This is a genomic window from Streptomyces sp. NBC_01294, from assembly GCF_035917235.1.
GTDB classification, from domain to species: domain Bacteria; phylum Actinomycetota; class Actinomycetes; order Streptomycetales; family Streptomycetaceae; genus Streptomyces; species Streptomyces caledonius.
This window is the reverse complement of sequence record NZ_CP108423.1, coordinates 794,741-852,219: the sequence shown is the minus strand read 5'-3', so window position 1 is coordinate 852,219 and position 57,479 is coordinate 794,741. Positions and strand designations below refer to the sequence as shown.

The 57,479-nt window shown below is 71.4% G+C and carries 46 protein-coding genes and 3 pseudogenes (2 of these 49 running past the window's edge); 31 read left to right on the top strand and 18 right to left on the bottom strand.

The annotated features are described in order from the left end of the window. Window positions 1-1,265, bottom strand: partial view of a ribulokinase gene (araB, locus tag OG534_RS04135; protein ID WP_326586698.1) — the 5' portion only. 430 nt of this gene lie to the left of the window's left edge; the window shows 1,265 of its 1,695 coding nt (coding positions 1-1,265); the start codon lies at window positions 1,263-1,265; its stop codon lies beyond the left edge, outside the window. Window positions 1,266-1,759: 494 nt separating this feature from the next. Here araB and OG534_RS04130 point away from each other — a divergent pair, with 494 nt between their 5' ends. The 5 genes from OG534_RS04130 to OG534_RS04110 all read left to right on the top strand — a co-directional run bounded on the left by OG534_RS04130 (window position 1,760) and on the right by OG534_RS04110 (window position 7,775). Then, window positions 1,760-2,758: an ABC transporter substrate-binding protein gene (locus OG534_RS04130; protein WP_326586697.1), complete on the top strand. Its 999-nt coding sequence runs from the start codon at window positions 1,760-1,762 to the stop codon at window positions 2,756-2,758. Between the two features lie 94 nt (window positions 2,759-2,852). After that, window positions 2,853-4,412: a sugar ABC transporter ATP-binding protein gene (locus OG534_RS04125; protein ID WP_326586696.1), complete on the top strand. Its 1,560-nt coding sequence runs from the start codon at window positions 2,853-2,855 to the stop codon at window positions 4,410-4,412. Beyond that, entirely contained in the window at window positions 4,409-5,509 is a 1,101-nt protein-coding gene (locus OG534_RS04120; RefSeq protein WP_326586695.1) for an ABC transporter permease, read from the top strand. Before OG534_RS04125 ends, OG534_RS04120 begins: the two co-directional genes overlap by 4 nt. After that, window positions 5,506-6,528 (top strand): galactofuranose ABC transporter, permease protein YjfF, encoded by a 1,023-nt coding sequence (gene yjfF, locus OG534_RS04115; RefSeq protein WP_326586694.1) that lies wholly within the window; start codon window positions 5,506-5,508, stop codon window positions 6,526-6,528. Before OG534_RS04120 ends, yjfF begins: the two co-directional genes overlap by 4 nt. Before the next feature lie 122 nt (window positions 6,529-6,650). Continuing rightward, window positions 6,651-7,775: an aldose epimerase family protein gene (locus OG534_RS04110; RefSeq protein ID WP_326586693.1), complete on the top strand. Its 1,125-nt coding sequence runs from the start codon at window positions 6,651-6,653 to the stop codon at window positions 7,773-7,775. A gap of 143 nt (window positions 7,776-7,918) precedes the next feature. Here OG534_RS04110 and OG534_RS04105 read toward each other — a convergent pair whose 3' ends face one another. Continuing rightward, entirely contained in the window at window positions 7,919-8,995 is a 1,077-nt protein-coding gene (locus OG534_RS04105) for a LacI family DNA-binding transcriptional regulator (protein ID WP_442807032.1), read from the bottom strand. A 322-nt stretch (window positions 8,996-9,317) separates the two neighbouring features. Here OG534_RS04105 and araD point away from each other — a divergent pair, with 322 nt between their 5' ends. The 4 genes and pseudogenes from araD to OG534_RS04085 all read left to right on the top strand — a co-directional run bounded on the left by araD (window position 9,318) and on the right by OG534_RS04085 (window position 13,183). Next, window positions 9,318-10,055: an L-ribulose-5-phosphate 4-epimerase AraD gene (araD, locus tag OG534_RS04100; protein WP_326586691.1), complete on the top strand. Its 738-nt coding sequence runs from the start codon at window positions 9,318-9,320 to the stop codon at window positions 10,053-10,055. 156 nt (window positions 10,056-10,211) lie between these two features. Then, window positions 10,212-10,505: pseudogene (locus tag OG534_RS04095) on the top strand (carbohydrate ABC transporter permease); the annotation flags it as partial. Beyond that, a complete protein-coding gene (locus OG534_RS04090; RefSeq protein WP_326586690.1) occupies window positions 10,502-11,332 on the top strand; it encodes a carbohydrate ABC transporter permease in 831 nt (276 codons plus the stop codon). The pseudogene OG534_RS04095 and the gene OG534_RS04090, both read left to right, overlap by 4 nt. A gap of 366 nt (window positions 11,333-11,698) precedes the next feature. Further along, the gene (locus OG534_RS04085) at window positions 11,699-13,183 is read left to right on the top strand and encodes a non-reducing end alpha-L-arabinofuranosidase family hydrolase (RefSeq protein WP_326586689.1); all 1,485 of its coding nucleotides are present in this window, start codon (window positions 11,699-11,701) and stop codon (window positions 13,181-13,183) included. 303 nt (window positions 13,184-13,486) lie between these two features. Here OG534_RS04085 and OG534_RS04080 read toward each other — a convergent pair whose 3' ends face one another. Next, window positions 13,487-16,111, bottom strand: coding sequence for an RICIN domain-containing protein (locus OG534_RS04080; protein WP_326586687.1), 2,625 nt, complete (start codon window positions 16,109-16,111; stop codon window positions 13,487-13,489). Window positions 16,112-16,399: 288 nt separating this feature from the next. On the opposite strand from OG534_RS04080, the gene OG534_RS04075 reads away from it, so the two are divergent. The 6 genes from OG534_RS04075 (at window position 16,400) to OG534_RS04050 (ending at window position 23,199) form a co-directional block, all read left to right on the top strand. Next, entirely contained in the window at window positions 16,400-17,959 is a 1,560-nt protein-coding gene (locus OG534_RS04075; RefSeq protein WP_326586686.1) for a sigma-70 family RNA polymerase sigma factor, read from the top strand. Between the two features lie 487 nt (window positions 17,960-18,446). Continuing rightward, the gene (locus OG534_RS04070) at window positions 18,447-20,819 is read left to right on the top strand and encodes a non-reducing end alpha-L-arabinofuranosidase family hydrolase (protein WP_326586685.1); all 2,373 of its coding nucleotides are present in this window, start codon (window positions 18,447-18,449) and stop codon (window positions 20,817-20,819) included. Window positions 20,820-21,074: 255 nt separating this feature from the next. After that, the gene (locus OG534_RS04065) at window positions 21,075-21,362 is read left to right on the top strand and encodes a hypothetical protein (protein ID WP_442807031.1); all 288 of its coding nucleotides are present in this window, start codon (window positions 21,075-21,077) and stop codon (window positions 21,360-21,362) included. Window positions 21,363-21,730: 368 nt separating this feature from the next. Further along, window positions 21,731-22,150 carry an aspartate 1-decarboxylase gene (panD, locus tag OG534_RS04060; protein ID WP_326586684.1) on the top strand — a complete coding sequence of 140 codons (420 nt, stop codon included), beginning with the start codon at window positions 21,731-21,733 and terminating at the stop codon, window positions 22,148-22,150. A gap of 15 nt (window positions 22,151-22,165) precedes the next feature. Then, on the top strand, window positions 22,166-22,549 hold the full coding sequence (locus OG534_RS04055) for a GNAT family N-acetyltransferase (protein ID WP_326586683.1): 384 nt from the start codon (window positions 22,166-22,168) through the stop codon (window positions 22,547-22,549). Further along, a complete protein-coding gene (locus OG534_RS04050; RefSeq protein WP_326586682.1) occupies window positions 22,546-23,199 on the top strand; it encodes an arylsulfatase in 654 nt (217 codons plus the stop codon). Before OG534_RS04055 ends, OG534_RS04050 begins: the two co-directional genes overlap by 4 nt. Window positions 23,200-23,458: 259 nt before the next feature. On the opposite strand, the gene gndA is transcribed toward OG534_RS04050, so the two are convergent. After that, entirely contained in the window at window positions 23,459-24,904 is a 1,446-nt protein-coding gene (gene gndA, locus OG534_RS04045) for an NADP-dependent phosphogluconate dehydrogenase (protein WP_326586681.1), read from the bottom strand. A gap of 183 nt (window positions 24,905-25,087) precedes the next feature. Here gndA and OG534_RS04040 point away from each other — a divergent pair, with 183 nt between their 5' ends. Then, entirely contained in the window at window positions 25,088-26,416 is a 1,329-nt protein-coding gene (locus OG534_RS04040) for a transglycosylase family protein (RefSeq protein WP_326586680.1), read from the top strand. 96 nt (window positions 26,417-26,512) lie between these two features. Here the strand turns inward: OG534_RS04040 and OG534_RS04035 are convergent. Continuing rightward, window positions 26,513-27,253, bottom strand: a pseudogene (locus OG534_RS04035) (DMT family transporter); the annotation flags it as partial. 289 nt (window positions 27,254-27,542) lie between these two features. Between OG534_RS04035 and OG534_RS04030 the strand changes: the two are divergent. Beyond that, window positions 27,543-29,030 carry an SDR family NAD(P)-dependent oxidoreductase gene (locus OG534_RS04030; RefSeq protein ID WP_326586679.1) on the top strand — a complete coding sequence of 496 codons (1,488 nt, stop codon included), beginning with the start codon at window positions 27,543-27,545 and terminating at the stop codon, window positions 29,028-29,030. A 94-nt stretch (window positions 29,031-29,124) separates the two neighbouring features. On the opposite strand, the gene OG534_RS04025 is transcribed toward OG534_RS04030, so the two are convergent. Continuing rightward, window positions 29,125-29,592 carry a hypothetical protein gene (locus OG534_RS04025; RefSeq protein ID WP_326593455.1) on the bottom strand — a complete coding sequence of 156 codons (468 nt, stop codon included), beginning with the start codon at window positions 29,590-29,592 and terminating at the stop codon, window positions 29,125-29,127. Between the two features lie 309 nt (window positions 29,593-29,901). Between OG534_RS04025 and OG534_RS04020 the strand changes: the two genes are divergently transcribed. Continuing rightward, on the top strand, window positions 29,902-30,102 hold the full coding sequence (locus OG534_RS04020; RefSeq protein ID WP_374777212.1) for a hypothetical protein: 201 nt from the start codon (window positions 29,902-29,904) through the stop codon (window positions 30,100-30,102). A gap of 115 nt (window positions 30,103-30,217) precedes the next feature. On the opposite strand, the gene OG534_RS04015 is transcribed toward OG534_RS04020, so the two are convergent. Genes OG534_RS04015 through OG534_RS04005 form a run of 3 tightly spaced genes read right to left on the bottom strand, consistent with a single transcriptional unit; the run spans window position 30,218 to window position 33,095 of the window. Next, window positions 30,218-31,657, bottom strand: a complete 1,440-nt coding sequence (locus OG534_RS04015; RefSeq protein WP_326586678.1) for a lipase maturation factor family protein — start codon at window positions 31,655-31,657, stop codon at window positions 30,218-30,220. Window positions 31,658-31,677: 20 nt separating this feature from the next. Next, window positions 31,678-32,211 (bottom strand): DUF1990 family protein, encoded by a 534-nt coding sequence (locus OG534_RS04010; RefSeq protein WP_326586677.1) that lies wholly within the window; start codon window positions 32,209-32,211, stop codon window positions 31,678-31,680. Next, entirely contained in the window at window positions 32,208-33,095 is an 888-nt protein-coding gene (locus tag OG534_RS04005; protein WP_326586676.1) for a YndJ family protein, read from the bottom strand. The genes OG534_RS04010 and OG534_RS04005 overlap by 4 nt, the downstream gene beginning before the upstream one ends. Before the next feature lie 163 nt (window positions 33,096-33,258). Between OG534_RS04005 and OG534_RS04000 the strand changes: the two genes are divergently transcribed. From OG534_RS04000 to OG534_RS03985, 4 genes are all read left to right on the top strand, one after another. Continuing rightward, on the top strand, window positions 33,259-34,596 hold the full coding sequence (locus OG534_RS04000; protein WP_326586675.1) for a DUF6777 domain-containing protein: 1,338 nt from the start codon (window positions 33,259-33,261) through the stop codon (window positions 34,594-34,596). Between the two features lie 7 nt (window positions 34,597-34,603). Further along, on the top strand, window positions 34,604-36,667 hold the full coding sequence (locus OG534_RS03995; RefSeq protein WP_326586674.1) for a SpoIIE family protein phosphatase: 2,064 nt from the start codon (window positions 34,604-34,606) through the stop codon (window positions 36,665-36,667). Window positions 36,668-36,802: 135 nt separating this feature from the next. Then, window positions 36,803-37,663 (top strand): Fpg/Nei family DNA glycosylase, encoded by an 861-nt coding sequence (locus OG534_RS03990; protein ID WP_326586673.1) that lies wholly within the window; start codon window positions 36,803-36,805, stop codon window positions 37,661-37,663. Window positions 37,664-37,689: 26 nt separating this feature from the next. Beyond that, window positions 37,690-38,079, top strand: a complete 390-nt coding sequence (locus tag OG534_RS03985; protein WP_326586672.1) for a hypothetical protein — start codon at window positions 37,690-37,692, stop codon at window positions 38,077-38,079. A 37-nt stretch (window positions 38,080-38,116) separates the two neighbouring features. On the opposite strand, the gene OG534_RS03980 is transcribed toward OG534_RS03985, so the two are convergent. Then, window positions 38,117-38,617 carry a hypothetical protein gene (locus tag OG534_RS03980; RefSeq protein WP_326586671.1) on the bottom strand — a complete coding sequence of 167 codons (501 nt, stop codon included), beginning with the start codon at window positions 38,615-38,617 and terminating at the stop codon, window positions 38,117-38,119. Window positions 38,618-38,810: 193 nt separating this feature from the next. After that, window positions 38,811-39,383, bottom strand: coding sequence for a sigma-70 family RNA polymerase sigma factor (locus OG534_RS03975; RefSeq protein WP_326586670.1), 573 nt, complete (start codon window positions 39,381-39,383; stop codon window positions 38,811-38,813). Window positions 39,384-39,751: 368 nt separating this feature from the next. Between OG534_RS03975 and OG534_RS03970 the strand changes: the two genes are divergently transcribed. Then, window positions 39,752-40,948: a CapA family protein gene (locus tag OG534_RS03970; protein WP_326586669.1), complete on the top strand. Its 1,197-nt coding sequence runs from the start codon at window positions 39,752-39,754 to the stop codon at window positions 40,946-40,948. A 71-nt stretch (window positions 40,949-41,019) separates the two neighbouring features. Here the strand turns inward: OG534_RS03970 and OG534_RS03965 are convergent. Beyond that, window positions 41,020-41,154, bottom strand: a pseudogene (locus OG534_RS03965) (universal stress protein); the annotation flags it as partial. 68 nt (window positions 41,155-41,222) lie between these two features. Here OG534_RS03965 and lysX point away from each other — a divergent pair. Both lysX and OG534_RS03955 read left to right on the top strand, forming a co-directional pair. Further along, complete coding sequence (gene lysX, locus OG534_RS03960) at window positions 41,223-44,525, top strand: bifunctional lysylphosphatidylglycerol synthetase/lysine--tRNA ligase LysX (RefSeq protein ID WP_326586668.1); 3,303 nt, start codon at window positions 41,223-41,225, stop codon at window positions 44,523-44,525. A gap of 90 nt (window positions 44,526-44,615) precedes the next feature. Beyond that, on the top strand, window positions 44,616-45,506 hold the full coding sequence (locus OG534_RS03955) for a polysaccharide deacetylase family protein (RefSeq protein WP_326586667.1): 891 nt from the start codon (window positions 44,616-44,618) through the stop codon (window positions 45,504-45,506). 43 nt (window positions 45,507-45,549) lie between these two features. On the opposite strand, the gene OG534_RS03950 is transcribed toward OG534_RS03955, so the two are convergent. Beyond that, entirely contained in the window at window positions 45,550-46,212 is a 663-nt protein-coding gene (locus OG534_RS03950) for a class F sortase (protein WP_326586666.1), read from the bottom strand. Between the two features lie 376 nt (window positions 46,213-46,588). Between OG534_RS03950 and OG534_RS03945 the strand changes: the two genes are divergently transcribed. Further along, window positions 46,589-47,098, top strand: coding sequence for a hypothetical protein (locus tag OG534_RS03945; RefSeq protein ID WP_326586665.1), 510 nt, complete (start codon window positions 46,589-46,591; stop codon window positions 47,096-47,098). Window positions 47,099-47,210: 112 nt separating this feature from the next. Here the strand turns inward: OG534_RS03945 and OG534_RS03940 are convergent, their stop codons facing one another. The 3 genes from OG534_RS03940 to OG534_RS03930 form a co-directional block, all read right to left on the bottom strand. After that, window positions 47,211-47,903 (bottom strand): hypothetical protein, encoded by a 693-nt coding sequence (locus OG534_RS03940; RefSeq protein WP_326586664.1) that lies wholly within the window; start codon window positions 47,901-47,903, stop codon window positions 47,211-47,213. A gap of 184 nt (window positions 47,904-48,087) precedes the next feature. Then, window positions 48,088-48,858 (bottom strand): bestrophin-like domain, encoded by a 771-nt coding sequence (locus tag OG534_RS03935; protein WP_326586663.1) that lies wholly within the window; start codon window positions 48,856-48,858, stop codon window positions 48,088-48,090. A 33-nt stretch (window positions 48,859-48,891) separates the two neighbouring features. Then, window positions 48,892-49,044, bottom strand: coding sequence for a hypothetical protein (locus OG534_RS03930; RefSeq protein ID WP_326586662.1), 153 nt, complete (start codon window positions 49,042-49,044; stop codon window positions 48,892-48,894). Window positions 49,045-50,033: 989 nt separating this feature from the next. Between OG534_RS03930 and OG534_RS03925 the strand changes: the two genes are divergently transcribed. After that, the gene (locus tag OG534_RS03925) at window positions 50,034-50,864 is read left to right on the top strand and encodes an SAM-dependent methyltransferase (RefSeq protein ID WP_326593453.1); all 831 of its coding nucleotides are present in this window, start codon (window positions 50,034-50,036) and stop codon (window positions 50,862-50,864) included. Then, window positions 50,861-53,098 (top strand): putative bifunctional diguanylate cyclase/phosphodiesterase, encoded by a 2,238-nt coding sequence (locus OG534_RS03920; protein ID WP_442807030.1) that lies wholly within the window; start codon window positions 50,861-50,863, stop codon window positions 53,096-53,098. Before OG534_RS03925 ends, OG534_RS03920 begins: the two co-directional genes overlap by 4 nt. A 134-nt stretch (window positions 53,099-53,232) precedes the next feature. On the opposite strand, the gene OG534_RS03915 is transcribed toward OG534_RS03920, so the two are convergent. After that, window positions 53,233-54,324, bottom strand: coding sequence for an FAD-dependent monooxygenase (locus OG534_RS03915; protein WP_326586661.1), 1,092 nt, complete (start codon window positions 54,322-54,324; stop codon window positions 53,233-53,235). A 105-nt stretch (window positions 54,325-54,429) separates the two neighbouring features. Between OG534_RS03915 and OG534_RS03910 the strand changes: the two genes are divergently transcribed. Next, window positions 54,430-55,074, top strand: coding sequence for a TetR family transcriptional regulator (locus OG534_RS03910; protein WP_326586660.1), 645 nt, complete (start codon window positions 54,430-54,432; stop codon window positions 55,072-55,074). An 83-nt stretch (window positions 55,075-55,157) separates the two neighbouring features. On the opposite strand, the gene OG534_RS03905 is transcribed toward OG534_RS03910, so the two are convergent. Continuing rightward, on the bottom strand, window positions 55,158-56,036 hold the full coding sequence (locus tag OG534_RS03905; RefSeq protein ID WP_326586659.1) for a LysR family transcriptional regulator: 879 nt from the start codon (window positions 56,034-56,036) through the stop codon (window positions 55,158-55,160). A gap of 72 nt (window positions 56,037-56,108) precedes the next feature. Here OG534_RS03905 and OG534_RS03900 point away from each other — a divergent pair, with 72 nt between their 5' ends. Both OG534_RS03900 and OG534_RS03895 read left to right on the top strand, forming a co-directional pair. Beyond that, complete coding sequence (locus OG534_RS03900) at window positions 56,109-56,813, top strand: succinate dehydrogenase (RefSeq protein WP_326586658.1); 705 nt, start codon at window positions 56,109-56,111, stop codon at window positions 56,811-56,813. Between the two features lie 2 nt (window positions 56,814-56,815). Next, window positions 56,816-57,479 carry the 5' end (the start) of a fumarate reductase/succinate dehydrogenase flavoprotein subunit gene (locus tag OG534_RS03895; protein ID WP_326586657.1) on the top strand. It continues 1,304 nt past the right edge of the window, so the window shows 664 of its 1,968 coding nt (coding positions 1-664); the start codon lies at window positions 56,816-56,818; its stop codon lies off the right edge, out of view.

Genomic DNA, 57,479 nt, shown 5'->3' with positions numbered 1-57,479 from the left:
GGGCGGGTCGCGAGGGTGAGACCCACGATGACTCCGGAGAGGTGGTGGTCGACGAGGACCGAACGGTTGCCGTTCAGCCAGTCGAGGGCGACCAGTCCGTGTCCGCCGACCGGCTGGCCGGCGGCCTTCCGGGTCAGCAGGGTGTGCAGGTCCTCGCCGCGCTCGGCGGCCTCGGCGAGGTAGTCCGACGGGACGCCTTGGTCCAGCACCCAGGCGAAGATGTCGCCGACCGCGCTCTGGCCCGCCTCGTAGCCGTAGGCTCCCTCGACGACCCCGCCGGCCACGACCCCGCAGATGCCGGGGACGTCGGCCAGGACGGGGGCGTTCACGACGTGGCAGGTGGAGGTCCCCATGATGGCGAGCAGTTGTCCGTCCTCGACGGCCTGGGCCGCCGCCGCGGTGACATGGGCGTCGACGTTGCCCGCGGCCACGGCGATGCCGGGCCGCAGCCCCGTCCACGCTGCCGCCTCCGTACTGAGCGAGCCCACTCGTGAGCCCAGAGCGGAGAGGGGGAACTCGAGGCGGGTGCGTGCGAAGTCGGCGAACCGGGGGTTCAGCGCGGCCAGGTACTCCTCGCTAGGGTAGGCGCCGTCCTGGTGGATGCCCTTGTATCCGGCGGTGCAGGCGTTGCGGGACTCGGTTCCGGTGAGCTGCCACACGATCCAGTCGGCGGCCTCGATCCACCGCGCGCAGCTTTCGTAGACGAGCGGATCCTCCTCCAGGACCTGGAGCGCCTTCGCGAACTGCCACTCGGCGGAGATGCGGCCGCCGTAGCGGGCGATCCACTTCTCCCCGCGGGCGTGGGCGAGTTCGTTGATGCGGTCGGCGTGGGACTGGGCGGCGTGGTGCTTCCACAGCTTGGGCCACGCGTGGGGCCGTCCGGCGAGCTCGGTCTCGGCGAGGGGAGTCCCGTCGGTCAGCGTGGGCAGGACGGTGCAGGCGGTGAAGTCGGTGGCGATGCCGATCACCGCGGCGGGATCGATCCCGGCCGCCGCCAGGGCCTGCGGGACGGCGTGACGCAGTACGTCCCGCCAGTCCTGGGGGTGTTGCAGGGCCCAGTCCGGAGGCAGCGGCGCACCGCCTTGCGGCAGGTACCGGTCGATGACGCCGTGTCGGTAGGCGTGGACCGCCGCGGCCAGTTCCTGACCGTCGCGAACCCGCACCACCACGGCGCGGCCCGACAATGTGCCGAAGTCGACGCCGACCGTGTACTGCTCCGATTCCTCGGAAGGAGGGGTGGGCGCGAGGAGATGGGGTGACGTCAACAGAGTGCCTTTCGAAGGAGCCGTGGGCGGCACGCGGCGCGGCCCGGCAGCCGGAGATGCCGTCCCGACCATCCTGGCGGTCGGCGGTGGACCCAATGAGCTTGCAGTGTGAGCGCTAACAATGTCGATAGGCAAGAGGTCTGCGTGGATCATGTGGGAGGCCCCCTTGGTCCGGCGGCCTTCGTATACGGGGCCTCGCCTTGATGTTTGGTTGATTCGAGGCGGGTTGAGGTCTCCGATTCGAGTAGCGGGGTCGATGGTCGCGCGAACGGACGGAGTCCGCCTTGTCGCCGCACGTGACGCGGTAACGGACAGGTAACGCGTGCAAAGGGGTTGAGAACCCGGCTTGTTAGCGCTCACAATGCGACGGCGCCCCCTCAAGAGCATCCCGCTCCTGTCACCCCGCCCCCGGCCCCGCCACGCCCCTGACCGCGGGCACAGCCCGGCACCGGCCGTGCGGAGCCTCATCCGTAGCCCCCGAAAGGACACCCGTCATGGCTCGCAGAGCAGCCCTCGTCCTCACCGCCGCCCTTCTCGCCTCCTCGGCGTTGACCGCCTGCTCGACCGAGGGTCCCGCCTCCGCCCCGGCCTCCGGGGCCAAGACGGGCTCCGGCGGCACGATCACCATGGGCTTCGCCCAGGTCGGCGCCGAGAGCGGTTGGCGTACCGCCAACACCAAGTCCGTCCAGGAGGCCGCGAAGAAGGCCGGGATCGAACTCAAGTTCTCCGACGCGCAGCAGAAGCAGGAGAACCAGATCAAGGCGATCCGCACCTTCATCCAGCAGAAGGTCGACGTGATCGCCTTCTCGCCGGTCGTGGAGTCCGGCTGGGACACGGTGCTCAAGGAGGCCAAGGACGCGGGCATCCCGGTCATCCTCACCGACCGGGCCGTGGACACGAAGGACACCTCCCTCTACAAGACCTTCCTGGGCTCGGACTTCGTCAAGGAGGGCAAGTCCGCCGGCGAGTGGCTGACCGGCGCGTACGCGAACGAGCAGGGTCCGGTCAACATCGTCGAGCTCCAGGGCACCACGGGCTCCGCACCCGCCAACGACCGCAAGGCCGGCTTCGCCGACGCCATCCGCACCGACGGCAAGTTCAAGATCGTTGCCTCGCAGACGGGCGACTTCACCCGCGCCAAGGGCAAGGAGGTCATGCAAGCGTTCCTTAAGTCCCAGAAGGACATCGACGTCCTCTACGCCCACAACGACGACATGGCCCTCGGCGCCATCCAGGCCATCGAGGAGTCCGGCAAGAAGCCTGGTACGGACATCAAGGTGATCTCGGTGGACGGAATCAAGGACGCCTTCGTCGCCATGACCGAGGGCAAGATCAACGTCGTGGTGGAGTGCAACCCGATGCTCGGCGACCAGCTGATGGAACTGGCAAAGAAGGTCGTGGCGGGGGAAAACGTGCCGACCCGGGTCGAGACCCAGGAGGGCGTCTTCACGCAGGACCAGGCCGCGGCCGCCCTGCCCTCCCGGAACTACTGACGCGACAGGTTCCGGTGCCGGAGGAGGCCCGGCTCCGGTGCCTCCTTCACCATCCGGAGCCCGCTCCACCACCCCACACATGAGAGGAGGGCGGATGGCATCGCCGTCCACCCCGCCGCCCACGGGCGCCGGCGGCCCGCGCCCGGTCCTGGAAGCCCACGACATCCGCAAGCGGTTCCCGGGCGTGCTCGCCCTCGACGGAGTCGCCCTGCGGCTCTTCCCCGGTGAGGTGCACGCCCTGATGGGCGAGAACGGCGCCGGGAAGTCCACCTTGATCAAGGTGCTCACCGGCGTCCACTCGGCCGACGGCGGCACCATCCTCGTGGACGGCCGGCCCCACGCGTTCACGGACCCCCTCCAGGCGCAGCGGGCCGGAATCAGCACCGTCTACCAGGAGGTCAACCTCTGCCCGAACATCTCGGTCGCCGAGAACATCCTCATCGGGCGCGAACCGCGCCGGTTCGGCCTCATCCACTGGTCCGCGATGCGGCAGCGGGCGGCAGAGCTGCTGACGGAACTGGACCTCGACCTGGACGTCACCAGTCTGCTCGACTCGCACTCCCTGGCGGTGCAGCAACTGGTCGCCATCGTCCGGGCGGTGGACGTCTCGGCGAAGGTGCTCGTGTTGGACGAACCCACCTCCAGCCTGGATCGCGAGGAGGTCGCCCAGCTCTTCACCCTGGTGCGGCGCCTGCGGGACCGCGGTGTGGCCATCCTGTTCGTCACACACTTCCTCGACCAGGTATTCGATCTCTGCGACCGCGTCACCATCCTGCGCAACGGGCGCCTGGAAGGCGAGTACCCCATCGGTGAACTCACCCCGGTGACGCTGGTGCAGCGCATGATCGGCGGAGAACTGGCCACCCTCGACCAGCTGTCCAGCCGTGCCCATGAGGAGGCGGCCGAACGGGCGGCCGGCGAGCCGTTCCTCCAGGCACGACAGCTGACCCGTGCGGGCTCGATCGAACCGTACGACCTCGACATCCACGCCGGCGAGGTCATCGGACTGGCCGGCCTCCTGGGCTCGGGCCGGACCGAGGTGGCGCGCCTCCTGTTCGGCGCGGACAGCGCGGACGCCGGAGAAGTGAGCATCGAGGGCAAGAAGGTACTCCTGCGCACCCCCCGCCACGCCATCGCCCGGGGCATCGCGTTCTGCTCCGAGAACCGCAAGTCCGAGGGACTGGTGGGCGAGCTCACGGTCCGCGAGAACATCATCCTCGCGTTGCAAGCCGCCCGCGGCTGGACCAGGCCGCTGGCCCGTGCGAAACAGGACGAACTGGCACGGCACTGGATCGAATCCCTGGACATCCGCCCCGCCGACCCCGAAGCGCAGGTGCGCCACCTCAGCGGAGGCAACCAGCAGAAGGTCCTCCTCGCGCGCTGGCTGCTGACCGCACCCCGGCTCCTGATCCTCGACGAACCCACCCGGGGCATCGACATCGGAGCCAAGGCGGAGATCCAGAAACTCGTGGCCCGCCTGGCGGGCGAAGGCACCGCCGTGCTGTTCATCTCGGCGGAACTCGAAGAGGTCCTGCGCCTGAGCCACCGCATCGCCGTGCTCCGGGACCACCGCATGGTGGCCACCCTCGCGAACGACGACACCGTCACGCCCGAACGCCTCCTCACGACCATCGCCACCGGAACGGACTCATGACCACCCAGCCCGCCAAGTCCGAGGCGGCCGCCGCGATCGGGAGACGGCTGGCCGGCCACCGCCTGCTGTGGCCCGCGCTCATCCTGCTCGCCCTGCTCCTCGGCAACCTCGCGTTCCACCATGACTTCTTCTCCGTCCGCGTACGCGACGGCCACCTCTACGGCAGCCTCATCGACATCCTGCAGTTCGGCGCGCCCCTCATCCTGGTGGCGCTCGGCATGACCCTGGTCATCGCCACCCGCGGGATCGACCTCTCGGTGGGTTCCACCGTCGCCATCGCCGGCGCCCTCGCCTGCGGGCACATCTCCACCGCCGCGCGTCCCGGCAGTGTCGCCACCATGCTCACGGCCGTAGCCCTCGCACTCGGCGTCGCACTCGTGCTGGGCCTGGCCAACGGCTTCCTGGTGTCCGGGCTGGGGGTGCAGCCCATCGTGGCCACCCTGATCCTCATGGTCGCGGGCCGAGGCGTCGCCCAGCTGATCACGGACGGCCAGATCGTCACGGTGACCAGCGCCCCCTACAAAATGATCGGGGGAGGCTACTGGCTGACCTTCCCGTTCGCCGTCCTCCTGGCGGCCGCCCTCGTCGCGCTGACCGCCCTCGTCACCCGCCGCAGCGCACTCGGCATGCTGATCGAGTCCGTCGGCGGCAACCCCGCCGCCAGTTGCCTGGTCGGCATCCGGGCCGGCGGTCTCCTCGCCCTCGTCTACGTCTTCAGCGCGCTGTGCGCCGCCGTCGCCGGGCTGATGATCAGCTCCAACGTCTCCAGCGCCGACGGCAACAACGCCGGACTGTGGATCGAGCTCGACGCGATCCTCGCCGTCGTCGTCGGAGGGACCGCCCTGACCGGAGGACGCTTCTCCCTCGGCGGCACCGTCCTGGGCGCCCTGATCATCCAGACCCTGTCCACCACCGTCTACACCCTCGGCGTCCCACCCGAGACCACCCTCGTCTTCAAGGCCTTCGTCGTCATCGTCGTCTGCCTCGTGCAGTCCCCGGTCTTCCGGGCCAAGGTCCTGCGCCGCCGCAGGACGACCACTCCCCGATCCCACACCACGGCGGGCGCCGCCCCGCAGCAGCAGGAGGTACGCGCATGACTACCGGCATCGCGAGCGCCGCCGCGCACCTCACCCGCCCCTTCGCGACCGTGTCCCCGCGCACCCGCACCCGTATCCCACTGATCGTCACGGCCGTCCTGCTGGCCGTCATGTTCGGCGTCGGATCGGTGCGCTACGAGGGCTTCCTCTCCGCGCAAGTCGTACTGAACCTGCTGATCGACAACGGATTCCTCCTGGTCGTCGCCGTCGGGGCGACCTTCGTCATCCTCACCGGCGGCATCGACCTGTCCGTCGGCTCCATGGTGGCCCTGTCGACCATGCTCACCGCCTGGCTGGTCGAGTCGCACGGCTGGCCCCTGGCCACCGTCATTCCACTGGTCCTGCTGGTCGGAGCCGCGAGCGGGACGCTCATGGGCTGGATCATCCACACCTTCGAGATCCAGCCGTTCATCGTCACCCTGGCCGGCATGTTCCTCGCCCGCGGGCTCTGCTACACGATCAGCACCGAATCCATCACGATCAGCGACCCCACCACGGCGGGAATCGCGCAGACCCGGCTGTACGGCCCGGGAGGACTGTTCGTCTCGATCCCGGTGGTCATCGCCCTGGCCGTACTGGTGATCGCCTTCGTCGTACTGCACCACACGCGCTTCGGCCGCAACGTGTACGCGCTGGGCGGCAACGAGTCCTCCGCACGCCTGATGGGTCTTCCGGCGGGCTCCACCAAGATCGCCGTATACGCCGTCAGCGGCCTCTGTTCCGCGCTCGGCGGCCTGATGCTGACCTTCTACATGCTCTCCGGCTACGCCCTCCACGCCATGGGCATGGAACTCGACGCGATCGCCGCGACCGTGATCGGCGGCACGCTGCTGACCGGAGGCTCCGGCTTCGTCCTGGGCACCGCCCTCGGCGTGCTGGTCCTCGGCACGATCCAGACCGTGGTCAACTTCCAGGGCACGCTCAGCTCCTGGTGGACCCGGATCGTCATCGGCGCCCTGCTGCTCGTGTTCATCGTGCTGCAACGCCTGATGATCGGCCGCCGCCCTGCCGCCGACTGACCCTGCCGCCGACTGACCCCGGCTCCGCAGCCCACCAGCCCGCGCCACCGCGTTCGCGCGCCGCGATCACAGCTTGCCTCCCGGCGCGCCCGCCGGCGGACCGACTTCCAGGGAATACCGCCATGGAACACGCATACGAATCTGTCGACCAGGCCGCCGAGCCCGGACAGACGGCCGCCTGTCCGCGGACGGCCCGCCCCCTGCGCCTGGACGATGGCGGAACGGGGGAGAGGTGGCGGTTCGGCTTCCCCGGCCGGGCCCGCGCGGAGGTCCACACGCGTGGCGCCCGGCTCCGTTCCCTGATCCTGCCGGACCGCTGGGGCCACACCGCCGACGTGGTACTCGCGCCCCGCGACCCCGCCGCCTGCGAGGGCTCCGCACGCTACTTCGGTGCGACGGTGGGCCGTTACGCCAACCGCATCGCGCGCGGAGGGCTCGTCGTCGACGGAGTCGCCCACCAGCTCGCCACCCAGGAGACCGGGCACACATTGCACGGTGGTCCCGACGGGTTCGACCAGCGCCTGTGGCGGTGCGAACCCTTCCACTCGGCGCACCGCACCGGTGTCCGCCTGTTCCTGCACAGCCCCGACGGTGACCAGGGATTCCCCGGTGCACTGAACGTGCGCCTCACCTACACGCTGGACCGCGACGACAACCTGACGATGTCGTACCAGGCGGTCGCCGACGCGCCGACGATCGTCAACCTCACCAACCACGCCTACTGGAACCTCGAAGGGGAGGGGCGCGGCAACGTCCTGGCCCACCACCTCCAGGTCGCGGCCCCCCTCTACACCCCGGTCGACGCCGAGTTGATCCCCGACGGCCCTCACCGCCCGGTCAGCGACACCCCGTTCGACCTCCGCCGGCACCGGCGTCTCTCCGACGTCCTGACCCATACGGAGGCGCAACTGGCTCTCGCCGGCGGAGGCTTCGACCACAACTGGGTCCTCGACGGCGCCCGGCGAGCCGGTCCTCGTAAGGCCGCTGTGCTGTACGCCCCCGCATCCGGCCGCAGCATGGAGGTGCGCACCACGGAACCGGGCATCCAGGTCTACACCGCGCAAGGCCTGACCGGTGACATCACGGGCAAGGCGGGCAGGCCGTACCACGCCTACGCGGGGGTCGCGCTGGAGACCCAGCACTTCCCGGACTCCCCGAACCGCCCCGACTACCCGACGGTCGTCCTGCGCCCGGGCGAGCTGTACCGGTCGACCACCATCCACAGTTTCACCACGGTCGCCGCCTGAGAGGGGCGGTGGCGGCCGTAGCCGCTGTCCGGTGCCGGGGGGCACCGGACAGCGGATTTGGTGCGTGCGCAGGCTTCCCCCGTACGAGGTGCCCCCGGGGCCCGGCTTCCTCCGAGAGGGGTCAACCGCCGGGCACGTGGGGGTCATGCGCCCGGTGGAGCGATCCTTCGGGCCGTGCTGGCGCGCACGATGAGCTCGGGCGCCACCACCAGGTGGGTCGACTCGTCGGTCCTGCCCTCGATGTGGTCCAGGAGCAGCCCGATGCTGTCGCGGCCGAGCGAGGCGAAGTCCTGGCGGATCGTCGTCAGCGGGGGCGGGAAGAACTCCGCCTCGGGGATGTCGTCGAAGCCGGCGACCGCCACGTCCTCCGGCGTGCGCAGGCCCGCTTCCCGCAGGGCCCGTAGGACACCGAGGGCCATCTGGTCGTTGGCGACGAACACCGCGGTGAGGCCCGCTCCCTGCCCTCGTGATGCCAGGACCCGACCCGCCAGCTGCTGGCCGGCCTGGTATCCCGACAGCGGACTCCAATCGCCGCGCAGCACGGGCGGCACCTCGGCGCCGGCATCGCGCAGCGCGTCCTCCCACCCCTGTGTGCGGGCCTCGCTCTCGAGCCAGTCGGGGGGCCCCGCCACATGCCACACGGTGGCGTGGCCCGACGCGAGAAGGTGCTCCGTGATCATGCGGGCGCCGAGGTTCTGGTCCAGCGACACCCCCGGCAGGTCGAGGGTGTGGCCGCCTTCCACGGTGACCACGGGGCACGGTGCTTCCAGTGCGGCCAGGGCGCGCACCGCGGCGCGTTGCGGAGTGACGGCGACGATCCCCTCCACGCCCCACCCGGCGAGGTGCTGCATGGCTTCGGCGAGGGCCGTTTGCGTGGCGGTGCGAAGCGTGACGGCGGACGTCAGGTAGCCGCGGTCCCGAGCGGCCTCCTGCACTCCCGCCACGGTGCTGGCGGGCCCGTGCAGAGTGGTGTTCACCGCGATGACGCCCAGCGTGTGGGTTCGGCGGGTGGCCAGAGCCCGGGCCGCCGAGTTGCGGCGGTACCCCAGCTGCTCGATGACCTGTGTCACCGCGGCCCGAGTCTTGGCGCTGACGTTCGGGTGGTCGCTGAGCACCCGTGAAACGGTCTGATGGGACACGCCGGCGACGCGCGCGACGTCCGTCATCGTGGGCGCTCGCGAGACGTCTGGGAGCTGGGTCAACTCTCTTCCTTTCCTCATCGAGCGGCCTTTCCTCAAGGTATCGAACCAGCCGCGGTCCGCACACATCTCGGACCGACCGGAAGATTGTCGACCAGGTATGGATGTTGGCGTTCACATTATGCAGCGTTGATCGCATGTTGTGGGCAGCAATCTTCTCGTACCTCTTGAGATTGCTGGTTGTTAGCGTTCACAATCTGATCGGGGCGGCTGAGGCAGGCCAGCTGCGATGTCTGGAGCGGCCCCCCGATGAGTCCAGCCCACTCATGCGCGGCCGCGGGGCCTGCCGGACGCCGGTCCCGGAGAAGCCCGCCGCGCATGCCGGAGAGACGGTGAGAGCGTAGTGAGCGAGACCTTCCTGGGGGACCTCCGTCGTGAGGTCCTCGCGGCCAACCTGCGCATCCCGGAGGCCGGTCTGGCCACCCTCACCTGGGGAAACGTCAGCGGAGTGGACCGAGGCGCCGGCGTCTTCGTCATCAAGCCGTCCGGGGTCTCCTATGCCGACCTGACGGAAGAGGACCTGGTGGTGGTGGCGCTGGAGGACGGGCGGGTCGTCGAGGGACACCTCAGGCCGTCCACCGACACCGAAACCCATCGGTGCCTCTACCGTGCCTTCCCCTCCATCGGCGGCGTCACCCACACGCACTCGACGCACGCCGTCGCCTTCGCCCAGGCGCGCCGCCCGATCCCCGTACTGGGTACGACGCACGCCGACACCTTCAACGGGCCCGTCCCCGTGACGGAGGACCTGACCGCCGAGCAGTGCGCGCGGGACTACGAGTACAACACCGGACAGGTGATCGTAGCCCGGCTCGACGGCGACCCCCGGCGGGCCGACGAGGTCCCCGGCGCGCTTGTCTCACGGCACGGCCCCTTCACCTGGGGTGCCACCGCGAAGGCTGCGCTGGAGAACGCCATCGTCTGCGAGGCCGTGGCGGAGATGGCGCTGCACACGCTGGCGCTGGGGTCCCGCCTCGGGGAAGCCTCCGAACCGCCGAAGCACCTGCTGGAGCGACACTTCACCCGTAAGCACGGACCGGACGCCTATTACGGCAACGTCCCTCACACCCCGAGCGTCTGAAGCCGCGCACCGTCTCCGGTTCAACGTGCGCCGAAGCTGTGGTGGTAGTCGGCCTGTTCTCGGATATAAGGCGGTCAACTACCGGTTCAGGCAACTTGCGTGACCTCGGCGATCTCCGGGTGGACCCTCGGCTGGAGCTTCGCGGGTGACCAGCGGATGACGCTGCCGCTGCTCGGCCCGACGATCCGGATCAGCGTCTTCCTTTCGGTCATCGGTGCCATCCAGCTCTTCGACCTCGTCTGGGTCATGACCGCGGGCGGGCCCAACCACTCCTCCGAGACGATGGCGATCTCGATGTTCCAGTTCGGGTTCAAGCGCTACCAGGTCGGCTACGCCAGTGCGATCAGCGTGGTGCTGTTCATGATCAGCCTGGTCTTCTCCCTCTTCTACCAGCGTTACGTGCTCCGCCGTGACCTGAGCGGGGCCGTCACCTCGGGAGGTGGCCGATGAACGCCCGCAGGACGGCACGCGGCCTGTCGCTGCACGCCGTGGTCTGGCTGATCGGCGCGTTCGTCGTCGTGCCGCTGGTCTACGCGGTGATCTCCGGGTTCAAGAGCACCGGCGAGCTGACGACCAACCCGTTCGGGCTGCCGAAGCACTGGAAGACCGGCAACTACACCGGCATCCTCGGCGACGGAATGTTCTGGCGGCAGATCGCCAACAGCGCGGGCATCGCGGTCGGCACGGCATGCTGCACGGTGGCGGTCTCCGCGATGGCGGCGTTCGTACTGGCCCGCTACGCCTTCCGGGGCAGGGAGCTGTTCTACACGCTGTTCACGATCGGGCTGATGTTCCCGTTCGCGGTGGCCGTCCTGCCGCTGTTCCTGCTGCTGCGGAACTTCGACCTGCTCGACAACCCGCTCGGAGTGATCCTCCCGCAGGCGGCCTTCGGGCTCCCCATGACGATCATCATTCTGCGCGGCTTCTTTCGGACCATCCCAGCGGAGGTCGAGGAGGCGGCCATCATGGACGGCTGCGGCAAGTTCCGCTTCTTCTGGAAGATCCTGCTGCCGATGGCGCGTCCGGCGCTCGGCACGGTGTCGGTGCTCGCGATCGTCGCGAGCTGGAACAACTTCTTCCTGCCGCTGCTGGTGTTCAACGACCCGAAATGGCAGACGATCCCGGTCGGAGTCCAGCAGTTCCAGGGCCAGTACTCGACCGACTACGCGCTCGTCCTCGCCTACATCGTGCTCGCCATGGTCCCCGCCCTCGCCTTCTACGCCGTCGCCGAGCGGCAGTTGGTCGGCGGCCTCACCGCGGGCGCCACCAAGGGCTGACCCGTCCCGCGTGACCTCCACCCCCGGGGAGACGTCATGAATCGCCTGACCGCATTGACAGCAATACTGTTAGCGCTAACAACGCAGGCTGTGGCCGCCCCCGCGCGACCCGGCATCGACTTCCGCGCCGAGCTCCAGCCCATAGACGGATTCGGCTTCTCGATGGCCTTCCAGCGGGCCGACCTGCTGCACGGCGCACGCGGCCTCAGCCCGGCCAAGCAGCGCGAGGTGTGTCACGCCTGGAGCACCAACGCTTCGGCATGTGCGGCCGCCTTCACACCTATCCCGTCCCCGCCCCCCCCCAACGCGGCCGCTCCGCGGTTCGCCGGAGTCACCTCACCCCCACCCCCCAAAGGAGCTCTTCTGATGTGGTTTCGCCAACCATCCCCGGTCCACCTGAGGCGACGCCTGCTCGCCGTCCTCGCGCCCTTGCTGCTCCTGGCCACTTTCCTTAGTGTCCAGCCCGCGGGCGCGGCGCCGATCATCGACACCAACGCCTCGTACGTGCTGGTCAACCGCACCAGCGGCAAGGCCCTGGACGTCTACAACCTGGCGACCAACGACGGCGCCCGCATCACCCAGTGGACCAGGAACGATCAGAACCAGCAGCAGTGGCAGTTCGTCGACTCCGGCGGCGGTTACTACCGCATCAAGTCCCGCCACTCCGGCAAGGTGCTGGACGTTCAGAACGGGGCCACGGCGAACGGGGTCTCGATCGTCCAGTGGGCCGACGTGAACGCCACCAACCAGCAGTGGCGGCTGGCCGACAGCTCGGACGGCTACGTGAGGCTCATCGCGCGCCACAGCAACAAGGCCCTCGAAGTGCAAGGCGGCTCCACCGCCGACAACGCGAACATCGTCCAGTACGACGACTGGGGCGGCACCAACCAGCAGTGGCAGCTCGTCAAGGTCGGCGGCGGCAACCCCGGCGCGTGCGCACTTCCGTCGAGCTACCGCTGGACCTCGACGGGCGCGCTGGCGCAGCCCAAGTCCGGGTGGGCCTCGCTCAAGGACTTCACCGTCGCCCCCTACAACGGCAAGCATCTCGTCTATGCGACGACGCACGGCGCCGCGGGAACGGGAGCGGGCTGGGGTTCGATGAACTTCGGCCTGTTCACCAACTGGCCGGAGATGGCCTCGGCCGGCCAGAACACGATGTCGAACTCCGTTGTCGCGCCCACGCTCTTCTACTTCGCGCCGAAGAACATCTGGGTGCTCGCCTACCAGTGGGGAGGCGGGAGCGCCTTCTCCTACCGGACGTCGAGCGACCCGTCCAACCCCAATGGCTGGTCCTCACAGCAGGTGCTCTTCACCGGAAGCATCACCGGCTCCACCACGGGCCCCATCGACCAGACGCTCATCGCTGACGGCACGAACATGTACCTGTTCTTCGCCGGTGACAACGGCAAGATCTACCGGGCCAGTATGCCGATCGGGAACTTCCCGAGCAGTTTCGGCTCGAACTACACGACGATCATGAGCGATACGGCGGACAACCTGTTCGAAGCCCCGCAGGTCTACAAGCTCCAAGGCCAGGACCGCTACCTCATGCTCGTCGAGGCGAGGGGCTCGCAGGGCCGCTACTTCCGCTCGTTCACGGCCACCAGCCTGAACGGCTCATGGACACCCCAGGCCGCGACCGAGAGCAACTCCTTCGCCGGCAAGGCCAACAGTGGCGCCACCTGGACCAACGACATCAGCCATGGCGAACTGATCCGCACCAGCGCCGATCAGACCTTCACCGTCGATCCCTGCAACCTGCAGTTCCTCTACCAGGGACGCGACCCCAACTCCGGCGGCGAATACGGACAATGGCCCTACCGACCGGCTCTGCTGACACTGCAGCGCTAACGCCGTGACACGGGTCCGGCTCCGGAATGGAGCCGGCGTGGCGGGCTCGGCGGAAGGCCGAGCCCGCCCGAGTCACGCGAAAGGGCCGACGCTCATACGGCGACATGGCCAACTGGACCGACGAAGGCTCGTCCATGAGTCTGGCCACCTTCGCCTGGCCCGGCCACGTCGCCTATCGCAAGGGCAAGTTCTACTGGTCCGCCCCGGTGCGGAACCGGAGGACGGACCACGCCTCGTAAGGTCCCTGAGCCATGGCGGTGCCGCAGGCCGTTGTGTGCCTGCGGCACCGCTCGGGCGGTGGGGTCAGGACGGGTCGCCGTACTGGAGGCCGCGTCCGTTGGTGCCGACATAGACGCGGCCGTAGGTGTCGGGGTCGCCGGCGATGACGCCGACGCCGCCGATGCTGCCCCACTGGTGGGCGTCGTCGTTGACGCGGAGCCAGGTGGCGCCCTTGTCGGTGGAGCGGAAGACTCCGGTGACGTCCTTGACGGTACCGATCAGGTACAGGGCCTGGTAGGCGCCGCCCGGCGCGGCCTTACCGAAGCCGAGGGCGGAGGCGGACTGCACCGTTTGGAGCGTGGTGAAGCTGCGGCCGCCGTCGGTGGAGTGCAGCAGCCCCCTGGCACCGTCGGCGATCCACAGGTCCCCGGCGATGCCGGGGGCGGCCGTGAGCCGGCCGGCGGGCAGGTTGGCGGCGCGGGCGGTGAAGGTCGCGCCGCCGTCGGTGCTGGCGTGGAGCGTGCCGCCGGTCAGTGAGTAGAAGGTACTGGCCGAGGAGCGGTCGGCGACGACCACGGCGCCGGTGCCCAGGCCGCTGGCCTTCGACCAGCTCGCCCCCTTGTCGGTCGAGCGATACGGGGCCTGGCCGGCCTGGGTCCAGACGATGGCGGAGCCGTCCGCCGCGAGCGCGACATGGCCGCTGTCGGCGCTGCCCACCGGCTCTGCCTTGAAGCCGTTCCAGCTGCTGCCACCGTCGGTGGAGTAGGCGCCGTCCTGCGCGCCGCCACGGCCGACGCGGACCATCACCGAGGGGTTGGACTGGGCGAAGTCGATGTCGGTGCTGGTGATCATCATCGGATTGTCCAGCCGCCCTGCGGGCACCCTGGTAAGGGAGTCGTGGCGGAAACCGCCCAGGTCGCCCATGGCGCTGATGACGGTGGCGCCGCCGGGCGGGGCGATCACGTCCATCAGCGCGGTCTCCTCCAGCCCGCGGGCCCCCGCGGTCCAGTGGCTGGTGCCGCCGCTGTCGGTGGCGATGGCGTCCTTGCTGCGCCAGATGCCGCTGCCGGTGCCGTACAGCACGTGCCCGGAGTCGAAGGGATCGATGGCTAGGGCAGTCATCCAGTGCCCGATGCCGGTACCGACATAAGGAGCGGCGGAGGCGCTCCGCGCCGACTTCGCGGCCTGCGCCTTCCAGGTCGTGCCGCCGTCGGTGCTCCGGTAGAGCTCGTCCTCGGGCCACCAGCGGTCGAGGGTGGTGACCATCACCGTGGACGGCTTCTGCGGGTCGACGGCCAGACCGGAGAACCCGTAGCTGCCGCTGGACGGGGAGACGTTCTTCCACGCCCCGCCCGCCGGCGTGTACTTCCACACCGAACCCGCCGTCGCGCCGTTGGGTCCGACGGTGTTGGCGTACGTCAGGTACAGCGAGCCGTCACCGGAGAGCACGCCGTGCTGCGGCATCTGGCCGGTGGGCTGCCCGGAGACGGCCTGCCAGGTGCTGCCGCCGTCGGTGGAGCGGTACAGGGAGGTGGACTTGTCGGCGACGCCGACATAGATCGTCTTGCTTCCGGCCGGGCCGTACGTCACGAAGGAAATGCCCGCGCCGCTGCTCGCCCCGTCCTTGACGGGGAACGAGGAGACCTGGCTCCATGTCACGCCGTGGTCGCTGCTGCGCCACAGGCCGTTCTTGCGGGTGCCCAGCAGCAGGGTGCCGTTCTCTGCGGGGTTGATCGCCAGTCGTTCGCCCGCCCCGCGGCCGTCCTCGTTGGCGCCCAGCTTGAAGGGCAGGTCGGTGCGCTGGAAGGTGCGGCCCCGGTCCGTGGAGCGCAGGATCGCGCCGTTGCCAGCCCAGTTGTTGGTGTAGGTGCCCGTCGCGAGGTAGAGCCGCGCGGGGTCGACGGGGTCGGTGGCCAGCGAATCGATGCCCAGAAGGTTCCAGTCCTTCTCGCCGAGCCAGTCGGTCAGCGGGATCCACTGCTCGGCCGCGACGTCCCAGCGGTAGGCGCCGCCCATGTCGGTGCGCGCGTACAGCAGACCCTTCTCCCGCGGGTTGAACACCAGCCCGGTGACGTAACCGCCGCCCACGACCTGCGCGTTGTTCCACGTGTACGGTCCGGCCCCGACCGCCTGGGTCCCGGCCGTTTTCACCAGCTTCCACTGCTGGTTGGTGCTGCCCTTGCCGGGATACTGGATGACTCCCGCGCCGTCGGCCGTGGAGCCTCCGGAGACGTCCAGGACCTGGCCGCTCCCGCGGGAGGTGAAGGTGACGGCGTCGGAACCACTCACATCGTCGATCCGCCACTCCTGGGAGGTGGAGGAGCCGTCGGTCTGCTGCTCGGCGGCGGCCGTCTGGGCAGTCGAATTGCCCGCTATGCCCAGCACTTTGCCGCTGTTGCGGTTCACCAGCTCGTAGTAGCCGTCCCCGGTGGGTCTCAGCCTCCACTGCTGGTTGGCGGTGTTCTGGTCGGTCCACTGCTGGATGCGGGTGCCGTCGGCGGTGGAGAAGGCGTTGACGTCAATCACCTTCCCGCTGCGTACGGAAATCAGCCTGTAGTAGGCATTGCCGTCGACCGTCGCGGCCTGCGAGTCCTCCTGCACGAACAGGAGGTACGGCACGAGGACGGCGGGCACGCCGAGCAGCAGACCGGTCGCGGTCCAGCGACGGCGGTGACGCCCGCGGCGCCCGCCGTTCGTGGGGTTCTTCATGGGGGGTGTTCTCCTTGCATGCCACCAGAGGGAATGGTGGATCCAGCGACCGCAACGGCCGGGTCCGACTCCTTGTGGTCACAGGCCCCGCAAAGGGTTGCCTTGAGCCGGGAACTCTTTTCAGGTCACCTCGTGGTGCGGTAGGCGTTGATCAACGCGCGGTACCGGGCCGTCCAATTCGGCGCGGGCCGTTCCAGTGACCCAAGGCACAGGCTTTGGCCGCATACCCTTGCCGACACTAGGGTGTGGCGCCGTGCTCGGCGGATCGCTCCCCTGAGGGAGGTGGGAATGGGGCTCATGGATGCGGACCACGCGGGGCTGGTCGTCGCGGCGCAGGCCGGTGACGATCGGGCGCGCGAGGAGCTGATCGCCGCGTACCTGCCGTTGCTCTACAACATCGTCAGGCGAGCGCTGAGCGGACATGCCGACGTCGACGACGTCGTCCAGGAAACCCTGCTGCGCGTGGTGCGCGACCTGCCTGCCCTGCGTGCCCCGGAGAGCTTCCGGTCCTGGCTGGTGTCGATCACGCTCCGCCAGATCAACACCCACTGGCAGCGGCAACGCACCTTCGCCGGCCGGACCACGGTCATCGACGAGGCACACCAGATACCGGACGCCGGCGCCGAACCCGAGGACGTGACGATCCTGCGTCTGCATGTGTCGGACGAGCGCCGTCAGGTTGCCGAAGCCGGCCGGTGGCTCGACCCGGACCATCGGGTGCTGCTGTCGCTGTGGTGGCAGGAACGCGCCGGCTCGCTGAGTCGTGACGACATCGCCGCCGCGACGGGGCTCACTGTTCCCCACGTCGGAGTACGCCTGCAACGCATGCGCGAGCAGCTGGAACTGAGCCGGACGATCGTCGCCGCGCTGGAGGCCGACCCGCGCTGTCCGCAGTTGGACGAGACCGTCGTCGGCTGGGACGGTCTCCCTGCATCGGTGTGGCGCAAGCGGATCGCGCGGCACACACGCGACTGCCCGGTCTGCACGGCGACGACGACAGAACGGGTTCCGGCCGAACTACTGCTCCTCAGCCTCGCGACGCTGACCGTCCCGGCCGGACTCATCGCGGCGCTGGCCGCCAAGGGCCTGCTGTCGGGTACGGCCGCGAGCGCCGCCGGGCTGGCCACGGCACACGTCGCCGTCGGCACGGCGACGGCGGGAGGCAGTCTGCACAGCGCGCTGATCGGCAAACTCCACGCGGTGACCGCTCAACCGCTGGTGAGCCTCGCCACCGGCGCGGTGCTCATCGCCGGGGCCGCCACCTACGCGACCTGGCCCGAACCGGCGCATAGGGAGCCCGGCGTCATCGCCGCTCCCACCGTCGGCAATCCCACGCCGGTCCCGTCGCGCACCACCACGTCGGACGGACCGTCCCCGGTGAGTCCGTCCGCCGTCCCAGGCACTGTTCCGCTGGGCGCACAGTCGCTGCAGTCCGTGGACGACCCCTCCCTGTACCTCACGTATGCCGACGACTTCGCGACGCTCGGCCGAGTCTCCGCGTCCAGCAGCGCGCAGACGCGGCAGCGGGTCACCTTCGTGGTCATCCAGGGGCTGGCCGACACACGGTGCGTCACCTTCCGCGCCGCCGACGGCCGCTATCTGCGCCATCGAGACCTGCGGCTACGGCTGAGCACCAACGACGGCAGCGAACTGTTCCGTGAAGACGCCACCTTCTGTCCGCACCCCGGAGCGGTCGCCGGGTCGGTAACCCTGCATGCGCACAACTATCCCGGATCGGTCCTCCGCCACCGCGACGGTGGCATCTGGCTCGACGGCTCCGACGGCACTCGGGCCTTCGCCGGCCAGGCTTCCTTCATCGTGCGCAAGGCCTGGGCCACCGCTCTTTGAGCATGTGGGACCGAGTCGCGCAGTGACAGCTGGTGATCCTGCACCACGATCCTGCACGATCCTGCACCACGCCGTTCTCAACCCGGCAGTGAACCGAGTGCTGCGCCGCCCCTTTCCCCAGGGACGACCAGACCGCGGGGCTTGGCATAACGCTTTTTGCCTGCGAGATGCATCACTGAGCAATCGTCCGGACGGCGCGACTTTTCCGTTACGAGACCGCGTGTTCGGAGGCCTCCACTTCGGGGGGTGCCCTTCCCGCCGCTCACCATGACGTGCCGGCGTGGCAGGTTCACCGACTTCCCCCGTTGACGTATCCCCTGAAGAAAGCCCCTCCAATGACGCGACACACCCACGAACCCCGGGCGACCGGTACGCAGGAACGGCGCCACGTCCTGCACCGCACCCACCCCGCGGCGGATCAGGCCGTACCGGCCGATGCGCGCACGATCACGGCACCCAGGGTGACCCGCGACCCCCGAGGAGAATCATGAAGGGCCTGCACCGGCTCGGCCGGCGTCGCCGGACACTGACGATAGGACTGTCGGCCACGGCGCTGGTAGCCGGTGTGGTGACGCTCCTCCCCAGCTCGGCCGGAGCCGCGAACCTGGGTACGCAGGCGGCCCCGTCGGGCAGGTACTTCGGCACCGCTGTGGCCGCCGGGAGGCTCGGCGACTCGAAGTACACCGCGATCTCGGACCGGGAGTTCAACATGATCACCCCGGAGAACGAGATGAAGTGGGACGCCATCGAACCGTCCCGCGGCAATTTCAACTTCGGCCCCGCCGACAAGATCGTCAACCATGCCACGGCACACGGCCAGCGCCTGCGCGGCCACACCCCCGTCTGGCACTCGCAGCTCCCGTCCTGGGTCAGCTCCATCGGCGACGCGAACACGCTGCGCAGCGTGATGAACAACCACATCACCACCTTGATGAACCACTACAAGGGCAAGATCTACGCCTGGGACGTGGTCAACGAGGCGTTCGCCGACGGCTCCACCCAGCACCGCAGCTCCGTGTTCCAGAACGTGCTGGGCAACGGCTTCATCGAGGAAGCGTTCCGCACCGCCCGGGCGGCCGACTCCTCGGCCAAGCTCTGCTACAACGACTACAACATCGAGAACTGGTCGGACGCCAAGACCCAGGGCGTCTACAGCATGGTCAAGGACTTCAAGTCCCGCGGCGTGCCGATCGACTGCGTCGGGTTCCAGAGCCACTTCGGCACCGACGGCCCGCCGTCCAGCTTCCAGACCACCTTGTCCAACTTCGCCGCCCTGGGCGTTGACGTCCAGATCACCGAGCTGGACATCGCCCGGGCGTCGGCCACCCACTACGCCAACACGGTCAAGGCCTGCCTGTCCGTGTCCCGGTGCACCGGCATCACCGTATGGGGCATCCGTGACAGCGACTCCTGGCGCAGCGGCGAAAGCCCCCTGCTGTTCGACAGCAACGGCAACCCCAAGGCCGCCTACACCGCCGTCGTGAACGCCCTCAAGGCCGCCCCCGGTACCACCGGCGGGACCGGTACCGGGGCAATCAAGGGTGTCGCCTCCGGTCGTTGTATCGACATCAACGGCTTCACGACCGTCAACGGCACCCAGGCGCAGCTGTGGGACTGCAACGGACAGACCAATCAGCGCTGGACCTACACCTCCGGCAAGCAGCTGATGATCTACGGCAACAAGTGCCTGGAGGCCACGGCCAACGGCACCGGCAACGGCACCGCGGTGGCCATCGGGGACTGCAACGGCGGCGCCGGCCAGCAGTGGAACATCAACACCAACGGCACGATCGCCGGCGTCCAATCCGGGCTGTGCCTCGACGCCGTCGGCGCGGCCACCGCCAACCGCACCAAGATCCAGCTGCACTCCTGCTGGTCCGGCAGCAACCAGAAGTGGACCGGCCTGTCCGGGACGTCGACCCCGACAACGCCCGCGCCGCCGGGCGGCACGTGTGCTCTGCCGTCGACGTACCGATGGACGTCGACGGGTGCGTTGGCGCAGCCGGCGAACGGGTGGGGCTCGCTGAAGGACTTCACCAACGTGGTGTACAACGGCAAGCATCTGGTCTACGCGTCGAACACGTCGGGATCGTCGTACGGCTCGATGACGTTCAGTCCCTTCACGAACTGGTCGGACATGGGGTCCGCCGGACAGAAGGCGATGAGCCAACCCGCGGTGGCGCCCACGCTGTTCTACTTCGCGCCCAAGAAGATCTGGGTCCTCGCGTACCAGTGGGGTCAGTGGCCCTTCATCTACCGCACGTCGAGCGACCCCACCGACCCCAACGGCTGGTCCGCGCCGCAGCCGCTGTTCACCGGCAGCATCCCCCGCACCGACTCCCCCACCGGCCCGATCGACCAGACCCTGATCGCCGACGACAAGAACATGTACCTGTTCTTCGCCGGTGACAACGGCAAGATCTACCGGGCGAGCATGCCGATCGGGAACTTCCCGGGCAACTTCGGCTCGTCGTACACGACGGTCATGAGCGACACGGAGGCCAACCTGTTCGAGGCGCCGCAGGTCTACAAGGTGCAGGGCCAGAACCAGTACCTCATGATCGTCGAGGCGAAGGGTGCGAATGGGCGCTACTTCCGCTCGTTCACGGCCTCCAGCCTGAGCGGTTCGTGGACCCCGCAGGCCGCCGGCGAAAGCAACCCCTTCGCGGGCAAGGCCAACAGCGGTGCCACCTGGACCAACGACATCAGCCACGGTGACCTGGTCCGCAACAACCCCGACCAGACCATGACCATCGACCCCTGCAACCTGCAGTTCCTCTACCAGGGCAAGTCCCCCACCGCGGGCGGCCCCTACGACCAACTGCCGTACCGGCCGGGTGTCCTCACCCTGCAGCGCTAACCTGCCCGATCCACGGTGATCGCGATTCGGGGCGGCCTGCCAGCGCGGAGACGAGCGGTTTACGGCACGGGCAACTCCACCTGCTGACCGATACTCACCGCCTCGAGGAACCCCAGCCGTGCGTCGGCTGGGGTTCCTCTCTTTCGTGGACTTTCATCGTGGGTACGGACCGAAGCACTACGACGCCACCGCGGACACCGGCGCCGGGTCAAGGGCGCCGGGAAAGAGGTTGCTCCGGAGCGGGAGATCGCGACGGTGACGCAGGTCGATGCGCTGGCCGAGGCGATCGGCATCCGATGGCGGCTGAGGGGCTTCCTCGGCGCCCACGGCCCGATGCGTCCGGAGGAGCAGGCCGAGCTGCAGCGGAAGGACGTGGACCTCGATGCCATGACCATTCGCGTAAGGAAGGCCGTGCCCGAGATGAACACGGGCAAGCGGGCCCCGAAGGCCCGACCAAGTAGGCGGGTAAGCGGATCGGAGAAGGCCGCCAAGCAGGCTGGAGAGGAGTTTCAGGGGCAGATCGGCGGCGGCAACTCGCAGTAGATTAGGTCGACTCGCGCCGCCTGCATGGCACACCGGTGACAGGCGTGCTGACTCAGGTCACTAGTGCTGCGCTGCTCGCGCTCCAGGTATGGAACTGAAAGCCCGGTATGTGCACCGTCTGCGGCGCCTGTGCACTCCGCGACCAGCAGGCCCAGAGGCGCTGATCCCACGCTGCCGTCGAAGCAGAGGGCTCCCGGAACACGACACTCCAGCAGCGTGATGGTGCATCAGGGAAGTCGGCAATCGGTCAGCATGAGTCCTGGAAGACCTGGGGAAAGCTGACCGAACTTGCGAACGGTTGTAGGCTGCCGGGACCGCCCTTGACCTGCGTGAAGCGGGCAGGGAGCAGACATATCGGGAGTTATTTCATGTTTCGGACAATGTTCAAGTCCAAGATCCACCGGGCCACCGTGACGCAGGCCGACCTGCACTACGTCGGCTCCGTGACCGTCGACGCCGATCTGCTGGACGCGGCGGACCTGCTGCCCGGGGAGCTCGTCCACATCGTGGACATCACCAACGGTGCGCGGCTGGAGACCTACGTCATCGAAGGGGAGCGCGGGTCCGGGGTCATCGGGATCAACGGCGCCGCCGCGCATCTGGTGCACCCCGGGGACCTGGTCATCCTCATCAGCTACGCGCAGGTCGAGGACGCCGAGGCCCGAGCGTTGAAGCCCCGCGTCGTGCACGTGGACGGCGACAACCGGATCGTCGAACTGGGTGCGGATCCCTCCGCCCCGGTGCCGGGTACGGACCAGGAGCGCAGCCCCCACGCGGTGGCTGTCTGAGGGGAGTCGGGGACCATGCCGCACAGCCAGGGTCAGGATCAGAGCCAGAGCCAGAGCGCGCCGATCGAGTTCCGGGACGAGCGGAAGGCCGGGCGGCTGCTCGCCGTCGAGGACGGGGCGGCGGTCGGCTACATCGCCTACTTCGTGCTCGCCGAGGCCCCCCACGCCCTGGTGGCGGTGCACACGGTGGTCGAGCAGGGCCACGAGGGCCGCGGGATCGCAGGCGGGCTGGTGGAGACCTTCTACGGGATCGCCGCCGCCGAGGGCGTGCCCGTGGTGCCGCTCTGCCCGTACGCGGCGAGCTGGGCCGCCCGGCACCCCGACCGGGCGCCCGCGGCTCCGGCCGGGGTCGTGGCCGCGGCCAAGGCGCAGCTGGACTCCGACCCCGCCCTCTGGTGAAGGCGCCCGGCCTGCTCCTGCTGCACACCTCGCCCGTGCACGTCCCGGTCTTCGACGCGCTGCGCGACCGGCACCACCCGGGCGCGGTGCTCCGGCACCTGGTGGCGCCGCAGCTCCTGGACCGGGCCCGCGCCGAAGGGCCCGGGGCGGTGGCCCCGGACCTGATGCGGCTGCTCGCCGACGCCGGGCCGGGGCCCGCGCTCGTCACCTGCTCGACCATCGGGGCGACCGCGGAGTCCCTGGCTCCGGCGCTCGGCACCCCCGTGCTGCGGGTGGACCGGCCGATGGCCGCCGCGGCGGTGAGCACGGCCGGCGGCGCCGCGGCCGGTACGCGGATCGCCGTACTGGCCGCCCTGGAGTCGACCCTCGCCCCGACCGTGCGGCTGCTGGCCGAGGAGGCGGGCGAGCGGCCCGTGTCGATCCGTACGCAGCTGGTCGCCGGGGCCTGGGAGTGCTTCGAGGCGGGGGACGGCGCCGGCTGTCTCGCCCGTGTCGCCGCGGCGGCCGACGCCGTCACCGACGCCGACGTCATCGTGCTCGCCCAGGTCTCCATGGCCGGCGCCGCGGAGCTCGTCACGACCCGGATCCCCGTGCTGGCCAGCCCGGCCGCGGGCCTGGCCGCCGGTCTCGCCCTGGCGGCCGTCTCGTAGGGGCGCACCCTCGTTGGGGTGCACCGGGCGTACCCGGCGAAATCGCGGGAAAGTGCCCTACATGGTGCGAAAACTCGAAGAGACGCAGCCACCGGTCCCCGAGCCCGATCCGACTCCGACGCCCGACCCGTTCCCGGACCCCGCGCCGATCCCGCGCCCCGTGCCGCCCGTGCCCGGACCCGTCCCGGAACCGGACCCGGTACCGCCGCCGCCGGGGCCCGCGCCGATCCCGCAGCCCGGGCCCTGGAGCTGAGCGGCGTCAGTCCGTCCGCACCTCGGAGCGGTCACCGCTCCAGAGGGTGTGGAACGAGCCCTCGCGGTCGGTTCGCCGGTAGGTGTGCGCCCCGAAGAAGTCCCGCTGCCCCTGGGTGAGGGCCGCGGGGAGCCGCTCCGCGCGCAGTGCGTCGTAGTACGCCAGCGAGGCCGCGAAGGCGGGCACCGGGATGCCCTGGCGCACCGCCGTCACGAGCACGGACCGCCAGCCGTCCTGGGCGGCCCCGATCTCCTCGGCGAAGTGCGCGTCCGCCAGCAGGCTCGGCAGCTCCGGCCGGGCGTCGTACGCCGACCGGATCCGGTCCAGGAACGCGGCCCGGATGATGCAGCCGCCGCGCCACAGCGCGGCCACCGCGCCCAGGTCCACGTTCCAGTCGTACTCCTCGCTCCCGGCCCGGATCTGGTGGAAGCCCTGGGTGTACGAGACGATCTTCGACGCGTACAGCGCCTGCTCCACCTGGGCCGCGAAGGCCTCCGCCGCCTCCGGTGAGAGCGCGGCGGCGGTCGGGCCCGCGAGCCCGCGTGCGGCCGTCCGCAGGTCCGCGTGCCCGGAGACCGCGCGGGCGAAGACGGCCTCGGCGATCCCCGACACCGGCACCCCCAGGTCGAGGGCGATCTGCACCGTCCAGCGGCCGGTGCCCTTCTGCTCGGCGGCGTCGGCCACGATGTCGACGTACGGGCGGCCGGTCGCGGCGTCCGTGTGCGCGAGCACCTCCGCCGTGATCTCGATCAGGTACGACTCCAGGCGCCCCCGGTTCCAGTCCCGGAAGGTCTCCGCGATCTTCGCGGGGGAGTAGCCCGCGACCTCGCGCAGCAGGTGGTAGGCCTCGGCGATGAGCTGCATGTCGGCGTACTCGATGCCGTTGTGCACCATTTTGACGAAGTGTCCGGCGCCGTCGGGCCCGATGTGCGAGGTGCACGGCGTGCCGTCGGCGGCCTTCGCCGCGATCTTCTCCAGCAGCGGGCCGAGGGAGGCGTACGACTCCGTCGAGCCGCCCGGCATGATGCTCGGGCCGAGCAGCGCGCCCTCCTCCCCGCCGGAGATCCCCACGCCCACGAAGTGGATGCCCTGCTCGCGCAGCTCCCGCTCGCGGCGCCGGGTGTCCTCGAAGTGCGCGTTGCCGCCGTCGATGATGACGTCGCCCTCCTCCAGGAGCGGGGCGAACTCACGGATCACGGCATCGGTCGGCTCGCCGGCCTTCACCATGATGACGATGCGGCGGGGGCGCTCCAGCGCGTCGACGAACTCCTTCGCCGACCCGGCCGCCACGAAGGAGCCCTCGTGCCCGAATTCCTCCACCAGTGCCGTGGTCTTCGCGGCGGTGCGGTTGTGGACGGCCACGGTGAATCCGTTGCGGGCGAAGTTGCGGGCCAGGTTGCTGCCCATGACCGCGAGGCCGGTGACGCCGATCTGGGCCGTGCTGGTGCTCATCTGTGCGCTCCTGCGTGCTTCGGTGTGCGGGCTGTGCCCGACGCTACCCCGCCGTCGGGCGTGCGGCGCTCGCGCACGCCGGGACATTGTCAAGTTCCGCTGAAGAGCGCCCCGTTGCTCCCTTGTCATGTAATGATCCCGACGTTACGTTGTGCGATTCCCGATGTCTTGGAGGGGGCTCCCATGGGTGTACGGGGCCGGCACCGCCGGTATCAGCCGAGCAGCATCAACCGGGCCTCGCTGGCCGTCACCGCGGGCGGCGCCGGGATCGCGCTCCCGTTCATCGGCGCCGGGGTCGCCCAGGCCGCCTCCGTGGACACCTGGAACAAGGTCGCCACCTGCGAGTCGACCAACAACTGGCGCATCAACACCGGCAACGGCTACTACGGCGGCCTCCAGTTCAGCCAGAGCACCTGGCGGGCCTTCGGCGGCACCGCCTACGCCCCGCGCGCGGACCTGGCCACCAAGGACCAGCAGATAGCGGTCGCGGAGAAGGTCCTCAAGGGCCAGGGGCCCGGGGCCTGGCCGAACTGCGGGAAAAAGGCGGGTCTCTCCCGCAGCGGCCCGGCGCCGGCCGTCGCCCCGCAGGCCCCGTCGAAGCCCAAGGCGCAGACTCAGCCCAGGGCGCAGACGCAGCCCACGGCGCAGGTGCCGTCCCAGGTGGTGAAGACGGCTCCGGCGACGCAGGGCGCCGAGCCCCGCCCGACCGGGACCTCCGTCCTGCCGAACCCGTACGTCGTGGCGCCCGGCGACTCGCTCTCCGCGATCGCCACCGAGCAGCGGGTCGAGGGCGGCTGGCAGGCGCTGTACGAGACCAACCGGGCCACCGTGGGCGGCAACCCGAACCTCATCTTCCCCGGCCAGCGGCTCACCCTGCGGGTCACCGCCGCGCCCGCCGCACCGGCGCCGCCGGCCGCGCCGCCCGCGCAGAACCCCGAGAAGCCGCCGCGGACCGCCGACCCGGTGAAACCCGTGGCACCCGAGGCCGAGAAGCCGGTGGAGAAGCCCACCGAGAAGCCGGCGCCGAAACCGGCCGAAAAGCCCGCCGAGAAACCGGCGGAGAAGCCCGCGCCGCAGCCCGCCTCAGCGCAGCAGAAGCCGGATGCGGGCGGATTCTCCGCTCCGGTCGACGCCGCCCTCGGCACCGCGTACCGCGTCTCGGGTTCCTCCTGGTCCAGCGGCTACCACACGGGCGTCGACTTCCCGGTGGCGACCGGCACCGCCGTCAAGTCAGTCGGACCCGGCCAGGTCGTCTCCGCGGGCTGGGCCGGCGCCTACGGCTACCAGATCGTCATCCGGCACACCGACGGCAAGTACTCCCAGTACGCCCACCTCTCGGCCCTCGGCATCAAGGCCGGCCAGCAGGTCTCCGGAGGCCAGCGGATCGGCCGCTCCGGCTCGACCGGCAACAGCACCGGCCCGCACCTGCACTTCGAGATGCGCTCGGGCCCCGGATACGGCTCCGACATCGACCCCCTCAAGTACCTCCGCGGTCACGGGGTCCGCATCTGACCCGCGCACGTGCGACGGCACGGCGGTGAGCAGGATCAGACCGGCCGCGGCCACCGCGGCGCTGGCCACCGCCGCCGTCGTGCCCGCCGCCCCGTACCGGAAGCCCTCGTCGAACAGCGAGATGCCGACCGTCGCCGCGACCACCGGGTTGATCACCGTCACGGTGGCCAGCGGCGCGGTCAGCCCGGCGCCCCGGTAGGCCGCCTGTGACAGCAGCAGCCCGCCGGACGCCAGGACGGCGATCGCCGCCAGATCGGGCCACAAGCCCTCCAGCGCGCCCGGACCGAGGCTCTCGGCCACCGACTTGGTGAACACCGAGGCCATGCCGAAGGCCGTACCGGCCGCCGCGGCCAGCAGCACGCTGCGCAGCACCGCCCGGTGCATCCGGTGCGCCGCCAGGAACAGCACCGCCACCGCCGCCCCGGTCACGATGATCAGCAGGCTCCGCTCGTCGCCCACCAGCGCCTGCTCCGCCCGCCCGTCCCCGCCGGTCAGCGCCAGCAGTCCGGCGAGCCCGACCGTGGCCAGCACCGCACCGCGCCAGGCTGCCGCGCCCGCCCGGCGCCGTACGAAGACGGCCGCCATCGGCAGGGCGAAGACGATGGTGAGCGCACCGAGCGGCTGGACCAGGCTCAGCGGCCCGTACGCGAGTGCCACGACGTGCAGCAGCGCGCCGAGGGCGTTCAGTCCCACCGCCACCCACCAGCCGCCCCGTCGCAGCGGTGCGTAGGCGCGGTCCGGCGTGCTCGCCGCGACCCGTTCCTGCACGATCGCGCCCCCCGCGTACGCCAAAGCGGACACGAGGCACAGCAGGACCGACAGCGCCAGTGCACTCATACGCTCCACAATGCCCGACCCCACTGCGCTATTCCTCAGCCCACAGGTGGTGATCGGTCATACTCCCGGCGTAGTACGGGAGTACGCAGCGTGGTGCTTGCGGATGCGCAAAGCGACCGCCGCCGTGCCCCTGAGTCACCGTTCCGCCCCGTACGGCGACGACGTGCTCGCGGTGCGTGAGGACCCCGGAAGCGGGTTTGGCTCCGGGCGCCTGCGATCCGTACAGTTTCCCTTTTGAGGACTTCCGCAGCAGGCGGATGCGGACGAGGGATCAAGGAACGCAGCGGCCATGACGGTGACCGAAGACAGCCAGGACCAGGGGCAGGCCTACGGGCCGGGCATCGACCCCGATCGGCTGGCCCTCTGCCTCAGCGTGATCGACGAGCTGGACAAGCTCGACGTCGACCACCCCGACGCGATCACCGTGCGCCGCGCCACCGCCGGCCTCTACCGCACGGTCAAGCAGCGCCGCCGCCAGGAGCGCCGCGCCGCCAAGACCGCCAACGACAAGGCCGTCACCGAGGCGACCGCGACCGGCTCCGCCGAGCGCATCGACGACGAGACCGAGGGCATCCTGCCCTCCTCGGTCACGGAGTCCGGCCGGATCGCCGGGATACTCCAGCGGCCGCGCTCCTGCTACATCTGCAAGACGCGGTACGTCGAGGTCGACTTCTTCTACCACCAGCTCTGCCAGGAGTGCGCTGCCGAGAACCGGGCCAGGCGGGAGGCCCGCGCAGACCTCACCGGCAAGCGCGCGCTGCTCACCGGCGGCCGGGCCAAGATCGGCATGTACATCGCACTGCGGCTGCTGCGCGACGGCGCCCACACCACGATCACCACGCGCTTCCCCAAGGACGCCATCCGCCGCTTCAAGGCGATGGAGGACTCGGCGGACTGGATGCACCGCCTGGAGGTCGTCGGCATCGACCTGCGCGACCCGGCCCAGGCCGTGGCCCTCGCCGACCAGGTGGCGGCGGCCGGTCCGCTCGACATCCTGATCAACAACGCGACGCAGACCGTGCGCCGCCTGCCCACCGCCTACGCGGCGCTGGTCGAGGGCGAGTCCGCCCCGCTGCCCGCCGGTGAGCTCCCCGCCCACCACGTCATCGGCGCCTTCAACTCCGGCGCGGTCGACGGCCTGGCGGCGCTGCCCGTCGGGGTCAGCGGGCTCGAGGCGCAGAAGGTGGCCGACCTCGCCCTGGTCGCGGGCAACGCCAGTCTGGAGCGGCACCTCGCCGGTACCGCCATCGACGCGGGCGGCCTGCTGCCCGACGTCGTCGACAGCAACACCTGGGTGCAGACCATCGACCAGATCTCCCCGGTGGAGCTGCTCGAGACCCAGCTGTGCAACTACACGTCGCCGTTCATCCTGATCAGCGCACTTCGGCCGGCCATGGCGGAGGCCGCCCGGAAGGCGTCCAGCGGGCGGGCGTACGTCGTCAACGTCTCGGCGATGGAGGGCGTCTTCAGCCGCGGCTACAAGGGCGCGGGGCACCCGAACACCAATGCCGCCAAGGCGGCCATGAACATGGTGACGCGGACCAGCGGCCAGGAGATGTTCCAGACCGACCGCATCCTGATGACCTCGGTCGACACCGGCTGGATCACGGACGAGCGCCCGCACTTCGACAAGCTGCGCCTGGCCGAGGAGGGCTTCCACGCCCCGCTCGACCTGGTCGACGGCGCGGCCCGGGTCTACGACCCGGTCGTCCGCGGCGAGGCCGGCGAGGACCTGTTCGGCGTCTTCCTGAAGGACTACGCCCCCGCGAACTGGTAGCCCGCGACCCGGTGGCCCCGGTGGCCCCGGTGGCCCCGGTGGCCCCGGTGGCCCCGGAAACCCGCGGCCCTCCTGACCGCTGCGGATCCCGTGTCTACGGGAGTCCCGCGATCGACCCCCTCGGCGGACCGAGGGGGTCGATCGCGTTCCCGGCGGGCACCGCCGGGTGGGCCCGGGCCGCGACCAGTTCCAGCAGCGGCCGCCAGTCCTCCAGTACGCCCGCGTCCAGACCGGACGCCGCGGCCGCTTCGCCGGCCTGGCGCAGGGTGGCCACCGCGTCGGCGTCGGCATGGCCGTCGTCGCAGGCCTCCTCGCGGCCCCCGCCGGAGCCGCCCGCGGGCGCGAGCAGGCGCACCAGCCGGGCCACGCGCTCGCCCAGCAGCGGGCGGACCGCCTCCGCGGCCAGCAGGGCGCGCCCCGCCCGCTCACTCGGACGGAGCAGCCGGCCGAGGTCGTGCACCAGGCCCGCGAGCTGGAGTTCCTTGTCGGCGGGGTGTGAGCGCCGCAGCAGCGCCGCGGTCCGCAGACCGTGATCGTCGGGGCAGGCATGGAGAAGATCCATCAGCTCCAGCACGCTTGTGACGTACGGCACTTCGGCCTCCGGCACCCGGAACCTCGCCACCGCCGACCTCCTCCGTCACGCCCCGCACATCCGGGGTCGAGCAGACCATCCGTCACGTACCCGCCGACCTACGACTTGCTGAACTCGGGACGAAACTAAGAGGGCGCAGCGGGTTTTACCTTCCTATCGAGCGGAGGTCCGCTCATATGTGTACTCTGGGGCATCAAGACGGCCCCGATCCGGGCCGCGCTCCACCAAGGCGCCACCGCGTCCGGAAACCCTTTATCCCTTGGCCGGCACGCGGTCCGCATGCCGGGTTACGCGAAGGAGTGCGCGGTGACAGAAAAGACGAAGCCCGAACCGACGTTTCTGGAGCGGACGGGCTCGCGGGCGAAGCCGCGAACCGACGAGCTCGGAAGCCTCGAAGTCTGGGCACGATCCGCCCCGATCCGACTGGCGGGGTACGAGGACGACCTGGCGGAATCGCACATCCTGCCCGGCATCGACTGATTCGCGCAGCGGGTACCGAGCGCCCCCGTGCCACCCGCACCGGGGGCGCTGCCCGGACCGGCGGGTCCCCGCAGCGGGGGTCGCCGGAGCGGGGGTCTCCACAGCGGGGGCCGCGCTACTCGGGCTCCGACAGCCGCGCATCCGCGAGGCGGGTCGGCGGGAGGTACTCGCGCACCAGCGTGCGGTGCCACCAGGCTCCCGTCTCGCGCAGCTCCCGCCACGTGGTGAAGCGGTAGCGGTACAGCAGGGCCCGGACGTAGACGGGCGGCGCGTGCGGGAACGGGTTGTGGCGCAGCAGCCGCAGCGTGTCCCGGTCGCCCGCGAGCAGCCGCTCCACGAATGGTCCGAACCAGTCCCGCGCATAGCCGGGCGAGATGGCCGCGAACCACATCAGCCAGTCCAGCCGCAGATGGTACGGGGCGAACTGGCGCGGAATCCGCCGCAGTTCACCCGGCTTGCCCTTGAAGCCGTACTCCTGCCAGGCGCCGTCCGCACGCGGCACCCGGTCCGCGGTGCCCTCCACCACCACCTCGAAACGGACCCGGCCGACCGAGCCGAAGGCCCCGTAGGTGTTGACCAGGTGCAGCGCGTCGAAGGAGCGGTTCATCACCTGCCGGCGCGAGATCATGTTGAGCACCGGGTGCCGGCTGAGGAACAGCACCAGCGCGGTCACCGCACAGACCAGGACAACGAACCACACCGGAGCCGGCCGCGAGGCGGCCGCCGGGGGAGCGCCCGCGAGCCCGGTGAAGTCCACGGCCGACACGGCCAGCGTGATCGTCAGCCAGTTCAGCCAGGCGAAATTGCCCGACAGCACCAGCCACAGCTGTGTCGCGATGATGATCCCGGCGGCGTACGAGGCCACCGGCTGCGGCGTGAACAACAGCACCGGGATAACCAGTTGGGTCACGTGGTTCGCCGCGCACTCGACCCGGTGCAGCGGTCTCGGCAGATGGTGGAAGAACCAGCTCAGCGGCCCCGCCATCGGCTGCGTCTCGTGGTGGAAGTACAGACATGTCAGTCTGCGCCAGCAGGAGTCCCCGCGCATCTTGATCAGCCCGGCACCGAACTCCACGCGGAAGAGCACCCAGCGCAGCAGCCACAGCACCAGCACCGGCGGCCCGGCCCGCGCATTGCCGAGGAACACGGCGAGGAAGCCCACCTCCAGCAGCAGCGACTCCCAGCCGAAGGAGTACCAGGTCTGCCCCACGTTCACGATGGAGAGGTAGAGCAGCCACAGCACGGCCCACATCGCCATGGCCGCGCCGAGCGGCACCTCGTCCCCGGCCCCGGCGGCCAGCGCGGCGGCCAGCCCCGCCCCCGCCCACGCGCAGCCCGCGAAGAGCCGGTCGGAATAGCGCAGTTGGAACAGGCTCGGGGCGCGCCGGAACGGCACGTACCGCACGTAGCGCGGCACGGGCAGCATGCCGTGCGCCCCGATCAGGGCCCGGAACTGCAGGGCGGCCCCGATGAAGGCGACGAGGTAGACACCGGCCAGGGCCCGCTGGAAGACCAGCCGGGCGAGCCAGTATCCGGGCGCCGTGAACCAGTCCATCGCCTCCAGTATCGGACCGGTCAGCGCGCGGAGGCCAGTTTGCGCAGGTGGTGCCCCAGCCATCGTGCGTAGCGCAGCTGGAGGAAGGGGACCGCCGGGCCGGCGAGCCGGGTGTACCAGCTGTTCGGGCGGCTGAAGGCGGTCACCGTGAACCACACCGTGCCGTCCGGGTCGATGTCCACGAGGAAGGACTCCTCCCCGCACTCGGGGTGGCCGGCCAGCGTTCCGTAGGCGAAACCGATGCGGGCGGGCTCGTACGCCGTCCAGATCACCTGGCACGGAGCGTCGATCCGCAGCGGGCCGAAGCCGATCCCGACGACCACCCGGCTGCCGGGCCGGGCGGCGCCGGCGTCGGCCCGCACCCGCATGCCCGAGGTCCGGTGCGCGTGGAAGGTGGTCACCGCCGTGCCGGCGGCCTCGAAGACGGCCCGGCCGTGCCCGAGGCGGGTGCGGTGGTGGAGGTGGTGGTAGCCGGCGGGCAGCGGCCGGTGGGCCGTCGCGCCCCGGTCGGGGTAGCTGACGGTGTCCCGGCCGGCGCTGATGAGGCGGGTCATGGCGTGGTCTCCTGTCGGTCTGCGGTCAGTCGGCGCCAGGCCAGCACCGAGCACAGGGCGAATCCGAGGGCGTTTCCGAGGCCGTGGGTGGCGGCCATCCAGGTCAGGGTGGGGTGGGCGATCCCGGTGGCCTCGCCGGCCGCCCACCACAGGGCGAGCAGCATCGTGGCCACCAGGACGGCCGCCGAGGTCGCGAGCAGCGTCCGCGTGCCCCGGTCCCGGGCGGCGGGCCGGACGTCCCGCCAGGTCAGCAGGGCCACGGCCCACATCCCGCCGGTCAGGACCACCGCGCCCACCAGCTCCGCCCAGTCGCCGACGAAGTAGCCGAGGAGCACGAGCAGGGTGCCCGCGGGCACGCTGTACGCCGCCCAGTGCGGCAGCCCGCCGCCGGACCGGTCCCGGAGGCCTCGGCCGCGGGCGGATCGGCCTTCGGGGTCTCGGCTCCGGGCGGATCGGCACACCAGCCCGGCGACCAGGGCGGCCGCGAACCCGGCGAAGTGGAAGTGCGGCACGGTCAGCGCCAGGATGTCGAGGTCGAAGCCGAACAGCCGGTACCCGGCGCGCTCGGCGACCAGGGCGGTCCCGGCGATCGAGGGCGAGACCAGCGCGGTGGCGACCGCGATCTCGGGCGGGGCGAGGGAGCGGCCGCGCAGCAGCCGGACCGGGGCACGCGCCGCCAGTGTCAGGCAGGCCGCCGCGTACAGCGCGGCGAGCGCCGTGGCGGCACCACCGCGCGGCAGCCAGAGGCACAGCGCCCCGGGGGAGGCGAGCAGCGGCCAGAGCCGGGCGGTCCGGCGGAGCCCCACCGGGTCGATCAGGCGCAGGCCGGCCGGGACGACGCAGAACATGCCCAGGGTGACGATCACGTTCACCAGTGCCGTCACCCTGGACTCCCCCCAATGCCGCGGCCGAACGCCTTGAACGCGTTCAACTCACGATGGTGATCCTAAGGCGTTCCTTGAACATGTTCAAGACGCGCTCCGGTTGCGGCTCTCGCGAGGATGCGGCAGACAAGAGGAAGCAACCGGGGCGAAAAGGGAGATTCACGTGCACGCACCGTCACTTCCGACACCTCGTCAGGCGTCGCGCCGTCACCGACCGGCCGGCGCCGCCCTCTTCGCCCTCCTCGGGCTGTTCGCCGCGGCGTGCGGCGGTTCGGACGAGCCGAAGGGCGCGCCCGGATCCGAGAGCCAGGAGGTCCACCTCCAGCCCGTGGCCGCCGCAGGCCGCGACCCCTTCACCGCCTCCTCGGCCACCGCCGAGTCGGCCCCCGTACAGCCCCCGCTGCCCAACCCGACGGGACAGGGCATCCGCACCGTCAACGCGGCCACCCCCGGCCTGTACGGCGGCACCCAGCGGCTCGGCAGCTGCGACGTCGAACAGCAGGTCCGCTTCCTGACCGCCGACAACGCCAAGGCCCGCGCCTTCGCCCAGGCCTCGGACATCGAACAGGCCACCCTCCCCGACTACCTGCGCGGCCTCACGCCCGTCGTCCTGCGCGCCGACACCCGGGTCACCAACCACGGCTTCCGGGACGGCCGCGCCGACAGCTTCCAGTCCGTCCTGCAGGCCGGTACGGCCGTCCTCGTCGACGACCACGGGATGCCCCGGGTCCGCTGCGGCTGCGGAAACCCGCTGGCCTCACCGCGCGCCCCCAAGGGCTCCCCGGTGCACAAGGGCGACCCCTGGAGCGGCTACCAGCCCAACCAGGTCGTCGTCATCGAACCCACCACCCATGTGATCAACAACCTGGTGATCGTCAACATCGCCGACAACACCTGGATCGAGCGCAAGCGGGGCGACGACGGCGCCCAGGACCGGGCCCCGCAGGTGGTGCCCCCGTACGACCCGGCGAACGGCATCCCCAACGGACCCGTCACCCCGCCCGGGGCCGCGTCCGCCGACCCGTGCCGGCGCCCGGACGAGAACGGCCGGGACCGCAGCCTGCCGCCCACCTCGCCGTCCGCCGCGCCCGACGGCGGCCCGAGCGCGCCGGGGAGCGGGGCGACCGACTGCCCGACGAATCCGCCCGCCTCGCAGAGCGCACCGGGCGAGAACAGGCTGCCGAGCCCGGGCGTGCCCTCGGACCCGGCCACCCGGCCGCAGCAGCCGCAGTCCGAGATCCCCCCGGACGTTTCGGGCGAGCTCTCCGACCTGCCCTCCGACCTGCCCTCCGACGACCTCTCCGACACCCCGTACGACGTCCCCTCGGACATCCCGTCCGACCTGACGACGCAGGATCCGGGCGACCAGGAGTTCCCTCTGGACCCCGACGGATCGACCGTCCAGCCGAGCGATCCCCACGACCCGTACGCCGACCCGTACGCCGACCCCGACCTGCAGCCGCAGCCCTCGGACGAGGGCTACCCGCTGGAGAGCGCCTGACCGGCCCGTGTGTCATGGTGGATCGGTGCCGACCACCGTATCGCTGCCGGACGACTGGCCCGCACACCCGGACCGGTCGCTCTCGCTCAACCGCATGGGCAGTTTCGACTGGGACCTCGTCGCCGGTCTCATGCACATGGACGAAGCGGCCCTCGACGTCTTCGACACGCCCCCCGAGGACTACGACGGCCGGCCCGAGTCCCTCGCCCCGCGCGTCCCGCCCGCCGAGGCGGCCCGGCTCGACGCCCTCGTCTCCTCCGCCCTCAAGAGCGGGGTGGACAGCTACGGCGCCTACTTCCGCATCCGCTGCCGCGACGGGCGGCTGCGCTGGACGCACACCCAGGGCCGCGTCCTGCGCGGCCCGGACGGGCGCCCGTACCGGATCATCGGCATCGTCCGGGACGCGACCGAGGAGCTCAGCCACTCGGCGGAACGGCTCGGCCTCGACGAGGAACGGCGCCGCCAGACGTCGGTGGTCGAGAGCACCACGGCGGCGCTCGCGCACGCCCGCACCGTGCAGGACGTCATCGACGCGCTCGGCGACGCCCACGGCCTGGAGCGGCTCGGCTCGATGGGCATGGTGATGGGCCTCGTCGAAGCCGGCCGGATCCACCTCGTGGCCGAAGGGCCGGACGGCAGTTTCGTCCCCGGCACCCGCTACACCCGCATCGACGAGCAGTACCCGATGAGCGAGGTCGTCCGCTCGCTCCAGCCGCGCTTCCTCGACTCGGCGCAAGAGTTCGCCGAGGACTATCCCGCGCTCTGGACGAAGATCTCGTACATGCGGATCTCGGCGGCCGCCTATCTGCCGCTCATCGCCCAGGCCCGCCCGATCGGCGCGATCGGCCTGCTCTACCAGGACAAGGACGGCTTCACCCAGGAGGAGCGCAACCTGCTCGTCGCGCTCGGCAGCAGCATCGCGCAGAGCCTCCAGCGCGCCATGCTCCTGGAGCAGGAGCACGACCTGGCCGAGGGCCTGCAGCAGGCCATGCTGCCGCGGCGGATCCCCGAGGTGCCCGGCGGGGAGATCGCCGTACGGTACCGATCCGCCCGGATGGGCCAGGACATCGGCGGCGACTGGTACGACGTCATCCCGCTGCCGGGCGGCCGGGTCGGCGCCGTCATCGGCGACGTCCAGGGCCACGACACGCACGCGGCGGCGGTCATGGGCCAGCTGCGGATCGTGCTGCGCGCGTACGCCGCCGAAGGGCACTCGCCCGGCACGGTCATGGCCCGCGCCTCCGTCTTCCTGCACGAGCTGGACACCGAACGCTTCGCGACGTGCACCTACGTGGAGGCCGACCTCTCGACGGGCGTCCTCCAACTGGTCCGGGCCGGCCACATCGACCCGCTGTTGCGCACCCGGGACGGGGACTGCCACCGGCTCCCGGTGGCCGGCGGGATGCCGCTCGGACTCTCGGCTGAGTTCGGGCGTCTGGAGTACCCGGTGACCACGGTGGAACTGGACCCGGGAGAAACGCTCCTGCTGTGCACCGACGGCCTGGTGGAACAGCCCGGAGCCGATCTCGACGACGGGATCCACCTGCTGACCTCCCACATCCGCAGCGGACCGGCGGACCTGCAGCACCTGGCGGACCGGCTGTGCGAGATCGTCGACGAACGGGGCGGCGACGACGACATGGCGCTGCTCCTGCTGCGCCGCCGGGTGGTGGCCGCCCCCCGGGGCGGCGGCCGCCTGCAGCAGCACGTGGCACCGGGCGACCCGGAGGCCCTGGTGGCGGCCCGCCACATGATCGGGGCGGCGGTGCGCGCGTGGGGCGCGCGGGAACGGGCCGACGAGATCGAACTGGTCGCGGACGAGCTGATCGTGAACGCCCTGATGCACACGGACGGCCCCGCCATCGTCACCCTGCGGGTCCTCGCGGGCCATCAGCGCAGGCTGCGGGTCGAGGTGGAGGACCGCTCCAGCGCGCTGCCGCGACGGCGCGAGGCGGGGGAGGCGGGGGTCTCGGGGAGGGGCCTGATGCTGATCGACCGGCTGGCGGACGTGTGGGGCGTGGAGCCGCGGGGCGGCGGCAAGTGCGTGTGGTGCGAGTTCGTCATGGGGTAGGCGCGGCGGCCCTGCCGGGCCGGGCGGATGCGCCGTTGCCCAGCATCCCGGCCTCCGCCCGGCTTCCCGGGGAACCGCATCGCCCGGCCCGGTGCCCGGCTCGCGGTTCGCCTGAGGCGGCGGCAGGCTGGGACCATGCCGGAACTGCCCGAGGTCGAGGCCCTGCGGGAGTACCTCGACGAGCACCTCACCGGGCGGGTGGTCGAGCGCGTCCTCCCGCTCGCGGTGAGCGTGCTCAAGACGTACGACCCGCCGCTGACCGCCCTCGAAGGACAGCCGGCCGGGACCACCGACCGGTACGGCAAGTTCCTGTCCCTGCGGATCGGCGAGCTCCACCTCGTCACCCACCTGGCCCGGGCCGGCTGGCTGCGCTGGCAGGACTCCCTGCCCGCACAGCCGCCGCGCCCCGGTAAGGGGCCGCTCGCGCTGCGCGTCGTCCTCGAGGGCGGGGGCGGCTTCGACCTCACCGAGGCCGGGACCCAGAAGCGCCTCGCCGTGTACGTGGTCCACGACCCGCAGGAGGTGCCCGGCATCGCCCGCCTCGGCCCCGACCCGCTCGCCGAGGGCTTCGACCGGGATGCCTTCGCCGCGCTGCTCGCGGGGGAGAAGCGCCAGATCAAGGGCGTCCTGCGCGACCAGAGCGTCATCGCGGGCATCGGCAACGCCTACAGCGACGAGATCCTGCACGCGGCCCGCGTCTCACCGTTCAAGCTCGCCGCGTCCTTCGACGAGGAACAGCTCACCCGGCTCTACGAGGCCGTCCGGGACACCCTGCGCGAAGCCGTCGGCCGGGCCCACGGGGTGGCCGCCGGACAGCTCAAGGCCGAGAAGAAGAGCGGCCTGCGGGTGCACGGCCGGGCCGGGGAGCCGTGCCCCGTGTGCGGGGACACCGTCCGCTCGGTGTCCTTCGCCGACTCCTCGCTGGAGTACTGCCCCACCTGCCAGACCGGCGGGAAGCCGCTCGCCGACCGGCGGCTCTCGCGCCTCCTCAAATAGCCGGACGCTGCGTAGACTCCGGCACCATGGCCGAGGAGCAGCAGCCGTCGCCGCCCCGGCGCGAGATCGTCACCGGGGTGCCCCGGGGCGCCCGCCGCCGGGCGCCCGCGCACACTCCCGCCCGCTCGGAGATCTCCGAACAGACCACCCTCGGGGCCACCTACGTACGGGCCCTCATGCGCAGCCAGCTGCGCGCCGGCCTCGGGGCGCTGGCCGCACTCGTCCTGCTGGTCGGGACGCTGCCGCTGGTGTTCGCGCTGCCGCACGCCACGGCGGGGCCGCTGGTCTGGGTGGTGCTCGGTCTGCTGGTGTATCCGGTGATGTGGCTCATCGCCCGGTGGTACGTCACCCGGGCGGAGCGCAACGAGGCGGATTTCACCGGCCTGGTGATGGATCCGGCCGAGCGGTCCCCGTAGGCAGGCCCTCGGGCCAGGTTCTCCCGGGGCGAACCGCCTAGAACAGGTGCATCGCCAAGTGGCCCAGGGGCAGGCCGAGTTGCCAGGCCGGGGTCCACACCCGTGCGTTCTCGTCCAGGCCCGTCGGGGTGTCGTCGTGGCCGTGGCGCCCGGGGTCGAGGTTGGTGGCGAACAGCTCGGTGCGGTCCAGCCAGCGCCACGCCGCCCGGGCCAGTTCCAGGTCGGGCTCCTCGCCGCGGCCGCGCTCGCGGGCCTCCTCGCCCAGCGCGAGGAACCGGGTGTCCACCCAGTCGCGCCAGGGATGCCCGTACGCCGTCAGGGACATCCACTCGTCGAGCTGCGAGACCACCCGGATCCCGGAGAGCTCGCCGGCGGCGTCCGAGAGGTAGATCGTCAGGGCGAGCGTGTCCCGTCCGGCCCGGAACTCCAGGGTGCTGACCGGGATCAGCCGGCCCGTGCGCAGCAGTTCGTCTGCGATGTACTCGGCGTAGAGCCAAGCCATGGGCACCGCGAGCCCGCCGTCACTGGTGCCGTTCATACCCTCGGGCTGCACCGTTCCACCTTCTCCCGCGCGTCGAGCGTCCCGTCGTCAGCCCCGAGCCTTCACCGAGCGGCTCACGGAGTGGGGGAGGTTTACTCAACTTGGACGGTCTGATGTCGAATTCGATGCGTTTTATGTCCGGTTAGCGTCCGTTCGCGGCGCTCCCCGACCCCTTCCCCGTGCCGCGGGCTCAGGCGCCGAGACCGTACCCGTACCCCTGGAGGCCCTTTTTCAGGGCCCGAAGGGCATAGTACGTACGGGACTTGACGGTGCCGGCGGGGATGCCGAGCTCGGCGGCGGCCTCGGCCACCGACCGGTCCCGGAAGTAGACCTGCATCAGCACCTCGCGGTGCTCCGGGCCCAGGCACCCCACGGCCCGCCGGACGTCGATCGCCGTGACCGAGCCGGCCACCGCGTCCTCGGGTTCGGGCGCCTGCTCCAGTCCCTCCGGGTCCACCTCCAGCGGCCGTGACAGCCGGGCCCGCCGGGCGTCGATCGCGAGCCGCCGGGCCACCGTGAACAGCCAGGGCCGCATGGAGTCGTGCCCGCTCTCCAGGGCTTCCGGGTGCTGCCAGACCCGTACGAGGGTCTCCTGTACGAGGTCCTCCGCGCGCTGGGCGTCCCCGGCCGTGAGGCCGAGCAGAAAACCGAACAGGGCCCGCCCGTGGTCGCGCTGGAGTTCGGCCAGCGCCTCGGGGTCCGTGCGCGGGAGGGTGGGGGAGAGGGGCACGTGTGGCTCCTTCCGGGGTGGGTGGGGGGCCATGGGGGAGGCGACACGTCCACCCTGACCTGCACGGAGCCACCCGGGAACCGTCAGGCCCCGGTGTTGCGCCCAAGCACCCGGGTCGTCCGCCGGGCGGCCGTGCCGGGCGGTGAACGGTCGAACGGCGCGGCGAACGGCAGGGGGAGCGGCGCGGAGAGCGGTGCGGGGGGAGCGGCCGGCGCGGTGGCCCGGGGCGGTCGGCGGAGCAGCCGGGCGGCGGCCGGCGGGGCGGCCCGTGTCCGCCGTTGGGGTGGGCGTGTGTCCGGCAGGCGGATCCGTTCCTTGACTTGAAGCGTCCAGGTGTATGGATTGCAGGTGATCAGATATCAGATGGTCGTACTAGTCACGCCAATGAGGGAGCTGGGCAGATGAGCAAGCGAACCCGGCCGCGGGCGGTCGCCCTCCTGTCGGCCCTCCTGTTGTCCGCCGCCGCCGGATGCTCGGGCAGCGGCGGCTCCGCACCGGCCCGCCTCGGGGAATCCGGCGGACCGGCTCCCTCCGGCGTCGCCGGATCCCCCGCCGCCAAGGGCTTCACCCTGGTCGCGAGCGGCGACGTACTGCCGCACACCTCCGTCATCCAGCGGGCGGCGAACGACGCGGAGGGCGACGGCTACGACTTCAGGCCGATGTTCTCCGGGGTCAAGCCCGTGGTCTCGGCGGCCGACCTGGCCCTCTGCCACATGGAGACCATCTACGGGGAGGAGGGCGGTCCGTTCTCCGGCTACCCCGCCTTCAAGTCCCCGCCGGACGTCGCCGACGGGCTGAAGGACGCCGGGTACGACGGCTGCTCCACGGCCTCGAACCACACGCTCGACGACGGGAGCGCGGGACTGCGCCGTACGCTGGACCGCTTCGACAAGGTCGGCCTGAAGCACGCCGGCTCGGCCCGTACGGCGGCCGAGGCGGCCACGGTGACCACGTACACGGCGGGCTCCGCCAAGGTGGCGCACCTCGCCTACACCTACGACACCAACGGCTACCCGCTGCCCGAGGGCCAGCCGTGGGCGGTCAACCTGATGAAGCAGGACAAGATCATCGCGGATGCGCGGGCGGCCCGTACCGCGGGCGCGGACGTGGTGCTGGTCAGCGTGCACTGGGGCACGGAGTGGCAGACCGAGCCGGACGAGACGCAGCTGTCGCTGGGCAAGGCGCTGACCGCCTCGCAGACCGCGGGCCGGCCCGACATCGACCTGATCCTCGGCACGCACGCGCACATCCCGCAGCCCTACGAGAAGGTCAACGGGACCTGGATCGTCTACGGCATGGGCGACCAGGTCGCGGGCGAGATGTTCAACTACACGGGCGCACGCGACCTGCGGGGCAACTACGGCTCGATCGGCCGCTTCACCTTCGCCCCGCCGGCCGCCGCCGGACAGCGCTGGCAGGTCACCAAGGCCGAGTTCGTGCCGCAGATGATGGACCTGTCCATCGGCCGGGTGGTCCACCTCCCCGACGCCCTCGCCAAGGACCCCGGCCGGGACGACTACGAGAGCGCACGGGACGACATCAGCGAGGCGGTCCTCAGCCGCGGCGCCGCCAAGGACGGACTGACGATGGCCAAGTAGCGGCCCGGGGGCGTGTCCGTCGGATCGTGCCGGGCCGCGCGGGTCCGGCCCGATCGGCCGGACACTCCCCGGGGAACCACCGTGACGGGCCGCCGGCGACCCGCCCTGACCAGGCGGATCGCCGCCGAGCCCACGATGCGGTGGCCCGCCCGCTCGGAGGCGCCGCCCCCCACCGCGTCCGCCATCAGCTCCTGCGCCGCGCCCACCGAGGGCAGGCGATGCCCCCGTCCGGCTCGGCGCGCGCACCGGCGCTGCCCTCCCTACAGTGCGAACCATGAGTGCCACCGTGGAGCAGACGCGCGGGACCCGGAACCGCTTCCTGAACCGGGTGCCCGACGGATTCGGCGCGTTCTTCGGAGCGCTCGGCCTGCTGTGCGCGCTCCTCTCGCTCTCCCCGACGCTGCGGCGCCTCCTGCGGCACGTCGTGCGGTTCCTCGACCTGATCGTCGTCCCGGTCAGCGCGAACCTCGCCTACGCGGTCTTCCTCTTCCTGCTCGCCGCGGCCCTCGGCACCCGCAAGAAGGTCGCCTGGTGGATCGTCATCACCTATTTGGGCCTGCTCATGGTCGACGACGTGCTGGACATGGCCGTCGGCGACTACTGGATCGGCGTCCCCTCCATGGCCATCGCCGTCGCCGCCACGGCCGTGCTGATCGCCGCCCGCAACGAGTTCTACGCCGCCTCCCGGCCCGGGGCCCTGTGGCACGCCCTGATCGTGCTCGGCCTCGGCCTGCTCGCCGCCGTCCTCGTGGGCTGGGGGCTCGTCGCCCTCTTCCCCGGCACCCTGCCCAGGGGCCAGTGGCTGGACTGGGCGGCCAAGGAGGTCTTCGGCGGCCTCTTCTCGGCCCGGCAGTTCGACGGCCGCCCGCCCCGCCCGCTGTCCTTCCTGCTCGGCCTGTTCGGCGCCCTCGCCCTGCTGAACGCCGCCATGACCCTCTTCCGCTCCCAGCGCCTGACCGCCGCCCTGCACGGGGACGAGGAGCCCCGCATCCGCGCCCTTCTCGGCGCCTACGGGCGCAACGACTCCCTCGGCTACTTCGCCACCCGCCGCGACAAGGCCGTCGTCTTCGCCCCCAACGGCAAGGGCGCCGTCACCTACCGCGTCGAGGCCGGCGTCTGCCTCGCCAGCGGCGACCCGGTGGGCGACCCCGCCGCCTGGACCCCCGCCATCGACGCCTGGCTGGTCGTGGCCCGCCGCTACGGCTGGGCGCCCGCCGTCATGGGCGCCTCCGAGGACGGCGCCACCGCCTACGCCCGTTCCGGACTGAGCGCGCTCCAGCTCGGCGACGAGGCCATCCTGCACGTCGCCCACTTCGACCTCGACGGCCGCGAGATGCGCGTCACCCGCCAGGCCGTCAACCGGGTCCGCCGGACCGGCGCCACCACCCTCATCCGCCGCCACTCGGCCCTCTCCGAGGACGAGATGCAGACCATCGTCGACCGGGCCGACCGCTGGCGGGACACCGAGACCGAGCGCGGCTTCTCCATGGCCCTGGACCGGCTCGGCGACCGCGCCGACGGGGACTGCCTGCTGGTCGAGGCCTTCGACGGCCAGGGCGAGCTGATCGCCCTGCTCTCCTTCGTCCCCTGGGGCAAGGACGGCATCTCCCTCGACCTGATGCGCCGCGACCGCACGGCCCCCAACGGGGTCATGGAGTTCATGGTCGCCGAGCTGTGCGCCGCGGCCCCCGGCCTCGGCGTGCGCAGGATCTCCCTCAACTTCGCCGTCTTCCGCTCCGCCTTCGAGGAGGGCGGCCGGATCGGCGCCGGACCCGTCCTCAAGCTGTGGCGCAAGCTGCTGCTCTTCTTCTCCCGCTGGTGGCAGCTGGAGGCGCTGTACCGCTCGAACGTCAAGTACGGCCCCGAGTGGTACCCGCGGTTCCTCTGCTACCAGGACGCCGGCTCGCTCGCCCGGGTCAGCCTCGCCTCCGGCATCGCCGAGGGCTTCGTCTCCGTACCCAGCCTGCGCACCCTGTGGGGCAACGGCCACCCCAAGGGCCTCACCGCCCCCGTCACCACCGAGGGGCTGCCCCCCATCGACGCGCTGGGCCTGGACGCCGTCGAGCAGGAGGGCGCGGGAGTCCCGGTCGAACGGCTGCCCGAGCAGGTCCGCGTCCGTCACGCCAAGCTGGAGCGCATCCGGGCGTCCGGCACCGACCCCTACCCGGTGGGCATCGCCCAGCGCACCCACACGGTCGCCCTGCTGAAGGCCGAGCACCCAAGCCACCCGCCCGGTGCCCGGACCGGCGAACAGGCCACCCTCGCCGGACGCGTGATGATCGTGCGCGACCTCGGCGGCGTGGTCTTCGCCGTCCTGCGCGACTGGTCCGGCGACATACAGCTGATGCTCACCCGCGACGAGGCCGGGGCCGGGGTACTGGACTCCTTCACCTCCCAGGTCGACTTCGGCGACCACGTGCTCGTGAGCGGCGAGGTCGGGGCCAGCAAGGCCGGCGAACTGTCCCTCGTGGTCCGGTCCTGGCAGCTCACCGGCAAGTGCCTGCGCCCCCTCCCCGACAAGCGCAAGGGCCTCGCCGACCCGGAGGCCAGGGTCCGGCGCCGCTACCTCGACCTCGTCGCGAGCCCCGAGGCGCGGGACGTCGTACGGGCCCGCTCCAGCGCCGTCCAGGCCCTGCGCCAGGGACTGCTCGACCGCGGCTACCTGGAGGTCGAGACCCCGATGCTCCAGCAGATCCACGGCGGCGCCAACGCCCGTCCCTTCCGCACGCACATCAACGCCTACGACCTCGACCTGTACCTGCGGATCGCGCCCGAGCTGTACCTCAAACGGCTCTGCGTCGGCGGCATGGAGAAGGTCTTCGAGATGGGCCGCACCTTCCGCAACGAAGGCGTCTCCTACAAGCACAACCCCGAGTTCACGATGCTGGAGGCCTACCAGGCCTTCGCCGACTACGACGTGATGCTCGACCTCACGCGCGAACTGATCCAGGGCGCCGCCACCGCCGCCTTCGGCTCGCCCATCGCCCACAAGGCCGGACCGGACGGGAAGCTCGTGGTCCACGACATCTCCGGGACCTGGCCGGTCAAGACCATGTACGGGGCGATCGGCGAGGCCCTCGGCGAGGAGGTCGACGCGGACACCGAGGAGCACGTGCTGCGCAGGCTGTGCGACCGGGCGGGCGTCCCTCACGCCCCCGAGGACACCCGGGGCGACGTGGTCCTGGAGATGTACGAGCGGCTGGTGGAGGAGCGGACCAAGCTCCCCACCTTCTACAAGGACTTCCCCACCGACGTCTCCCCGCTCACCCGCCAGCACCGCGTGGACCCGAGGCTCGCCGAGCGCTGGGACCTGGTCGCCTTCGGCACCGAACTGGGCACCGCCTACTCGGAGCTCACCGACCCGGTGGAACAGCGCCGCCGCCTCACCGCCCAGTCCCTGCTCGCGGCGGGCGGCGACCCGGAGGCCATGGAACTCGACAACGACTTCCTGGACGCCCTGGAGTACGCGATGCCGCCGACGGGCGGCCTGGGCATCGGCGTGGACCGCCTCGTCATGTTCCTCACGGGCCTGACGATCCGAGAGACGCTCCCGTTCCCCCTGGTGCGCCGCGGCTGACCAAGGGAGGGCTGGGCCGAGCGGGTGACGGGAACGGGGTGCGTCCGTGCCTCTCGACATCTGTGGCGGTGTCGTTGATACGTAGTAAGAATGAAAAATGACGAGCCGACAGTAGGGCGGCGGGCGGTCCTGCGTACCGCTGTCCTCCTCGGAGTCGCAGCCGCCGGACTGATCACCTCGGGCAGTGAGGGCGGCATGCCCGCCGCGCCGGGGGCGGGCGGACCCGCGGCCGGGCCGGGACCGAACCCCGCGGCGGGAGCGCCGGGGATGTCCGCCCAGCGGCTGTCCGAGAAGTCCTACCGGCTGCGCCCCATGACATCGGAGGCCCCCGCCCGGCCGGCCGCCGTCAAGCCGGCCGTCCGGACCCGGCCGATCCTGGAGCTCCCGGCCGACGAGGCCACGGCGAGCGCCATGGTGCTCACCTTCGACGACGGGCCCGACCCCCGCTACACCCCGGGCATCCTCGACACCCTCGCCCGGTACGACGTACGCGCCATGTTCTTCGTCTGCGGGGAGATGGCCGTGGAGAACCGGGACCTGATGCGCCGGATGGCCGCCGAGGGACACGTCATCGGCAACCACACCTGGACCCACCCGCTCATCCCCAAGCTCAGCCGGCCCGCCCTGGCCTCCGAGATCGGCCGTACGAGCGAGGTCGTACAAAAGGCGCTCGGCGAGGCGCCGTTGTGGTTCAGGGCGCCGTACGGGGCGTGGAACCGGGCCGCCTTCGAGATCGGGGCCGAGCTGGGCATGGAGCCGCTCGCCTGGACCGTGGACACCCTGGACTGGCAGGAGGCCGGGGCCGCCACGATCGTCTCCCGGGTCCTGGGCGGCGCCGGCCCCGGGGCGATCGTGCTGTCCCACGACGCGGGCGGAAACCGCACGCAGAGCGTCCAGGCGATCTCCTCCTACCTGCCGCAACTCCTCGCCCGGGGCTACCGGATGACCCTCCCGGCCTTCCCGACGCCGCCGCGCCGCTGAACCCGGTCCCGGCGGACGCGCCGGACACCGGCCCGGCCCCGGTTCAGCGGGTCGCCACCATGCGGGCGAAGACGACCACGTTGCCGTCGTAGCCCCGGCCCTTGGAGTATCCGCCGCCGCACGTGATCACCCGGAGCTCCGGGTGCCCGGTGTCCCCGTACACCCGGGCTCCGGGGAACGCCTCCTTGGAGAACACCTCCACGCCGTACACCTCGAACACCGCCGTGCGCCCGTCGTACCGCTCGACCTCGACCTGGCTGCCCGGCTTGACCGAGCCCAGGCCGTAGAAGACCGTCGGGCCCTGGGCGTTGTCCACGTGACCCACGATCACCGCCGAGCCCCGCTGGCCGGGGGAGATGCCGTTGAGGTACCAGCCGGCCAGGTTGCGGTCCTGCGGGGGCGGCGCCTCGATCCAGCCCTCCTCGTCCAGCCCGACCGTCATCACCGGCGCGTCCACGTTGATCGTGGGAATCCGGATGCGCTGCACCGACGAGTGCTCCAGCGCCTCCATGCCGGCCGGGGCCATCGGCGGGTTCGCCGGCAGCTGATCGGCCGTCACCGCCACGGCCGAGGCGGCGGTGGGCTGGGGCGGTCCGTCGTCGGCCTCCACACCGTTGCGCACCATGGCGAGGCCGCTGAGCATGACCAGGGCGAGCACGCCCCACGGTGAGCGTTTGCGTGACTGCCCGGTCTCGTCCTCGCCCATCGTTCTCCCTTCCCGACGCGGGGGTCCCGACCCGCGTTCCTGTCCCACCCCATGTACGCCCTACTTCACGCACGCTAAGGCCGAGTCGGCAGGACGGCGAGAGGGGGAGGGCGAACGGGTGGCCGCGGTGCGCAAGGGGGGCCGAGGGGGCCGGAAGGGGTGCGCCCATCCAGGTAATCGTCACATAAATGCCTGACGGGTCGTGACCTGCGGATCCGTCAGCCGCGCCGTCCGCGCTTCGGCGTGTCGCTCAACCGGGCGGCCCAAAGCCGGAAATGCGGAGCTTGCGGGACGACCCGAGGGTTCGACGTGGGAGGCGTTCTCGTCGATCATCCGGGGCCGACGCTCCGGGGCGCTTCCCGCTGGAGGTTCCATCATGCGTGTCTTGCGCGCTCTTACCGTGACGGCAGCAGCCTGCGCCGCGATCGGCCTCAGTGTCCCGATCGCCTCGGCGAACCAGAACCCCGGGGGCCAGGGTGGGAACGGGGGTCCCAGCAACATCTCGGTCAACCCGTACGCCGTGCACCAGGGATCCACGATGCAGGTGAGCGCGTCGGGCTGCGGACACGGCGGTACCGTCACCTCGCACGGCAACTTTCCGCCGGCCAACCTGTCCGCCGGGTCGATCGGCTTCGCCACCGTCCGGGTCTTCAACCACGCCTCGCCGGGCACCCACACGCTGTCGGTCAAGTGCAACGACAGCAGCCTCGTCGCCACGGCCCGCTTCAGGATCCTGGAGGGCAACCCCTCGCAGGGCGGCATCGGCGGATCCTTCGGCCCGTCCACCGCCGAGACCGCCATCGGCGCGGGCCTCGTCGGCGCCGCGGCCCTCGGCGCGGGCGCACACGTGATGCGCCGTCGCCGCCCGCTCCGCGGTCGGACCTGACCGGCCGACCTCCCCGGTCAGGGATCCCCCGCCACCGACGGTCGCCCCGAGTCCCCTGGCCAGGGGCCGGGGCGTCCGGCGGTGGCGGGGGACGTCCGGCGGGTGGGCCGGTTCAGTGACCGCGGTCGGAAGCACGGCGGCGCAGTGCGTACGCGGTACCGGCCGCGGCGGTGAGGAAGAGGCCGACGCCCGCGCCGAGTTCCAGCGGGTCCATGCCGGCCACGCTGCCGCCCAGACCGCCGCGGACACCGCGGGCGGAGGCGGGGGTCGTCAGCGGGGCGGTGGCGGCCGGAGTGACGGCCCGAGTGGCGACCGGGGTGGAGACAGAGGTGGCGACCGGGGTGGAGACCGGGGGCGCGGCCGTGGTGGCGGCCGGGGTCGCGGCCGTGGTGGCGGCAGCGGGGGCGGTGGCCGTCCGCGTGGAACTCGTGGTCGGTCTGGCCGTGCCGCCGGCGATCGTCAGGTCGGCCGAGCCCGTCTCCCCGTTGCAGGTGAAAGCGACCGAGTACAGGGCCCCGCGCCGGGCGTCCCGGTCCACGGTGACCCGTACGGTCTGGCCGCGCGCGATGCTCACGGTGTCGAAGACCCCGGAGGAGGCGGTGGCGTAGGCGGCGTTGCAGCCGCTGACCGCGAGCACCACCTGGCCGCCGGGTGCGACGGTCGAGGGGGTGAGGGTGAAGCCGAACGAGGTGACCTGGGCCTCGGCCGCGGTCGCGGCGGGCATGCCGAGGGAGCCGAGCGCGAGTACGGCGCCCGTGGCGCCGGCGCTCAGCAGGGCGGTGGCGGAGGTACGTATCGCACCCATGGTTGGTTCTCCGGATCCCCGAGGAGCAGCCGCGGAACGGTTTCCGCACGTGGGGGGTCGTGCGCCTCGATGTCCGCCACGCTAGGCGCGGGCAGGGTGACCCGCGATCAGGAACGGGCGAATGGGGCATGCCCTTGGGCCGAACCGGGGACAGGAGGCCCGTCCCCGGTTTGCCGGTCGGCCCTCACCCACCGAGGTCCAGGTGGGAGAACTGCGCGAGGAAGGGTTCCGCGGTGGCCGCGATGCCACGCCCGAACGGTGCGTCGAAGTCCCAGATCAGGAACAGCAGGAACGCGATCAGCGCGCTGAACAGACCGGCCAGCAGCATCTCCCGGAACGACCGCCTGATCTGCAGGGTGAAGATGAGCCCCACCGTCACCAGGGCGCCGGTGATCAGCCCGAACCACACCACGCCCGGCATGGTGGCCCCGGCGCTCTGGCCGCGCGCACTGCGGGCGTCGTCGGCCACGGCGACCTGGTCGACCAGCGGCTGGTACGCCTGTCCCTCGTGGTCGGTCTGCGGCTCGTAGTCGGTGACGTCCCGGCGGATACGTTCCAGCAGTTCCCCGCCGCGGTCCGTGAGGACGCCGTTGTCGGCCATCGCCTTCCATTCCGTGTCCACCACGTACGTCACGTACGCGTCGACGTCGGACCGGATCTTCGTCCGGACCTCGGCCGGGTAGACCTCGGAGCGGACACGGATCTCGTGCAGGGCCTGCGCCTCCTGGCGCACGTATTCCTGGGCGGCGCCACGGGCTTCCCAGACGCCGGCGATCGCCAGACCCAGCACGATCGCGTAGATCACCCCGATCATCATCGTCATGTACTCGATGACGTCCGGGGTTTCGCTCGGATCGTCGTCCTCGCCGATCCTGCGGTGATTGAAGAAGGCGATGGACAGCACCACGGCACAGGCCGCGGCCATCGCGATGGACAGGACGAGCCATTCCGACAAGATGACTTCCGATCGATTACAGGTGGGGCGGAACTAGCGCGGGCGCAGCGCGACGATCGCGAGCACCGCGGGAGCCGCGGTCAGCAGGGTGAAGGTCACCGGGGAGATGCGGTGCTCGGCCGGTTTGCGGGACGGCGCGTGGTAGGCCGGGCGGGCCACTGGTTTCGGCGGCGGAGGGGTCACCACGGTGGCGGGCTCCGCCGGTGGTGCGGGCGGTGGCGGTGCGGGTGCCTTGGCCGCGCGCGGAGGTGCGGGCGCCGGTTTCGGCGGGGCCGGTTCGGGCACGACGGGCTTCGGTACGGGCTTCGGCGCCGGCTTGGGCGGCGGTGGTGGGGGCGGGGTGGGTTTCGGGGGCGGCGTGGGCTTGGGCGGTGGCGGCGTGGGGGTCGGCGGGGGCGGCGGAGTGGGTTTCGGCGGTGGTTTCGGCGTCGGCTTGGGCGGACACGGCGGAGGTGGCGGCGGTGGGCAGTGCGGGTGGCCGTGATGTCCCCCGCCATGGCCGCCGTGTCCCCCGCCGTGTCCCCCGCCGTGTCCCCCGTCATGGCCTCCGCCACGGCCTTTCCCGTGGTCGGAGCGGTGGTCGGACGTGCGGTCGGACGTGCGGTGGGACGTGCGGTCGGACCCGCGGTCGCCACCGTGATGTCCGCCACGCGGGCCGCCTCGGCGGCCGTCGGCGCGGGCCATCGCGACGACGGCGTTGGCACGCGCGACCACGGCTGTGGCACGCGCGCCGTCGCCGGAGTCGGTCGTCGGGGAGGCGCCGCTATCAGCCACGGCCGGCGTGACGGACAAGGCCGCCCACAGCAGGACCGGGACCGCCAGCAGGCGCCTGGCACAGGCTCTGTTCACCCGGGGAGCATGGGCCCGCGCCCGCTCGCGCACGCGGGGCTCGGCCCTGGTTCGCCTGAACGGGTGGAGCAGTGACCAGAGAGGTTTGAGCCACCTTCGTACCGGTCGTGAAGCCGGTACGATCACCCACCGGTCAATTCTCAAAAGGGATGTGTCGGTAACGGTCAATGGCCCGCCCGGTGCGGCGGGTGCCTTTGGTGTGTGACGAAGAACGGATCGCCAATTTCCGCTTTTGCTCGCCCTGTTGGGCAATGATCAGTACATTCGGCTCGGACAGGAGTCCGACCTCGCACGGACCGCCGCAGGAACAACGCTTGGAGAACCCGATGGAGCGCCCCGCCTGGGCCCCGCCAGGCATCGACATATCGGTGCCGAGCGTGTCCCGCATCTACGATTACTACCTGGGCGGGTCCCACAATTTCGAGGTCGACCGCCAGGCGGCCCGCCGTGCCATGGAATTCATGCCGGGACTGCCCAAGATCATGCAGGCCAACCGGGCATTCATGCGCCGCGCCGTCCGGCACGCCGTCGCCGAGGGAGTCACGCAGTTCCTCGACATCGGCTCCGGCATCCCCACCTTCGGCAATGTCCACGAGATCGCCCAGGCCGCCAGCCCGGAGGCGCGCGTGGTCTACGTCGACCACGACCCGGTGGCCGTCGCCCACAGCCACGCCGTCCTCGCCGAGGACGACCGCACCGACATCGTCGCCGCCGACCTGCGCCGGCCGAAGGAGATCCTGGCCTCCCCCGAGGTCGGCCGGCTGATCGACTTCGACCGCCCGGTCGCCCTGCTGCTCGTCGCCGTCCTGCACTTCCTGGAGGACACGGACGACCCGTACGCCGCCGTCGCCGAGCTGCGTGAGGCGCTGGCCCCCGGCAGCCTGCTGATCCTCACGCACGCCTCATTCGAGGGGATCCCGCTGACGGAGGAAGTCGCGGGCGAAGTCGTCGGCGTCTACCGGGACATCCGCAACCCCCTCGTCATGCGGACCGGGGAGCAGATCCGCGGCTTTTTCGACGGGTTCGAGCTGCTGGAGCCCGGACTGGTCTCGATGCCCGACTGGCGGCCCGACCGGTCCGAGGACCCGCAGGACGGCGAGACGCCCGAGGACCCCTACGCCTTCTCGGGCTACGGCGGCGTGGGACGCAAGGCGTGAGACTTCCGGCACAGACGGCGGGCGCGCCGCACACCGCCGCGGCTCCCGCAGCCGCACCGGGCGCCGGGTCCGTGGCGGCCCCGAACGGCGGCATCGAGGACCGGATCGCCCGCTTCGCCACGATCTGGGGCCGGGCGATCTTCCCGGTCACGGCGACCTCGCTGACCCGGACCGAGTTCGAACGCCACCTGGTACCGCTCACCCGGACGCTCACCGAGGCCCTGCGGGCCCGGCCGTTCGACGCCGCCGTCGCCCAGCGGGTCGGGGCGGAACTCGTCGCCGTGCACTGCACCGACCCCGAGGCCCTGGCCGGCACCCTCGGCGTGGTCGAGTCGTACCTGGTGCTCTACTGCGGCCCGGACGGACCCGAGGGCTCCGGCGTGGAGGGCACCGAGGAGTACCGCTCCCGCTGCGCGCGGCTCCAGCACGGCATCGCGGCGGGATACGCCCGGGCCCTGCGCGAGCGCACCCTCAACGAGCAGGAGGCCATCGCCCGCTCCGCGCTGACCGCCCGCACCGATGCCCAGCAGGCCCTGCACGCGAGCGAGGAGCGCTTCCGCGCGGTCTTCGAGGGCGCGGCCGTCGGCATCGGCATCGCCGACCTCGACGGGAACGTCCTGGAGGTCAACGACACGCTCCTGCAGATGTTCGGCGGCCTGGAGGGACACGTCCGCAGCCGCAACGTCAGCGAGTGGGGCCACCCGGACGACACCCCGCACGTCTGGCGGATGTACGGCGAGCTGGTGCGCGGCGAGCGCGAGAGCTACCGGGTGGAGAAGCCGTACTACCGGCACGACGGCACCGTGCTGTGGACCAACCTGACGGTGTCGCTGCTGCGCGACGCCGAGGGCAAGCCGCAGTACCAGCTGGCGCTCATGGAGGACACCACCGAACGCCGGCTGCTGAACCTGCGCCTGCGCTACGAGGCCACCCACGACGCCCTCACCGGCCTGCCCAACCGGACGCTGTTCTTCGAACGCCTGGAGAAGGCCCTCAGCGGGGCCGGCGGCGCCCGCTACGGCCTGTGCTACCTGGACCTCGACGGCTTCAAGACGGTCAACGACAGCCTCGGCCACTCGGCGGGGGACCGGCTGCTGGTGGAGGTCGCCGACCGGCTGCAGAGCTGCGCGACCGGCCCCGGCGAGGTGGTCGCCCGGCTCGGCGGCGACGAGTTCGTCGCCCTGACCACCGGCCCCGACACCGAGGAGAAGGTGACCGACCTCGCGGTCCGCATCCTCACCGCCCTGTCCACGCCGATCCGGCTGGAGGGCCGGGAACTGACGGTCCGGGGCAGCATCGGCATCGTCGAGGGACGGGCCAAGGAGCGCACCCCGGCGGAGGTGCTGCGCAGCGCCGACATCACGATGTACCGGGCCAAGGCGGCCGGCGGCAACCGCTTCGAATTCGCCGATGCCGAGGCCGACGCCCGAGCGATCACCCGCCACGGCCTGACCAACGCCCTGCCGGCGGCGCTGGAACGCGGCGAGTTCTTCATCGAGTACCAGCCGCTTGTCCACATGCGCGACGGCAGCGTGCACGGGGCCGAGGCGCTGGTGCGCTGGTCGCACCCGCAGTACGGGGTGCTCGGCCCGGACCGCTTCATCCCCCTCGCCGAACGCACCGGCCTGATCGTGCCGCTCGGACGCTGGGTCCTGGAGGAGGCCGTCCGCCAGGCCCGCATCTGGCAGCGCCAGCACGGGGGCGCGGCCCTGCGGATCAACGTCAACCTCTCGCCGACCCAGCTGCACCACCCGGGCCTGGTCGCCGACACCGTGGCGGTGCTGGAGAAGTCCGGCCTCGCCCCGGGCGCGCTGTGCCTGGAGGTCACCGAATCGGCGCTGATAGGCGCGGACGACGAACTCCTGGAGCCGCTGCGCCGGCTGGCCGCCCTCGGCGTGGACATCGCACTCGACGACTTCGGCACCGGCTACTCGAACCTGGCCAACCTGAGGCGCCTGCCCGTCAGCGTCCTGAAGCTCGACCGCTCCTTCACCCAGGGGATGCAGCAGCAGCCGGCCAACCCGGTCGACGTCAAGATCGTGGAGGGGATCGTCGCCCTGGCCCACAGCCTGGAACTCGCCGTCACCGTCGAGGGCGTGGAGACCGGGGTCCAGGCCGCCCAGCTGCGCGACCTCGGCTGCGACACCGCCCAGGGCTGGTACTACGCCCGTCCCGGCGCCCCTGACCGCATCCACACCCTCTCCCTCTCGGACGCGGTGCCCACCGCCTCCTGACCCGGGCCCGCCGCCCGGACCCGTCCCGTCCGCCCGTCCGTCCGTCCGCCGGCGAAGGCGCGCGCACGCGGGGCGCGTCCGCGGCGGCGGGACCCGGGCCGGGGCGGGTCCGGGCCGGGTCAGGGCCGGGCCGGTCAGCCCAGGCCCGCCTCCGTCCCGATGCCGGGCTCGCGGACCGCCGCCAGCACGCGCTCCATCCGCTGAGCGGTGTCCACCAGCAGCTCCGCCGCCACCGGCAGGCGCTCCGCCTCGTAGGCATCGAGCACATGCTTATCGGCCGGCCCGGTGAGCGCGGCGGCCAGGGTCCGCCCGAGGGTGACCGCGTCCTGGATCCCGGTGTTCATGCCGAGCCCGCCGGCTATCGGGTGGACGTGCGCCGCGTCCCCGGCGAGGAACGCCCGGCCCTCCCGCAACCGGGTGGCCATACGGACGTTGACCCGCCAGGACGACAGCCACGTGGCTTCCTCCAGCCGTATCCCGGGCATCCGGGCGTGCCGGTCGAACAGCCTCTGGAAGCTCTCCAGCGAGGGCGGCAGCGGCTCGCCCCGCTCGTCCAACTCCCGCGAGGCCTGCAGCTGGAAGCTGTCCGTCCCCGGTATCGGGCACAGCAGCACGCCACCGCCGTCGGAAGTGAACCACTGGTGCCAGAACTCCCGGCTCAGTCCCGGCGCCCTCACGTCCCCCAGCACCATGACCTCCTCCTGCGCCGTGCTCCCCTCGAACGGGATCCCGAGCAGCCCGCGGGACGCGCTGCGGCCGCCGTCGCACCCGGCGAGATAGCGACTGCGGACGGACCGGCCGTCCGCGAGCCGGGTGCTCACTCCCTCCGCGTCCTGGCCGATCCCGGCCAGTCGGGCCCCGTACTCGACGTGCACGCCCAGCTCGGACAACCGCTCGCGCAGCACCCGCTCGACCTGCCACTGGCCGATGACCAGACCGTCCTCGACGGTGGTGTCGCCCACGCAAGCGCCGTCGAAGTACTTGCGGAGGGTCACCCCCGCCCGGCCGACGGCCGCCATGCGCTCCGCGACGCCCAGTGGTCCGAAGGTCGCGATGCTCTCCGGGGTGAGGCCCTTGCCACGCGATTCGCGGTGCGGCTCCGTGCGCTGGTCGATGATCCGCACGGTGAGGCCGCGGAGGGCGAGGTCGCAGGCCAGGGTGAGGCCCGTGGGGCCGGAGCCCGCGATCAGAACGTCGGTCGGTACGTCGGTCATGTCGCCGGTCATCGGAGGTCCTCTCGTCGTCGTTGTTCCAAGGAAAGCGGCTCTCCGAGAAAAAAGCAACCCGGTTAAAAAAATTACTCGGTCAAGAATTCGTGCTACGCTGTGTGCATGGAGAACACGACGGGTCTGCGCGAGAACAAGAAGCTCCGTACGCGTCGCCACCTGGCGGCCACGGCGCTGGAACTCTTCCTGGAACGAGGCTTCGATGCCGTGTCGGTGGCCGATGTCGCCGCCGCGGCGGAGGTCTCCAAACCCACCCTGTTCCGGTACTTCCCGAGCAAGGAGGACCTGGTGCTGGACCGCTTCGCCGACCACCAGGACGAAGCGGCCCGCATCGTGCGCGACCGGCCCGCCGGCCAGAGCCCGGTGCGGGCGGTGCACGCGCACTTCCTGGCGGCCCTCGCCGAACGCGACCCGATCACCGGGCTCTGCGACCACCCGAACGTCCTGGCGTTCGAGCGGCTCCTCTACTCCACCGCGAGCCTCGAGTCCCGGCTCGCCCACTACACGGCTCGCGAAGTGGAGCTGCTGGCGGCCGTGTTCGAGGCGGAGTCCGTACCGTCCCTCGCGTCCCGGCTGGCGGCCCTGCATCTGGTGACGGTGCGCCAGGAGCTCGGCCGGGAGAACTGGCGCCGGATCGACGCCGGCCGGAGCGCCGACGAGGCGTACCCGGACGCCGTGGCCGATGCCGATCTGGCCTTCGGGATGCTCGCCGGCGGCCTCGAGCGGGAGTTGCCCATACCCGGCGCCTGATTGCGCCGCGCCCGCGCGGGCCCGGCTGACCCGGGCCTGGCCGTCCCGCCCGCGGCCGTCCCTGGCGCGGCCGAGCGGATGCCTCAGCCCACCAGCATGCGCTTCAGCTCGCGGGCCGCCCGCGGGGGAGCCACGTCGGTGCGGTGGGCCAGGGCGATCGTGCGGCGCAGCGGGGAGCCGGCCAGCGAGGTCGCCCGCAGGCCGGGACCGGCGCGGTCGACCACCATCGCCGGGACCACAGCGATGCCGAGCCCCGCCCGGACGAAGCCGAGGACCGCGTCCATCTCGCCGCCCTCCACCGTGAAGACCGGCTCGAAGCCCTCCGCGCGGCAGGCCGTCACGGTCAGCTCCCGCAGGTCGTAGCCGTGCCGGAACATCACCATCGGTTCGTCGCGCAGCCCCGAGATGGTCAGCTCGCCGCCCCCGCCGGGTGCCGGGCGCTCCGTCGAGGAGACCACCACCAGGTCTTCCGTGAGCAGTTCCACCGTGGTCAGGGCCGGGGCCGAGGGGGGCAGGGGCATCGCGATCAGGGCGAGGTCCAGAGCCCCGCGCGCGAGCTCCCGTACGAGGTCGAGGGAACCGCTCTCCTCGATCATCAGCTCGATCCCCGGGTGCGCCGCGTGGAAGGCCCGCAGGACGTCCGGCAGCAGGCCCGTGCACACGCTGGGCGTGGCCCCCAGGCGCACCCGCCCGCGGCGCAGCTGCGCCAGTTCCTGCACCTCCAGCCGTGCGGTGTCCGCGTCCGCCAGGATCCGCCGGGCCAGCGGCAGCAGGGTCTCGCCCGCGTCGGTGAGGGTGATGTTCCCGCGTGCCCGGCTGAAGAGCTCGGCTCCCAGTTCCCGTTCCAGTGCCTTGATCTGCTGGGAGAGCGAGGGCTGCGCCACATGCACCCGCTCCGCGGCCCGGGTGAAGTGCCGGGTCTCGGCGACAGTCACGAAGTACTGGAGCTGCTGAAGCTGCATAGGTCATGTCTATCAAGATGACCGGCATCATGTCTTGGACCTTTCGGGTGCTTGGTCCCTACCGTCGGTTCCATGGCTTTGGCAACGCGTACTCGGACAGGCGGCTCCGCCGCATCGGCCGTCTGGGACTCCACCATCGGCAAGAAGACCGTCATGGCGGTCTCCGGCCTGATCATGCTCGGCTACCTCGTCGCGCACATGCTCGGCAACCTCAAGATCTTCTTCGGGGCGGACGAGTTCAACGGCTACGCCCACTGGCTGCGCACCCTCGGTGCGCCCCTCCTCCACCACGAGTGGGCCCTGTGGATCGTCCGCGTGGTGCTGCTCGTCGCGGTCGTCGCCCACGCCGTGTCCGCGTACCAGCTCAGCCGCCGCGACATCAAGGCCCGCCCGGTGAAGTACGCCCACAAGCGCCGCCGCGCGAGCTACGCCACCCGCACCATGCGCTGGGGCGGCATCATCCTCGGCCTGTTCATCGTCTGGCACCTGCTCGACCTCACGACGCTCACCCTCAACGAGCGCGCCTGGGCCGGCCACCCCTACGAGAACGTCCTCGCCACCTTCTCCACCTGGTACGGGAACACGATCTACATCGTGGCGATGGCCGCCGTCGGACTGCACGTTCGCCACGGCTTCTGGAGCGCGGCGCAGACCCTCGGTGCGGGCAGCGCCCGGCGCGACCGGACGCTGAAGATCCTGGCCAACGGGCTGGCCCTCGTCCTCTTCGCCGGCTTCGTGGCCGTCCCCGTAGCCGTCATGACCGGAGTGGTGAACTGACCATGAGCACACACCAGCAGCACGCCGACTACAGCCGCTACGCCACCGGCGCGCCCGTGGCCGACACCAAGGCCCCCGAAGGACCGATCGCGGACCGCTGGGACCGCCGGCGCTTCGAAGCCCGGCTCGTCAACCCGGCCAACCGCCGCAAGCACACCGTCATCGTCGTCGGCACCGGCCTCGCGGGCGGAGCGGCCGGCGCGACCCTCGCCGAGCAGGGCTACCACGTCGTCCAGTTCTGCTTCTCCGACTCCCCGCGCCGGGCCCACTCCATCGCGGCCCAGGGCGGCATCAACGCCGCCAAGAACTACCGCAACGACGGCGACTCGGTGCACCGCCTCTTCTACGACACCGTCAAGGGCGGCGACTTCCGAGCCCGCGAGTCCAACGTGCACCGCCTCGCCCAGATCTCCGTCGAGATCATCGACCAGTGCGTGGCCCAGGGCGTCCCCTTCGCCCGCGAGTACGGGGGCCTCCTCGACACCCGCTCCTTCGGCGGAGTGCAGGTCTCCCGCACCTTCTACGCCCGCGGCCAGACCGGCCAGCAGCTCCTTCTCGGCGCCTACCAGGCACTTTCCCGCCAGATAGCCGCGGGCAACGTCGAGATGCACGCCCGCACCGAGATGCTCGACCTGGTCGTCGTCGACGGCGTGGCCCGCGGCATCG

Excerpts from the sequence above, each read along its gene's own strand:
- OG534_RS04110 (WP_326586693.1), top strand. The coding sequence starts at position 6,651 with ATGGAACACGCATACGAATCTGTCGACCAGGCCGCCGAGCCCGGACAG.
- gndA (WP_326586681.1), bottom strand. The coding sequence starts at position 24,904 with ATGAGCACCAGCACGGCCCAGATCGGCGTCACCGGCCTCGCGGTCATG.
- OG534_RS04015 (WP_326586678.1), bottom strand. The coding sequence starts at position 31,657 with ATGGACTGGTTCACGGCGCCCGGATACTGGCTCGCCCGGCTGGTCTTC.
- OG534_RS04120 (WP_326586695.1), top strand. The coding sequence starts at position 4,409 with ATGACCACCCAGCCCGCCAAGTCCGAGGCGGCCGCCGCGATCGGGAGA.
- OG534_RS04020 (WP_374777212.1), top strand. The coding sequence starts at position 29,902 with ATGCCGGGTTACGCGAAGGAGTGCGCGGTGACAGAAAAGACGAAGCCC.
- OG534_RS04125 (WP_326586696.1), top strand. The coding sequence starts at position 2,853 with ATGGCATCGCCGTCCACCCCGCCGCCCACGGGCGCCGGCGGCCCGCGC.
- OG534_RS03910 (WP_326586660.1), top strand. The coding sequence starts at position 54,430 with ATGGAGAACACGACGGGTCTGCGCGAGAACAAGAAGCTCCGTACGCGT.
- OG534_RS03950 (WP_326586666.1), bottom strand. The coding sequence starts at position 46,212 with ATGGGCGAGGACGAGACCGGGCAGTCACGCAAACGCTCACCGTGGGGC.
- OG534_RS04070 (WP_326586685.1), top strand. The coding sequence starts at position 18,447 with ATGAAGGGCCTGCACCGGCTCGGCCGGCGTCGCCGGACACTGACGATA.
- OG534_RS04130 (WP_326586697.1), top strand. The coding sequence starts at position 1,760 with ATGGCTCGCAGAGCAGCCCTCGTCCTCACCGCCGCCCTTCTCGCCTCC.
- OG534_RS03915 (WP_326586661.1), bottom strand. The coding sequence starts at position 54,324 with ATGACCGGCGACATGACCGACGTACCGACCGACGTTCTGATCGCGGGC.
- OG534_RS03980 (WP_326586671.1), bottom strand. The coding sequence starts at position 38,617 with ATGAACGGCACCAGTGACGGCGGGCTCGCGGTGCCCATGGCTTGGCTC.
- OG534_RS03955 (WP_326586667.1), top strand. The coding sequence starts at position 44,616 with ATGAAAAATGACGAGCCGACAGTAGGGCGGCGGGCGGTCCTGCGTACC.
- OG534_RS04080 (WP_326586687.1), bottom strand. The coding sequence starts at position 16,111 with ATGAAGAACCCCACGAACGGCGGGCGCCGCGGGCGTCACCGCCGTCGC.
- OG534_RS04090 (WP_326586690.1), top strand. The coding sequence starts at position 10,502 with ATGAACGCCCGCAGGACGGCACGCGGCCTGTCGCTGCACGCCGTGGTC.
- lysX (WP_326586668.1), top strand. The coding sequence starts at position 41,223 with ATGAGTGCCACCGTGGAGCAGACGCGCGGGACCCGGAACCGCTTCCTG.
- OG534_RS04010 (WP_326586677.1), bottom strand. The coding sequence starts at position 32,211 with ATGACCCGCCTCATCAGCGCCGGCCGGGACACCGTCAGCTACCCCGAC.
- OG534_RS03925 (WP_326593453.1), top strand. The coding sequence starts at position 50,034 with ATGGAGCGCCCCGCCTGGGCCCCGCCAGGCATCGACATATCGGTGCCG.
- OG534_RS04075 (WP_326586686.1), top strand. The coding sequence starts at position 16,400 with ATGGGGCTCATGGATGCGGACCACGCGGGGCTGGTCGTCGCGGCGCAG.
- OG534_RS04105 (WP_442807032.1), bottom strand. The coding sequence starts at position 8,995 with ATGAGGAAAGGAAGAGAGTTGACCCAGCTCCCAGACGTCTCGCGAGCG.
- panD (WP_326586684.1), top strand. The coding sequence starts at position 21,731 with ATGTTTCGGACAATGTTCAAGTCCAAGATCCACCGGGCCACCGTGACG.
- OG534_RS03970 (WP_326586669.1), top strand. The coding sequence starts at position 39,752 with ATGAGCAAGCGAACCCGGCCGCGGGCGGTCGCCCTCCTGTCGGCCCTC.
- OG534_RS04055 (WP_326586683.1), top strand. The coding sequence starts at position 22,166 with ATGCCGCACAGCCAGGGTCAGGATCAGAGCCAGAGCCAGAGCGCGCCG.
- yjfF (WP_326586694.1), top strand. The coding sequence starts at position 5,506 with ATGACTACCGGCATCGCGAGCGCCGCCGCGCACCTCACCCGCCCCTTC.
- OG534_RS03945 (WP_326586665.1), top strand. The coding sequence starts at position 46,589 with ATGCGTGTCTTGCGCGCTCTTACCGTGACGGCAGCAGCCTGCGCCGCG.
- OG534_RS03985 (WP_326586672.1), top strand. The coding sequence starts at position 37,690 with ATGGCCGAGGAGCAGCAGCCGTCGCCGCCCCGGCGCGAGATCGTCACC.
- OG534_RS03975 (WP_326586670.1), bottom strand. The coding sequence starts at position 39,383 with ATGGCCCCCCACCCACCCCGGAAGGAGCCACACGTGCCCCTCTCCCCC.
- OG534_RS03905 (WP_326586659.1), bottom strand. The coding sequence starts at position 56,036 with ATGCAGCTTCAGCAGCTCCAGTACTTCGTGACTGTCGCCGAGACCCGG.
- OG534_RS04085 (WP_326586689.1), top strand. The coding sequence starts at position 11,699 with ATGTGGTTTCGCCAACCATCCCCGGTCCACCTGAGGCGACGCCTGCTC.
- OG534_RS03990 (WP_326586673.1), top strand. The coding sequence starts at position 36,803 with ATGCCGGAACTGCCCGAGGTCGAGGCCCTGCGGGAGTACCTCGACGAG.
- OG534_RS04025 (WP_326593455.1), bottom strand. The coding sequence starts at position 29,592 with ATGGATCTTCTCCATGCCTGCCCCGACGATCACGGTCTGCGGACCGCG.
- OG534_RS03900 (WP_326586658.1), top strand. The coding sequence starts at position 56,109 with ATGGCTTTGGCAACGCGTACTCGGACAGGCGGCTCCGCCGCATCGGCC.
- OG534_RS04040 (WP_326586680.1), top strand. The coding sequence starts at position 25,088 with ATGGGTGTACGGGGCCGGCACCGCCGGTATCAGCCGAGCAGCATCAAC.
- OG534_RS04030 (WP_326586679.1), top strand. The coding sequence starts at position 27,543 with ATGACGGTGACCGAAGACAGCCAGGACCAGGGGCAGGCCTACGGGCCG.
- OG534_RS03940 (WP_326586664.1), bottom strand. The coding sequence starts at position 47,903 with ATGGGTGCGATACGTACCTCCGCCACCGCCCTGCTGAGCGCCGGCGCC.